Annotated in this window: 54 protein-coding genes and 1 tRNA gene (1 of these 55 only partly in view); 40 read left to right on the forward strand and 15 right to left on the reverse strand. The window is 68.7% G+C overall.

Translation table 11 applies throughout. The features are described from left to right. Positions 1-117 precede the first annotated feature (117 nt). Positions 118-1,341, reverse strand: coding sequence for a multidrug effflux MFS transporter (locus tag ABLI39_RS15610; RefSeq protein WP_349414377.1), 1,224 nt, complete (start codon positions 1,339-1,341; stop codon positions 118-120). Positions 1,342-1,480: 139 nt separating this feature from the next. Here ABLI39_RS15610 and ABLI39_RS15615 point away from each other — a divergent pair, with 139 nt between their 5' ends. From ABLI39_RS15615 to ABLI39_RS15640, 6 genes are all read left to right on the forward strand, one after another. Further along, entirely contained in the window at positions 1,481-2,377 is an 897-nt protein-coding gene (locus tag ABLI39_RS15615) for a phage holin family protein (RefSeq protein WP_349414378.1), read from the forward strand. A gap of 55 nt (positions 2,378-2,432) precedes the next feature. After that, positions 2,433-3,128 (forward strand): CDP-alcohol phosphatidyltransferase family protein, encoded by a 696-nt coding sequence (locus ABLI39_RS15620; RefSeq protein WP_349414379.1) that lies wholly within the window; start codon positions 2,433-2,435, stop codon positions 3,126-3,128. Next, positions 3,128-4,033 carry a DMT family transporter gene (locus ABLI39_RS15625; RefSeq protein WP_349414380.1) on the forward strand — a complete coding sequence of 302 codons (906 nt, stop codon included), beginning with the start codon at positions 3,128-3,130 and terminating at the stop codon, positions 4,031-4,033. The genes ABLI39_RS15620 and ABLI39_RS15625 overlap by 1 nt, the downstream gene beginning before the upstream one ends. 108 nt (positions 4,034-4,141) lie before the next feature. Continuing rightward, positions 4,142-5,332: a glycosyltransferase gene (locus tag ABLI39_RS15630; RefSeq protein ID WP_502935240.1), complete on the forward strand. Its 1,191-nt coding sequence runs from the start codon at positions 4,142-4,144 to the stop codon at positions 5,330-5,332. Between the two features lie 143 nt (positions 5,333-5,475). Beyond that, positions 5,476-5,549: transfer RNA gene (locus ABLI39_RS15635), tRNA-Ile, on the forward strand. Positions 5,550-5,759: 210 nt separating this feature from the next. Then, positions 5,760-6,950, forward strand: a complete 1,191-nt coding sequence (locus ABLI39_RS15640; RefSeq protein WP_349414382.1) for an acyl-CoA dehydrogenase family protein — start codon at positions 5,760-5,762, stop codon at positions 6,948-6,950. Between the two features lie 87 nt (positions 6,951-7,037). On the opposite strand, the gene ABLI39_RS15645 is transcribed toward ABLI39_RS15640, so the two are convergent. After that, positions 7,038-7,556, reverse strand: coding sequence for a M23 family metallopeptidase (locus ABLI39_RS15645; RefSeq protein ID WP_349414383.1), 519 nt, complete (start codon positions 7,554-7,556; stop codon positions 7,038-7,040). Positions 7,557-7,985: 429 nt separating this feature from the next. Between ABLI39_RS15645 and rpsB the strand changes: the two genes are divergently transcribed. From rpsB to ABLI39_RS15675, 6 genes are all read left to right on the forward strand, one after another. After that, positions 7,986-8,906 carry a 30S ribosomal protein S2 gene (gene rpsB / locus ABLI39_RS15650; RefSeq protein WP_349414384.1) on the forward strand — a complete coding sequence of 307 codons (921 nt, stop codon included), beginning with the start codon at positions 7,986-7,988 and terminating at the stop codon, positions 8,904-8,906. Between the two features lie 147 nt (positions 8,907-9,053). Beyond that, positions 9,054-9,890 carry a translation elongation factor Ts gene (gene tsf, locus ABLI39_RS15655; protein WP_349414385.1) on the forward strand — a complete coding sequence of 279 codons (837 nt, stop codon included), beginning with the start codon at positions 9,054-9,056 and terminating at the stop codon, positions 9,888-9,890. Between the two features lie 140 nt (positions 9,891-10,030). Beyond that, positions 10,031-10,768 carry a UMP kinase gene (gene pyrH, locus ABLI39_RS15660; RefSeq protein ID WP_349414386.1) on the forward strand — a complete coding sequence of 246 codons (738 nt, stop codon included), beginning with the start codon at positions 10,031-10,033 and terminating at the stop codon, positions 10,766-10,768. 75 nt (positions 10,769-10,843) lie between these two features. After that, positions 10,844-11,401 carry a ribosome recycling factor gene (gene frr / locus ABLI39_RS15665; protein ID WP_138769830.1) on the forward strand — a complete coding sequence of 186 codons (558 nt, stop codon included), beginning with the start codon at positions 10,844-10,846 and terminating at the stop codon, positions 11,399-11,401. Then, positions 11,401-12,321, forward strand: coding sequence for a phosphatidate cytidylyltransferase (locus tag ABLI39_RS15670; RefSeq protein WP_349414387.1), 921 nt, complete (start codon positions 11,401-11,403; stop codon positions 12,319-12,321). Before frr ends, ABLI39_RS15670 begins: the two co-directional genes overlap by 1 nt. A gap of 108 nt (positions 12,322-12,429) precedes the next feature. Further along, on the forward strand, positions 12,430-13,008 hold the full coding sequence (locus ABLI39_RS15675; RefSeq protein ID WP_349414388.1) for a DivIVA domain-containing protein: 579 nt from the start codon (positions 12,430-12,432) through the stop codon (positions 13,006-13,008). Positions 13,009-13,026: 18 nt separating this feature from the next. Here the strand turns inward: ABLI39_RS15675 and ABLI39_RS15680 are convergent, their stop codons facing one another. From ABLI39_RS15680 to ABLI39_RS15695, 4 genes are all read right to left on the reverse strand, one after another. Further along, positions 13,027-14,493: a sodium/solute symporter gene (locus tag ABLI39_RS15680; protein ID WP_349414389.1), complete on the reverse strand. Its 1,467-nt coding sequence runs from the start codon at positions 14,491-14,493 to the stop codon at positions 13,027-13,029. Positions 14,494-14,500: 7 nt separating this feature from the next. Beyond that, positions 14,501-14,905, reverse strand: coding sequence for a hypothetical protein (locus ABLI39_RS15685; RefSeq protein WP_349414390.1), 405 nt, complete (start codon positions 14,903-14,905; stop codon positions 14,501-14,503). Beyond that, on the reverse strand, positions 14,902-15,621 hold the full coding sequence (locus tag ABLI39_RS15690; RefSeq protein ID WP_349414391.1) for a LytR/AlgR family response regulator transcription factor: 720 nt from the start codon (positions 15,619-15,621) through the stop codon (positions 14,902-14,904). The genes ABLI39_RS15685 and ABLI39_RS15690 overlap by 4 nt, the downstream gene beginning before the upstream one ends. 77 nt (positions 15,622-15,698) lie before the next feature. Continuing rightward, positions 15,699-16,916, reverse strand: a complete 1,218-nt coding sequence (locus tag ABLI39_RS15695) for a sensor histidine kinase (protein WP_349414392.1) — start codon at positions 16,914-16,916, stop codon at positions 15,699-15,701. A 231-nt stretch (positions 16,917-17,147) separates the two neighbouring features. Between ABLI39_RS15695 and ABLI39_RS15700 the strand changes: the two genes are divergently transcribed. Together ABLI39_RS15700 and ABLI39_RS15705 are read left to right on the forward strand one after the other, a co-directional pair. Continuing rightward, a complete protein-coding gene (locus ABLI39_RS15700; protein ID WP_349414393.1) occupies positions 17,148-17,528 on the forward strand; it encodes a DUF485 domain-containing protein in 381 nt (126 codons plus the stop codon). Continuing rightward, entirely contained in the window at positions 17,525-19,141 is a 1,617-nt protein-coding gene (locus tag ABLI39_RS15705; protein WP_349414395.1) for a monocarboxylic acid transporter, read from the forward strand. Before ABLI39_RS15700 ends, ABLI39_RS15705 begins: the two co-directional genes overlap by 4 nt. Positions 19,142-19,250: 109 nt before the next feature. On the opposite strand, the gene ABLI39_RS15710 is transcribed toward ABLI39_RS15705, so the two are convergent. The 3 genes from ABLI39_RS15710 to ABLI39_RS15720 form a co-directional block, all read right to left on the reverse strand. After that, complete coding sequence (locus tag ABLI39_RS15710; protein WP_349414396.1) at positions 19,251-19,877, reverse strand: hypothetical protein; 627 nt, start codon at positions 19,875-19,877, stop codon at positions 19,251-19,253. Positions 19,878-19,896: 19 nt separating this feature from the next. Continuing rightward, entirely contained in the window at positions 19,897-20,313 is a 417-nt protein-coding gene (locus ABLI39_RS15715; RefSeq protein ID WP_349414397.1) for a DUF4383 domain-containing protein, read from the reverse strand. A 173-nt stretch (positions 20,314-20,486) separates the two neighbouring features. Continuing rightward, the gene (locus tag ABLI39_RS15720) at positions 20,487-20,960 is read right to left on the reverse strand and encodes an Lrp/AsnC family transcriptional regulator (RefSeq protein WP_349414398.1); all 474 of its coding nucleotides are present in this window, start codon (positions 20,958-20,960) and stop codon (positions 20,487-20,489) included. Positions 20,961-21,156: 196 nt separating this feature from the next. Between ABLI39_RS15720 and pdhA the strand changes: the two genes are divergently transcribed. From pdhA to ABLI39_RS15735, 3 genes are read left to right on the forward strand one after another with little or no spacing between them, the layout of a single operon-like run. Continuing rightward, the gene (pdhA, locus tag ABLI39_RS15725; protein ID WP_349414399.1) at positions 21,157-22,335 is read left to right on the forward strand and encodes a pyruvate dehydrogenase (acetyl-transferring) E1 component subunit alpha; all 1,179 of its coding nucleotides are present in this window, start codon (positions 21,157-21,159) and stop codon (positions 22,333-22,335) included. Further along, a complete protein-coding gene (locus ABLI39_RS15730; RefSeq protein ID WP_349414400.1) occupies positions 22,335-23,345 on the forward strand; it encodes an alpha-ketoacid dehydrogenase subunit beta in 1,011 nt (336 codons plus the stop codon). The genes pdhA and ABLI39_RS15730 overlap by 1 nt, the downstream gene beginning before the upstream one ends. After that, complete coding sequence (locus tag ABLI39_RS15735) at positions 23,342-24,742, forward strand: dihydrolipoamide acetyltransferase family protein (RefSeq protein WP_349414401.1); 1,401 nt, start codon at positions 23,342-23,344, stop codon at positions 24,740-24,742. The genes ABLI39_RS15730 and ABLI39_RS15735 overlap by 4 nt, the downstream gene beginning before the upstream one ends. Positions 24,743-24,904: 162 nt before the next feature. On the opposite strand, the gene ABLI39_RS15740 is transcribed toward ABLI39_RS15735, so the two are convergent. Then, a complete protein-coding gene (locus ABLI39_RS15740) occupies positions 24,905-25,531 on the reverse strand; it encodes an SACE_7040 family transcriptional regulator (protein WP_349414402.1) in 627 nt (208 codons plus the stop codon). 157 nt (positions 25,532-25,688) lie between these two features. On the opposite strand from ABLI39_RS15740, the gene ABLI39_RS15745 reads away from it, so the two are divergent. From ABLI39_RS15745 to ABLI39_RS15775, 7 genes are all read left to right on the forward strand, one after another. After that, positions 25,689-27,296 carry a carboxyl transferase domain-containing protein gene (locus tag ABLI39_RS15745; protein WP_349414403.1) on the forward strand — a complete coding sequence of 536 codons (1,608 nt, stop codon included), beginning with the start codon at positions 25,689-25,691 and terminating at the stop codon, positions 27,294-27,296. Positions 27,297-27,303: 7 nt separating this feature from the next. After that, positions 27,304-29,535 (forward strand): acetyl/propionyl/methylcrotonyl-CoA carboxylase subunit alpha, encoded by a 2,232-nt coding sequence (locus ABLI39_RS15750; protein ID WP_349414404.1) that lies wholly within the window; start codon positions 27,304-27,306, stop codon positions 29,533-29,535. Positions 29,536-29,602: 67 nt separating this feature from the next. Beyond that, entirely contained in the window at positions 29,603-30,766 is a 1,164-nt protein-coding gene (locus ABLI39_RS15755) for an acyl-CoA dehydrogenase family protein (protein WP_349414405.1), read from the forward strand. Between the two features lie 21 nt (positions 30,767-30,787). Beyond that, the gene (locus tag ABLI39_RS15760; protein ID WP_349414406.1) at positions 30,788-31,582 is read left to right on the forward strand and encodes a CoA transferase subunit A; all 795 of its coding nucleotides are present in this window, start codon (positions 30,788-30,790) and stop codon (positions 31,580-31,582) included. A 2-nt stretch (positions 31,583-31,584) separates the two neighbouring features. Next, on the forward strand, positions 31,585-32,346 hold the full coding sequence (locus ABLI39_RS15765; protein WP_349414407.1) for a CoA transferase subunit B: 762 nt from the start codon (positions 31,585-31,587) through the stop codon (positions 32,344-32,346). Further along, the gene (locus tag ABLI39_RS15770) at positions 32,343-32,894 is read left to right on the forward strand and encodes a MaoC family dehydratase (protein WP_349414409.1); all 552 of its coding nucleotides are present in this window, start codon (positions 32,343-32,345) and stop codon (positions 32,892-32,894) included. The genes ABLI39_RS15765 and ABLI39_RS15770 overlap by 4 nt, the downstream gene beginning before the upstream one ends. Continuing rightward, complete coding sequence (locus tag ABLI39_RS15775; RefSeq protein ID WP_349414410.1) at positions 32,891-33,724, forward strand: HpcH/HpaI aldolase/citrate lyase family protein; 834 nt, start codon at positions 32,891-32,893, stop codon at positions 33,722-33,724. The genes ABLI39_RS15770 and ABLI39_RS15775 overlap by 4 nt, the downstream gene beginning before the upstream one ends. A 764-nt stretch (positions 33,725-34,488) precedes the next feature. Here ABLI39_RS15775 and ABLI39_RS15780 read toward each other — a convergent pair. After that, complete coding sequence (locus tag ABLI39_RS15780) at positions 34,489-35,226, reverse strand: response regulator (RefSeq protein WP_349414411.1); 738 nt, start codon at positions 35,224-35,226, stop codon at positions 34,489-34,491. After that, positions 35,223-36,848 (reverse strand): ATP-binding protein, encoded by a 1,626-nt coding sequence (locus ABLI39_RS15785; RefSeq protein WP_349414413.1) that lies wholly within the window; start codon positions 36,846-36,848, stop codon positions 35,223-35,225. The genes ABLI39_RS15780 and ABLI39_RS15785 overlap by 4 nt, the downstream gene beginning before the upstream one ends. Positions 36,849-37,020: 172 nt before the next feature. Here ABLI39_RS15785 and ABLI39_RS15790 point away from each other — a divergent pair, with 172 nt between their 5' ends. From ABLI39_RS15790 to ABLI39_RS15845, 12 genes are all read left to right on the forward strand, one after another. Further along, a complete protein-coding gene (locus ABLI39_RS15790) occupies positions 37,021-38,043 on the forward strand; it encodes a Bug family tripartite tricarboxylate transporter substrate binding protein (RefSeq protein ID WP_349414415.1) in 1,023 nt (340 codons plus the stop codon). Between the two features lie 2 nt (positions 38,044-38,045). Then, positions 38,046-38,567 (forward strand): tripartite tricarboxylate transporter TctB family protein, encoded by a 522-nt coding sequence (locus tag ABLI39_RS15795; protein WP_349414417.1) that lies wholly within the window; start codon positions 38,046-38,048, stop codon positions 38,565-38,567. Continuing rightward, positions 38,560-40,092 carry a tripartite tricarboxylate transporter permease gene (locus ABLI39_RS15800; RefSeq protein WP_349414418.1) on the forward strand — a complete coding sequence of 511 codons (1,533 nt, stop codon included), beginning with the start codon at positions 38,560-38,562 and terminating at the stop codon, positions 40,090-40,092. Before ABLI39_RS15795 ends, ABLI39_RS15800 begins: the two co-directional genes overlap by 8 nt. Positions 40,093-40,209: 117 nt before the next feature. Beyond that, positions 40,210-41,394 carry a 1-deoxy-D-xylulose-5-phosphate reductoisomerase gene (gene dxr, locus ABLI39_RS15805; protein WP_349414420.1) on the forward strand — a complete coding sequence of 395 codons (1,185 nt, stop codon included), beginning with the start codon at positions 40,210-40,212 and terminating at the stop codon, positions 41,392-41,394. 39 nt (positions 41,395-41,433) lie between these two features. Beyond that, a complete protein-coding gene (locus tag ABLI39_RS15810) occupies positions 41,434-42,765 on the forward strand; it encodes a M50 family metallopeptidase (RefSeq protein WP_349414422.1) in 1,332 nt (443 codons plus the stop codon). A gap of 291 nt (positions 42,766-43,056) precedes the next feature. After that, on the forward strand, positions 43,057-43,785 hold the full coding sequence (locus tag ABLI39_RS15815) for a MarR family transcriptional regulator (protein ID WP_349414424.1): 729 nt from the start codon (positions 43,057-43,059) through the stop codon (positions 43,783-43,785). Beyond that, positions 43,782-44,303: a hypothetical protein gene (locus tag ABLI39_RS15820; protein WP_349414426.1), complete on the forward strand. Its 522-nt coding sequence runs from the start codon at positions 43,782-43,784 to the stop codon at positions 44,301-44,303. The genes ABLI39_RS15815 and ABLI39_RS15820 overlap by 4 nt, the downstream gene beginning before the upstream one ends. Positions 44,304-44,331: 28 nt before the next feature. Further along, a complete protein-coding gene (locus tag ABLI39_RS15825) occupies positions 44,332-44,625 on the forward strand; it encodes a YciI family protein (protein WP_349414427.1) in 294 nt (97 codons plus the stop codon). Positions 44,626-44,685: 60 nt separating this feature from the next. Next, positions 44,686-45,852 (forward strand): flavodoxin-dependent (E)-4-hydroxy-3-methylbut-2-enyl-diphosphate synthase, encoded by a 1,167-nt coding sequence (gene ispG, locus ABLI39_RS15830; RefSeq protein WP_138769799.1) that lies wholly within the window; start codon positions 44,686-44,688, stop codon positions 45,850-45,852. Beyond that, the gene (locus ABLI39_RS15835; RefSeq protein ID WP_349414449.1) at positions 45,815-46,708 is read left to right on the forward strand and encodes a GNAT family N-acetyltransferase; all 894 of its coding nucleotides are present in this window, start codon (positions 45,815-45,817) and stop codon (positions 46,706-46,708) included. Before ispG ends, ABLI39_RS15835 begins: the two co-directional genes overlap by 38 nt. Positions 46,709-47,086: 378 nt before the next feature. Then, positions 47,087-48,898, forward strand: coding sequence for a proline--tRNA ligase (locus tag ABLI39_RS15840; RefSeq protein ID WP_349414429.1), 1,812 nt, complete (start codon positions 47,087-47,089; stop codon positions 48,896-48,898). Positions 48,899-48,920: 22 nt separating this feature from the next. Next, positions 48,921-49,715, forward strand: a complete 795-nt coding sequence (locus ABLI39_RS15845) for a sulfite exporter TauE/SafE family protein (protein ID WP_349414431.1) — start codon at positions 48,921-48,923, stop codon at positions 49,713-49,715. Positions 49,716-49,780: 65 nt separating this feature from the next. On the opposite strand, the gene ABLI39_RS15850 is transcribed toward ABLI39_RS15845, so the two are convergent. From ABLI39_RS15850 to ABLI39_RS15860, 3 genes are all read right to left on the reverse strand, one after another. Continuing rightward, a complete protein-coding gene (locus tag ABLI39_RS15850) occupies positions 49,781-50,845 on the reverse strand; it encodes an aminoglycoside phosphotransferase family protein (RefSeq protein ID WP_349414432.1) in 1,065 nt (354 codons plus the stop codon). Positions 50,846-50,866: 21 nt separating this feature from the next. Continuing rightward, positions 50,867-51,598: a VIT1/CCC1 transporter family protein gene (locus tag ABLI39_RS15855; RefSeq protein ID WP_349414433.1), complete on the reverse strand. Its 732-nt coding sequence runs from the start codon at positions 51,596-51,598 to the stop codon at positions 50,867-50,869. A gap of 114 nt (positions 51,599-51,712) precedes the next feature. Continuing rightward, positions 51,713-52,822 carry a DUF4439 domain-containing protein gene (locus ABLI39_RS15860; protein WP_349414434.1) on the reverse strand — a complete coding sequence of 370 codons (1,110 nt, stop codon included), beginning with the start codon at positions 52,820-52,822 and terminating at the stop codon, positions 51,713-51,715. 114 nt (positions 52,823-52,936) lie between these two features. Here ABLI39_RS15860 and rimP point away from each other — a divergent pair, with 114 nt between their 5' ends. From rimP to infB, 4 genes are all read left to right on the forward strand, one after another. Then, positions 52,937-53,551 (forward strand): ribosome maturation factor RimP, encoded by a 615-nt coding sequence (gene rimP, locus ABLI39_RS15865; protein WP_349414435.1) that lies wholly within the window; start codon positions 52,937-52,939, stop codon positions 53,549-53,551. Beyond that, positions 53,551-54,531: a transcription termination factor NusA gene (gene nusA, locus ABLI39_RS15870; protein ID WP_146338005.1), complete on the forward strand. Its 981-nt coding sequence runs from the start codon at positions 53,551-53,553 to the stop codon at positions 54,529-54,531. The genes rimP and nusA overlap by 1 nt, the downstream gene beginning before the upstream one ends. 219 nt (positions 54,532-54,750) lie before the next feature. Then, positions 54,751-55,026, forward strand: coding sequence for a YlxR family protein (locus ABLI39_RS15875; RefSeq protein WP_349414436.1), 276 nt, complete (start codon positions 54,751-54,753; stop codon positions 55,024-55,026). 152 nt (positions 55,027-55,178) lie between these two features. After that, a protein-coding gene (gene infB, locus ABLI39_RS15880) for a translation initiation factor IF-2 (protein ID WP_349414437.1) crosses the window boundary here: on the forward strand, positions 55,179-56,469 show its 5' portion. 1,574 nt of this gene lie beyond the right edge of the window; 1,291 of the gene's 2,865 nt are visible here — the first part of the coding sequence; it begins with the start codon at positions 55,179-55,181; its stop codon lies beyond the right edge, outside the window.

Here is a 56,469-nt window from a genome sequence, read left to right on the forward strand (position 1 = left end):
AACTGAATTTCCCAGTCCAACTTTTGGGGACCAGTTCAGTGCCGGGGTTGGGCATGTCCGTCGGGGGGGCATGTCCAAGTCCCGCGCTCGCCGACGGGCATGTCCATCGCGGTGCTGCTAGTGGATGGACGGCACGGTCCGGGGCCGGACGATGAGCCACAGGGCCGCGGCGGCCAGCAGGATGCAGCCGGCCTGGACCGCGCCCATCGGCGTCGCGGAGCCGAGGCCCAGCCAACCGACGACTGGGGAGATGATGCCGGCCATCAGGAACGTTGCCGCGCCCAGCAGCGAGGCGGCGGTCCCGGCCTGCGCCCCGTGCTTGGCCAGGGCGAGCACCTGAACGCACGGGAAGGTGAACCCGGCACCCAGGATGTAGAACCAGAGCGGGACCATCACGCCCCACAGCCCGAAGCCCAGCTGGTCGAACGCCACGATCAGCAGGGCCATCAGGAACATCCACGCCGTCGAACAGGCGAGGATCCACTGCGGCGGGACGCGCTTGATGAGCCGCGAGCTGGTCTGTACGCCCGCCACGATGCCCAGCGAGTTGACGCCGAACAGCAGGCCGTACTGCTGCGGCGAGAATCCGTAGACGTCCTGGAACAGGAAGGGGGACGCCGAGAGGTAGGTGAACAGGCCGCCGAAGTTCATCCCGCCCAGCAGCAGCATGCCCACGAAGATCCGGTCGGCGAACAGGACGCCGTAGCGCTGGCGCGCCGTCAGCCCGGAGGTGCCGCGCAGCTCACGTGGCAGGGTCTCGCGCACCACGAACAGCGCGGCGATAATCACGCAGGTCCCGTAGCCGGCGAGGAAAAAGAAGATCCCCGGCCACGGCATCAGCAGCAGCAGCTGGGATCCGATCACCGGGGCCAGGATCGGGGCCAGGCCGTTGACGAGCGCCATCCGGGAGAACATCCGGACCATGGCGTAGCCGCTGAACAGGTCCCGCACCATCGCCATCGCCACCACGCCGCCGCCGGCCGCGCCGATGCCCATCAGCACCCGGAACAAGCCCAGCGTGGCGATGTCCGTGGACAGGGCGGCGCCCAGGGACGCCCCGATGTGCACGGCTGTGGCCAGGATCAGCGGAAGCCTCCGCCCGAACTTGTCACTCAGCGGCCCCACCACCAGCTGCCCCAGGGCGAAACCGACCGTCGTGCCGGTCAGCGTCAGCTGCACCGCGGCCTCGGTCACGCCCAGGCTCGCCTCCAGGGCCGGAAACGCCGGCAGGTAGAGGTCCACCGTGAACGGCCCAAGGGCCGTCAGGGCGCCCAGCATCAGGATGTAGAGGAGCTTGCGACGGCGGCTGAGGGAATCCCCGGGATTGCTGGGTATATGCACAGGAGCCAATCCTAGGCCCGCGCGGCCCGCCGCGCCGCCGTCCGTACCCTGAATGATAGTTTTGACACTTGGGGATGCGTGAGGCCGCGCAGGCCCGGCATCCAGCGCAATCGTAGATGGAACCAGTGAGGCGGCACAGATGAGCGGACGGCACACCGGCAGGACAAACGGGGGGCTGCGCCTTTCCGCGCTGCCCAAGACCCTGAAGCTGATCTTCAAGCTCGCACCCCGGCAGCTCAACGACGAAATTGCCTTCGCCAAGGTCGAACTCAAGCGCAAGGGCATCCAGCTCGGCGTCGCCGCCGCCTTCTTCGCCGTCGCCCTGGTCTTTGTCGCCTTCCTGGTCATCGGCCTCATCGTGGCCGCCATCATGGGCCTCGCCACCATCATGCCGGCCTGGCTCGCGGCCCTCTTGGTCTGCGCCGCCTTCCTGGTGATTGCCCTGATCGTGGGCCTGATCGGCTACGGCCGGTTCAAGAAGGCCATGCCGCTGATGCCGGAAGAAACGATCCGCGGCCTCAAGTACGATCTCGGCATCGCGAAGGAAGGCTCATCCTTCGACGCCGCCGTCCTGGATCCCAAGTCCCCGCAGGCCAAGGCTGCCAAGGCCGCCAAGGAAGAGGCCGCCGCCAAGGCCAAGGCGGAGAAGGAAGCGAAGAAGGCCGCAGAACAGCCCGACCTCGGACCCGCCCCGACCGAGGCCGATCTGCGCCGCCGCCTCGAGACGCGCCGCCGCCACCTCACCGGGGTCCGCGACGAACTCGGCGAGGAACTCGACGTCAAGACCCAGGCCCAGGCCCTGCTCGCCGCGACCGCGCACCGGCTGGAGGACGGCAAGGACCTGGTGGACGATCGGATTGCCGCCTTCCGCAGCCACGCCGACGCAACGGGCGCGCCAACGACGGAAGGCGGCTCCGGCACGCCCAGCGGCTCCGGTGCCGCCACCGAGCTTGGCAAGCGCTGGAAGCCGCTGGCCGCCCTGGCCGCGTCGACTGCCGCCCTCGTCTTCCTCCTCCGCCGGCTGCTCAAGGGCTAGGCAACACCCTGAACTCCGACGCTCACCCGCTGCCGGCCGTGGAAAGGGGGACCTGATGAAGTTCATCGGCGCCGGGGCACGCCCCGGGCAGCCCCAGATCCATCACGACGTCATCTTCACGGTCCCCAACCTGCTGACCGTGGTCCGATTCCTGGGTGTCCCGCTTTTTATCTGGCTGGTCCTGGCCAAGCAGGAATACGGCACCGCCGCGCTCGTGCTGGCCGTGATGGGCAGCACCGACTGGGTGGACGGCTACATCGCCCGCCGCTTCAACCAGATGTCCAACCTGGGCCGCATCATGGATCCCATCGCTGACCGGCTGTCCCTGATTGCGGTCGCGGTGACCCTCGTGATCGCCGGCGTCGTCGAATGGTGGTACCTGACCGCCCTGCTCGTCCCGGACCTGGTGCTGCTCTCCACCTCGCTGTTCTACTTCCGCAGCCACCCCGACCTGCCCGTCAGCCGGATCGGCAAGATCCGCACCGCACTGCTGCTGGTCGGCACGCCGCTGCTGGTGCTCTCCAAGCTGCCCATCGCGGGGACCGACGCCTACTTCGTGGCCGCCTGGATCTGCCTGGGACTGGGACTGGTGGGGCACTGGATCGCCGCCTACAACTACTTCTGGGCCATCATCCGCAAGGGCCGGGAGCGCAGGGCCGGCGTAAATGCCGCCGCCGGCACCACCGCCGCCGCGGCTCCCGCTGCGGAGCCCAGGACCCAAAACCCCGACGACGACGGCGGCCTCCGCTGATGGTCTGGTTCGCAGTTCTGCTGGCGGTGTCGGGCGCCTTCTTCCTGGCCTTCGGAGCCCAGCGGCAGGGGAGTGCGGTCAAGGCCGATACCGGCGGCCTGGCGCTCAGCACCCACGGCCTGCTCCGCCTGATCCGGAACCCCCGCTGGGTCCTGGGCCTGCTGCTGCTCGGCGTGGGGACGGCGATGAACGCCGTCGCCCTCGTCTCGGCGCCCCTCACCGTGGTGCAACCGATCGGCGCGATCGCCCTCGTCATCACCACCATCATCAATGCGAAGGACCAGGGGCTCAGCATGAACCGGGCCACCGTGGTGGCCATCAGCTCCTGTGTCACCGGCTCGGCCCTGTTCGTGATCCTCGCGGTGAATGTCACCCAGGAAAACCACCACGTCAGCGGCTCCGACGAACTGACGATCGTGCTGCTGCTGGCCCTGGCCGTGGGGCTCTTCGGCACCCTGGCGCTGCTGTTCAAGCACCGGATGAGCGCCTTCGTCTACATCCTGGGCGCCGGGGTCCTCTTTGGCTTCGTCGCGGTCCTGACCCGCATCATCGGCAAACACCTGCTCGATCCCAACGGGCTGTTCCTGCTCAATGTGCAGTGGTACACGCTGGTGGCGATGGCGGCCGCCGGCGGGCTGGGATCGTGGTTCGTGCAGAGTGCCTACTCCGGCGGCCCGCCCGACCTCGTGATCGCCGGACTGACCGTGATCGACCCGATTATCGGCATCGCCATCGGCATCGTGATCCTGGGCGAACTGCGGCCCGACGTCCACGCCGTGACGGCGATTGCCATGGGTGCGGCCGCATCCCTTGCTATCGTGGGAGTGATCGCCCTTTCCCGGCACCACCCCGAGGTCACCAAGCGCAAGAAGGACGCGCGCAAGGCCGCGGGACGGGTGTCCTAGGGCGGCGCCACAGACTTCAGGCGCAGGCCCGGCGCCTGCGCCCCGGCCAGCCGGCCACACCAGGACCCGCTGACCGCACCGTGACCACCAGGAGCTATCCCCGTGACCATGCCCGAGAACGACAAACCGCTCACCATCCTGATTGCCGCGGACACCTACCCGCCGGACGTCAACGGTGCGGCGCAGTTCGGCTACCGCCTGGCCAAGGGCATGACCGGCCGCGGCCACAACGTCCACGTCCTCGCCTGCCGGCCGGGCAAGGGCAAGAGCTTCAGCGAGTTCCGCGACGAGGCCACCGTGCACCGCCTGCGCTCACACTCGGTGCCGACCCACGAATATTTCCGGATCACGTTCCCGTGGGAGATCAAGAAGGAAATCGCCCTGCTGTTCGACCGGATCCAGCCCGACGTCGTGCACATCCAGAGCCACTACATGATCGGCGAACACGTCCTCTACGAGGCCGTCAAACGCGGCATCCGGATCGTCGCGACCAACCACTTCATGCCCGAGAACCTGAACCCGTTCCTCCCTTTCCCGCAGTGGTTCAAGGACATCGTGGGCCGCGTATCCTGGCGCGACATGGGCAAGGTCATGGGCCAGGCCGACGTCGTCACCACCCCGACGCCGCTCGCCGCCAAGGCCATGCACCAGCACGCCTTCCTGCGCAAGGTGCTGCCGCTCTCCAACGGCATCGACGCGGCCGCCTATGAACTGCAGCCCGGCGAGGAAGCGATGCAGCACACCAGCCCCACCGTGCTGTTCGTCGGCCGCCTCGCCGAGGAGAAGCACATCGACGTGCTCATCGACGCCGTGTCCAAGACGCCGGCCGGGCTGGACGTCCACCTGGAGATCGTCGGCGGCGGCGAGGTCCGGCCCGCCCTCGAGGCCCAGGTCGAACGCCTCGGCCTGCAGGGCCGGGTGAAATTCCTCGGCCTGGCCAGCGACGAGGAACTGCGCCGCGCCTACCTCAGCGCTGACCTGTTCTGCATGCCCGGCACCGCCGAACTGCAGTCGCTTGTGACCCTGGAAGCCATGTCCGCCTCCACCCCGGTGGTGCTCGCCGACGCCATGGCCCTGCCCCACCTGGTGCGCGACGGCGAGAACGGTTTCCTGTTCACCCCGAACGACAGCGACGACCTCGCCGCCAAGATCGAACGTGTGCTCTCGCTGCCCGCGGACGAGCGGGCCGCCATGGGCAAGGCAAGCCGCAACATGGTGGAAAGCCACAGCATCGAGCGCACCCTGCAGACCTTCGAGGACATCTACCGCGGCGCCAGCTACGACGACCTCGTCGTCTAGGCGCCTCACGGTGCTCGCTGCCGCCCGGGCGGCGCACCCGGCGCCGCGGGCGGCACTGCCGCCCAGGCGCCGGCGACTACTATTGCTAGAGTGTTTTTCCCCGGAACGATCCGGCCCGCAAGGGCCTGTCCGCCCGGACCCACGGGGCTATAGCTCAGCTGGTTAGAGCGCGGGACTCATAATCCTAAGGTCCTCGGTTCAAGTCCGAGTAGCCCTACACCGTTGCGGACATGTCCCGCACAGTCCATGGCTCAGGGGCCGCAGCAGGCGTTCACACGCCGGCTGCGGCCCCTTTTTGCTGAGCGCGGCGTGGCCTCCGTCACTTGCCAGCCGGCCGAAAGCTGCGGTATGTTACTCATGAGTAACATACCGGCGGCGCGCTGCCCGTGCCCTTTTGATCGCCGCTGATCACGAGTGAAGGAAAAACATGTCCAAAGCTGCAATCGACATCAACAACCTGCCCTACGCCGACGGCGACTTCTTCGCATTCGAGCAGCTGCTCAGCGGCAAGGAGCAGGACCGGCTGGCGGAGGTCCGCGAGTTCCTGGCCCGAGAGGTCAAGCCGATCGCCGTGGACTGCTGGAACCGCGCCGAGTTCCCAATGGAGCTCATTCCCAAGCTGGCGGAAATCGACCTCGTCAGCCCGGTCAAGCGCCAGGGCTACTCCAACCTCTTCGCCGGCATCCTGCACGCCGAAGCGACCCGGGCCGACACGTCGATTGCCACCTTCATGGGGGTGCACGACGGGCTCTTCACCGGCTCGATCGAGGCGCTCGCGTCGCAGGAGCAGCAGGAAGCATGGCTGCCGGACATCTACTCGCTGAAGAAGATCGGCGCCTTCGGCCTCACCGAACCCCTCGGCGGCTCCGACGTCGCCGGCGGCACCCGCACCACGGCCCGGCGCGAGGGCGACAACTGGATCCTGAACGGCGCCAAGCGCTGGATCGGCAACGCCACCTTCTCCGACTGGGTGGTCATCTACGCCCGCGACCTTGCCGACAACCAGGTCAAGGGCTTCCTCGTGGACACCAAGACCGAGGGCTACAGCGCCACCAAGATCGAGAACAAGATCTCGCTACGCACCGTGCAGAACGCCGACATCACCCTGGAAAACGTTGTGGTGCCGGACTTCTTCAAGCTGGCCAACGCCAACAGCTTCCGCGACACGAACAAGGTCCTGAAGGTCACCCGCCTGGCCGTCGCCTGGCAGGCAGTCGGCCAGCAGCTTGCCGCGTTCGACGTCGCCCGCCGCTACGCCGTCGAGCGCAGCCAGTTCGGCCGCCCGATCGCCTCCTTCCAGCTGGTCCAGCACCAGCTCGTCCAGATGCTCGGCAACGCCGTCAGCTCGATGGGCATGATGGTCCGCTTGTCCCAGCTCGAGGACGCCGGCGAGGCCAAGGACGAGCAGTCCGCCCTGGCCAAGGCCTTCACCACCGCACGGATGCGTGAAAGCGTCGCCATCGGCCGGAGCCTCCTGGGCGGCAACGGCATCGTCACGGACTACGAGATGGCGAAGGTCTTCTCCGACGCCGAGGCGATCTACTCCTACGAAGGCACCCACGAGATCAACACCCTCGTCACCGGCCGGGCCATCACCGGAATCTCGGCCATCGTCTAGGCGGCCACCGTCCAGGCAGGCACTGCCTGGACACAGGGCAGCCGGGCGGTCCACGCCGGCCGTTCCCCGCAGCACCCTCGCGGCCCTTCATCCGGAACCGCCCTGCCCCGCCCCGGGGCGCACGGGCGGAAGCAGGATGGAGGGCCGAAGGTCCATCACGAAGGCCAGCGGATTCAGGTACACCCCGCCGCGCCGGACACCCCAGTGGACGCAGGGGGTTGCGCCGCAGTGCCCGGGCAGCGAGCGGCCCAGCACGGACCCCGCGGCAACGGCGTCGCCGGGCCGAAGGGTGCTTTCCACCGGTTCGAAGCTGCTCCGCAGGCCGTTGCCGTGGTCGATGGTCACCACCGGGCGGTCCACCACTACGCCGACGAAGCTGACGCTGCCGGACGCCGGGGCGGTGACCGGGGCGCCGTCGTACGCCGCCCGAAGGTCCACCCCGCGGTGCCCGCTGAGCCAGGGCCGCTCCGGCGGGTCGAAGCCGCGCAGCACGGCCGGCCTGGGGGAGAGCGGCCAGCTCCAGCCGCCGGCCGGGGAAGCCGGCGGCGCAGCCTGAGCCGGGGCCAGCACAAGCAGCAGCGCTGCCGGGACGATGGAAACCCTCATGCCGCCAGCTTCGGCCGGCCTGCCGCGACGAGGAAGATCCCGGCAGGCCTATGTGGATTTCCGCCTGTAGTTCCATCCCCGGGATCACCCGGAAACCGTCCTGCCGGGCGGGTCCGCTGTAGTACACTTGGTGGAGCAGTTTGCTGTGCCCTCATGCCTAGTCCGCTTACGCGGACAGAAGCAGCACGTCTCATTCAGGAGTGCGGGAGCAGCGGCTGACTACGCGTATCCAGCCCTCCCTGTCCGAAGCCCGGCTTCCGGGTGCGGAGGACTGCGCCTCTTACGGTCCGGCCCCAGGGTCCGGATGAGGGGTGCGGTGGATGCCAGGAGCAACACCCGACCGGGTGGAGCTAAATAACCGTCAACTATTGGCAGGGTAAGAGAGCCCGTGGGCTCTCTCATGAATGACCTGCCGGAAGGAGCGTCGGCATGCCCGTCGTAACTATGCGCCAGCTGCTTGACAGCGGCGTCCACTTTGGACACCAGACCCGTCGTTGGAACCCGAAGATGAAGCGTTTCATCTTCACGGAGCGCAACGGCATCTACATCATTGACCTGCAGCAGTCGCTGTCCTACATCGACCGGGCCTACGAGTTCGTGAAGGCCACCGTTGCACACGGCGGCACCGTCCTCTTCGTCGGCACCAAGAAGCAGGCACAGGAAGCCATCGCCGAGCAGGCCACCCGCGTCGGCCAGCCCTACGTCAACCAGCGTTGGCTCGGCGGTATGCTGACCAACTTCCAGACGGTCTCCAAGCGCATCCAGCGCATGAAGGAACTCGAAGAGATCGACTTCGACGACGTCGCCGGTTCCGCTTACACCAAGAAGGAACTGCTGCTCCTTCGCCGCGAGCTGACCAAGCTGGAGACCAACCTCGGCGGTATCCGCAACCTGACCAAGGCGCCTTCGCTCCTCTGGGTTGTCGACACCAAGAAGGAACACCTCGCCGTTGACGAGGCCAAGAAGCTGAACATCCCGGTTGTTGCCATCCTGGACACCAACTGCGATCCGGACGAAGTCGACTTCCCGATCCCGGGCAACGACGACGCCATCCGCTCCGTCAACCTGCTGACCCGCGTTGTCGCCGACGCCGTTGCTGAGGGCCTGATCGCCCGCAACCAGCGCGCCACCGGGACCACGGAAGCTCCGGAAGAGCCGCTGGCCGAGTGGGAGCGCGAGCTCCTCGAAGGCAGCAAGGCCGAAGAGGCAGCCGCTCCGGCCGCCACTGAAGCTGCTCCGGAAGCCGCCGAGGCTCCCGCCGCCGAAGAGGATCCGGCCGCTGACGCTGCCGAGGCTGCTCCGGCCGCTGACGCTGCCGAGGCTGCTCCGGCCGCCGACGAAGCCAAGTAGTCAGACAAATAAATCTGGATCTCCCTGTGCGCCGCAGGCAGTTGGCGGCGGCGCACGGGGTACTGACAGGATGGCGGCCCACCCCCAGGGTGGGCGGCCGTCCTGTCAGTCCGTACACCACACAAATTTCTAGACAGAGGGGTTCACATGGCGAACTACACTGCCGCTGATATCAAGGCTCTGCGCGAGCGCACCGGCGCCGGCATGATGGATGTCAAGAAGGCTCTTGACGAAGCCAACGGTGACGCCGAGAAGGCCATCGAAATCATCCGCATCAAGGGCCTCAAGGGCGCTACCAAGCGCGAGGGCCGCTCCACCGCTGAAGGCCTGGTTGCTGCCAAGGTCGACGGCGGCGTCGGCGTGATGATCGAGGTCAACTGCGAGACCGACTTCGTCGCCAAGGCTGACAAGTTCATCCAGCTCGCCGACAAGGTGCTTGCCGTTGCTGTCGAGTCCGGCGCTGCCGACCTCGACACCCTGCTGGCCGCCGACGTCGACGGCAAGCCGCTGTCCGAGGTTGTCATCGAGGAAGGCGCAGTGCTGGGCGAGAAGGTTGTCGTCCGCCGCATTGCCCGCATCGAGGCCCCCACGGTCGACGCGTACCTGCACAAGACCTCCAAGGACCTCCCGGCCCAGGTCGGCGTGCTGTTCGCCGTCGACGGCGAAGGCGAAGCCGCCTCCACCGCCGCCCACGACGTCGCCGTGCACATCGCCGCGATGGCCCCGAACTACCTGACCCGCGAGGACGTCCCGTCCGAGCTGGTCGAGTCCGAGCGCCGCATCGCCGAGGAAACCGCCAAGGCCGAGGGCAAGCCCGAGGCAGCGATGACCAAGATTGTGGAAGGCCGCGTTACGGGCTTCTACAAGGGCGAGGTCCTCGTTGACCAGGCGTTCGCCAAGGATGCCAAGAAGTCCGTCGCGCAGGTCCTTGAAGAGGCCGGCGTCAAGGCAACTGCTTTCACGCGTTTCCGCGTCGGTTCCTAAGTAAGCTCCGCTGAAGGGGTGGTCACTGCGGTGGCCACCCCTTTTGCATGCACCCGCAAAACGCGGGCCACTCAGGCCGAATGCTGCCTTTGGTCCACGGCACGATACCCTTTTTCAGAGCTCACCAACGGGAAGGCACCATGGATACCGTCAACAATTCTGCCCAGCCAAAGAAGACCAGGCGCCGCGTACTCTTGAAGCTTTCCGGCGAGGTCTTCGGCGGCGGCAAACTGGGCGTTGACCCGGACACCGTCCGCGGGGTTGCCAAGCAGATCGCGGCCGCAGTTCCGGACGTCGAGGTCGCCATCGTCGTCGGCGGCGGGAACTTCTTCCGCGGCGCCGAACTGTCCCAGAGCGGCATGGACCGCTCCCGCGCGGACTACATGGGAATGCTCGGCACCGTCATGAACTGCCTCGCCCTCCAGGACTTCCTCGAGCAAGCCGGGGTGGAGACCCGCGTGCAGAGCGCCATCACCATGGGCCAGGTGGCCGAGGCGTACATCCCGCGCCGCGCCATCCGCCACATGGAAAAGGGCCGCGTCGTGATCTTCGGCGCCGGCGCCGGCCTGCCGTACTTCTCCACTGACACCGTTGCGGCGCAACGCGCCATGGAGGTCCACGCCGACGTCGTCCTGATGGCCAAGAGCGGGGTCGACGGCGTCTACACCGCCGACCCGAAGAAGGACCCCACCGCAGAGAAGCTGCACCGTCTTAGCTACGACGAGGCCCTGCGTCGCGACATCCGGGTCATGGACCAGACAGCGATGACGATGTGCAAGGACAACAACCTGACCATGGTGGTGTTCGGCATGGAGGGTGAAGGCAACGTCACCCGGGCCATCCGGGGCGAGGACCTGGGCACCGTCGTCACCCCCTAGCTGCGGCTAGGATGTTTTTTAGGACAGTTCAGCTCCCCGGGCACTGGGGCGCGCACTAATTTCTGAGGAGAGAACGTGATCGAAGAAACCTTGCTCGAAGCCGGGGACAAGATGGACAAGGCGGTTGAGGTAGCCAAGGAAGACTTCGCCTCGATCCGCACCGGCCGCGCCACGCCCGGCCTGTACAACAAAGTCCTGGTGGACTACTACGGCTCACCGACGCCGCTGCAGCAGCTGGCCTCGTTCGCCGTCCCGGACGCGCGCACCATCCTCATCACGCCGTTCGACAAGACCGCCCTGCGCGACATCGAACGTGCGCTGAGCGACTCCGAGGTCGGCGCCAACCCCTCCAACGACGGCAACGTCATCCGGATCACCATCCCGGAGCTGACCAAGGAGCGCCGCAAGGAGTACGTCAAGATCGTCAAGTCCAAGGGCGAGGACGCCAAGGTGTCCATCCGTAACATCCGCCGCAAGGCCAAGGAAACCCTGGACAAGCTGGTCAAGGACGGCGAAGCCGGCGAGGACGAAGGCACCCGCGGCGAGAAGGAACTCGACGCGCTGACCAAGGCCCACGTCGACGGCATCGACGAGCTGCTCAAGCGCAAGGAAGCCGAGCTGCTCGAGGTCTGATGGCGGATGAACAGCAGGCACCCGGACCGCGCGTCCGGGTGCGGGGGAGAGAGCGGAAGAACCCGACGCCAAAGGCCGGCAGGAACCTTCCTGCGGCGACGGTGGTCGGCCTTGGCATGCTCTTCGCCGTCCTCGGCGGTCTGCTGTTCCTGCCCCTGGCCTTTGTGCTGATCGTCACCACCTTCGCCATCTTTGGCGTCTGGGAGGTGTTCCGCGCGCTGGAAGCCTCCGGCACGCGCCTGCCGATCATCCCGGCCATGACGGGCACCGTGGCGATGCCGCTCGCCGCCTACTTCGGCGGTACCGAAAGCCTGCTCTTCGCGCTGCTGCTCAGCAGCGTCGCGGTGCTCCTGTGGCGCTCCCTGGAGGGGGCGGCCGGCTCCGCCCGCAGCATCTTCGCCGGCGTCTTCACTCTCGCCTGGGTGCCGTTCCTGATCAGCTTCGCCGTGCTGCCCCTGCACGCCACCGGCGGATCCGCTCCGATCGGGCCGTGGCCCGGCGGGGTGGTGCCGGTCGGGGCCTGGCAGATCGGAACCCTGCTGCTGCTGGTTGTCTCCAACGACACCTTCGGCTACCTCGTGGGCGCCTCGCTGGGCAAGCACCCGATGGCCCCGAAAATCAGTCCCAAAAAATCCTGGGAGGGCTTCGGCGGCTCGGTGGCCGGCGCCGTGCTGGTCGGTGTCCTGGCCAGCATTTTTGTCCTCGGCGAGCCGTGGTGGTTCGGCGCGGCGCTGGCGGTGGGCCTCGTCGGTGCGGCCACGGCCGGTGACCTGGCTGAATCCATGGTCAAGCGCGAACTCGGCATCAAGGACATGGGCAACAGCCTGCCCGGCCACGGGGGAGTGATGGACCGCCTGGACTCGATCGTGTTCGCCTCACCGGTGGCGTTTATGATCTTCTCCGCCGCCGCCGGCGGCTAGCAAGCGCCCACTCCCTTCCGGCGCCTAGAATGGTGCCGGTTGTACAGCAACCACACCCCGACGTCGGCGCAACCAGCGCCGAACGGCCTCGAAGGAAACATAGTTACAGTGGACATCAACCGGCAGATCCCTGCCTCCTTTGACCGCGTGCAGCGGAACCAGTACGGCTACAACGCCAAGCAGGTGGACCAGTTCCTGCAGCGCGCCCGGGTGTCGTTTGAAACACCCCACGCCGCGTCCCGGGCGGTCAAAAGCGCCGATGTCCGAGCGGTCTCCTTCGACCCGGTCAAGGGCGGCTACGCGGCCCCCGGCGTGGACGCGGCCCTGGACCGCCTTGAAGACGCCCTGGCCCGACGGGAACGCGACGAACTGATCAGTGAGCGCGGCGAGGACGCCTGGCTGCGCGACATCGGCCGGCTCGCCGGGCTGCTCCGCGGCCGCCTGCACCGGCCTGACGGCCAGCGCTTCCGGCGCCCCGCCAAGGGCAAGGTGCGCAGCTACAACACCACCGACGTCGACGACCTCTGCCACGAGCTGATCGGCTACCTCGAGGAGGACCAGCCGCTCAGCGTGGACAACGTCCGCCGCGCCACGTTCCGGCCCGCCGTCGGGCGCGAAGGCTACGAGGAAAGCCAGGTCGACGCCTTCCTGGACCGCGTCGTCGAACTCATGGCCGCCATCGACTAACGCTCAGCGGCCGCAGTCTTACCGTTCGGTCGCCAGCGGCCGTTCCGGGGTGTGCAGCCGGGTCATCAGCCGGGTGATGGTCCGCGGAACCCGGCCCCGGGTGGCCCGGGAGACCAGCACCATCACCGCGAAGGCGGCCGGGACCGTCCAGGCGGCCGGCTGCGCGAGCCACGGCGGCGTGCCGGCCGGTCCCAGCAGGGCGCCGGCCAGCATGGCGCCGCCGCATGACGCCGCCCCGGTCAGCATCCCGGCGATCGCGCCGGCGTCGGTCAGCCCCCGCCACCAGATGCCCAGCAGCAGCACCGGGCAGATGGTGGAGGCCGTGAACGCGAACACCAGGCCCACACTGCCGGCCAGCGCCGTGGAATCCGTCATCGCCGCTATTCCCAGCGGCACCACCGCGGCCAGTAGTGTGGCGAGCCGGAACCCGCGCACGCTCCCACCCAGGATGTCCTGGCTGATCACGCCCGCCAGCGACACCACCAGCCCCGAGGTGGTCGAGAGGAAGGCGGCGAACGCCCCGGCCACCACGAGCGCCGACAGCAGGTCCCCGGCCGGGCCGCCGACCAGCCGGCCGGGCAGCAGCAGCACCAGGGCATCCGCCTGCCCGCTCTGCGCCAGGCCCGGGGCGAACATCCGACCGATCAACCCGTACGTCGTCGGGAACAGGTAGAAGACCGAGAGCAGGCCCAGCACGATGAGGGTGGTCCGGCGGGCCGACTGGCCGTCCGGGTTGGTGTAGAACCGCACCAGCACGTGCGGCAGCCCCAGGGTCCCGAACAGCAGCGCCACCAGCAGCGAGATGTTCTGGTACGGACCCGCAGGGGCCAGCGCAGTCGGGTTCACGTTCGACTCGGCGACCGCGGGGGCGCCGGTTCCGGCGAGGACGAACAGGATATACAGCACGGGCACCGCCAGCGCGGTCAGTTTCAGCCAGTACTGGAAGGCCTGCACAAAGGTGATTGAGCGCATCCCGCCGGACACCACGGTCACGCAGACGACGGCGACCACGGCCACCTGCCCCACCCAGGCGGGCAGTCCGGTGGTGATCCGGATGGCCAGCGCGGCGCCGTGCAGCTGCGGGACGATGTAGAGCCAGCCGACGACCACCACCACCAGGCTCGTCACCCGGCGCACCGCCCGGGAGTCGAGCCGGGCCTCGGTGAAGTCGGGAATCGTGTAGGCGCCGGAGCGGCGCAGCGGCGCGGCGACGAATAGCAGGAGCATGAGGTAGCCGGCGGTGTAGCCCACCGGGAACCACAGCGCGTCGGTGCCGGAGAGGAGGATCAGCCCGGCGACGCCGAGGAAACTGGCCGCGGAAAGATACTCGCCGCCGATTGCCGAGGCGTTCCACCAGGGCCGAACCGTGCGGGAGGCGACGTAGAAGTCCCCGGTGGTGCGCGAGATCCGCAGGCCGTAGAAACCGATCACGGCGGTGGCCAGGGAGACGGCCACGAAGGCCGCGATGCCAACGACCGGGTTCACCCGTGCCTCACTTGTCCCCGGCGAGATCGCGGTAGCGGGACTCGTTCCGTGCCGCCGTGCGGACGTACAACCACGCGCTAAGCCCGATCACCGGGTAGATGCCGGCGCCCAGCAGAACCCAGTCAAAGGGCAGCCCGGCGATCCGCAGCTCCGCCAGGCCCGGCACCAGCCCGAGCAGCAGCGCGAACGCCAGCAGGATCAGCAGGAACCCCGCCGCCACCACAATGCCGAGCCGCAGCTGCGAGCGGATCAGTGAGCGGATGAACACCTGCCCGGCGTCGGACTCCTCGGCGGCCTCGCGCGTCTCGACGGCTGTGCGTCCGGCGGCCGCGCCGCCGGCGGTGATACTCCCCGCGGTGGCGGGGCCGCCTGGATGAAAACTGCGCGGCGCGGTGACGCGGACCCGGGTCATGCCTGCGGCCGGATCCGGGTCGCCTCGAGCTTCTCCCGGACGGACGGCAGGTGCCGGCGGCTGATCGGCAGTTCGGCCCCGGCCACGGTCACGCTGGGACGGGCAGCGGCGAGCTTCATGTGGCTGAGGTGGTTCAGGGCGATCAGGTAGGACCGGTGGATGCGCAGGAAGCCGGCGTCGGCCCACTGCTGTTCGAGGTCCGCCAGCGGCACCCGGATCAGGTAGCTGGCATCCGCGGTGTGCAGCCGGGCATAGTCGCCTTGGGCCTGGACGTAGGTGACGTCGTCGCGCCGGATCATCTTGGTGGTGCCGCCAAGATCCACGGTGATCATCTCCGGCGGCGGGGCGCCCTCGCGGATCAGCTCACTGATCCGGCCGATCGACCGGGCCAGCCGCTCGGCGCGGACCGGCTTGAGCAGGTAGTCCACCGCCGCGAGCTCGAAGGCCTCCAGCGCGCAGTCCTCGTCGGCGGTCACAAAGACGACGGCGGGCGGCCGGGCACTGCGGGAAATGACCCGGGCGATGTCCAGCCCGGAGAGGGCCGGCATGTGGATGTCCAGGAAGACGGCGTCGACATCCTCGGCCTCCAGGGCGCGCAGCGCTTCGGCGCCGGAGCAGGCTCGGTGGATGGTGCCGATCCGGTCATCCCGGCCCAGCAGGAAGGCCAGTTCCTCGACGGCGGGCAGCTCGTCATCGGCGACGAGGACGTTAATCATGGTCCTAGGGTACCGCCGCGGGGCATTTCACCAGCGCCGCCGCGGGGCCCGGCGCGGGGCCCGGCGCCGAGCCGGGCTCAGGCGTCGTGCCGCGGCTGGGACTTGGGCACCCGCATGGTGATCAGGGTCCCCTCGTCCGGGGCCGTCTCGATGATCAGGCCGTTGTCCTCGCCGTAGACCTGCCGCAGCCGGGCATCGACGTTCCGCAGCCCCACATGGTCGCCTTCGCCGTGCCCGGCCAGGACGGCCCGCAGTTTCTCCGGATCCATGCCGACGCCGTCGTCCTCGATGGTGACCTCGGCGAAGGCGCCCGAATCGTTGGCCGTGATGGTGATGTGGCCTGGGCCCTCCTTGGCCTCCAAGCCGTGCCGGACCGCGTTCTCCACCAGCGGCTGGAGGCTCAGGAACGGGATGACGGTGCTGAGCACCTCCGGCGCGATCCGCAGACTCACCTGGACCCGCTCGCCGAAGCGCGCCCGTTCCAGCAGCAGGTACCGGTCGATGCAGCGCAGTTCCTCGGCGAGGGTGGTGAAGTCGCCGTGCCGGCGGAAGGAATAGCGGGTGAAGTCGGCGAACTCCACCACCAGTTCGCGGGCGCGGACCGGGTCGGTGTTGATGAAGGAGGCGATCGCGTTGAGTGAGTTGTATATGAAGTGCGGGCTGATCTGTGCCCGGAGCGCCCGGACCTCGGCCTCCATCAGCAGGGTCCGGGAGGCATCCAGCTCGGCCAGCTCCACCTGCGTCGCCACCCAGTCGGCCACCTCGCTGGTGGCCCGGACCAGGCCCGACCCGGCCGCCGGGGCGAAGGCGGCCACCACCCCCACCACCCGGGTGCCGGCCTTGATCGGGGCGATCACGACGGCGCGCTCCACGCCTTCCGCCAGCGGCGCGGCGGCCCGGCCGGCGGCGAGCAGCTGCAGTTCGCCGGCCGGAATCACCGCGGTGTGGCCGCCCTCGAGCACCTTGGCGGCGAGCCCCATCAGGGCGGGCTTGAGCTCCTCGCCGGCACCGTCCCAGGCCAGCACGCCGGTGGTGTCGGTGATCGCCAGCGCGTCGCAGCCCAGCAGGCTGCGCAGCTGCCGGCTCGCCTTGGCGGCGCCCGCCGGGTTCAGGCCGGTGCGCAGGTACTGCCCCGCACGGGAGGCGGCGTGCAGGGTCTTGTACGTTGCGCGTTCCGCGTCGGTGCCCAGCTCGCGGAAGGAGCGCAGGACTTTAAGTCCAACGGCCACGACGACGGCGATCGCCAGCGCGATCACGGCGATCGCCGCCGCGGTGAAAAGGGGAGAGTCCGGCATGCTGCCAGCGTAGCGCGGCGTCCGGGCCGCCGGGCGCTATCGAACGCCGCCCGTCGCCGTCGAACGCCGTTGAGCGCAGCATCGCGACCGTTGAGCGACGGGAAACGCGGCGGTGCTGGAATGTAACGCGCATCACGATGCACAGTGATTGCAGTCACACAGCGCCGGAGGACTCTTTTCCGGAGCCCGGGGTACCCGGCGGTGGCTCGCCAGTCTCAATGAGGAGGAACGATGGGTCACGACGCCCAACACACGGACGCAGCGGCGTCCGTGGACTTCAAGGAAGTCCAGTCGACGGAGCGGTTCCAGGAACTGCGCAAACGTCACCGCAGCTTTGTCTTCCCGATGGCCATCGCATTCCTGCTGTGGTACTTCGCCTACGTCCTGCTGGCCGACTACGCGGTGGGCTTTATGTCCACCAAGGTCTGGGGCAACATCAACATCGGCCTGATCCTGGGCCTGCTGCAGTTCGTGTCCACGTTCGCCATCACCGGCTGGTACGTCAGCTACTCGAACCGGAAACTGGACCCGATCGCCTCCGAGATCCGCCATGAGATCGAAGGCCACGAGTTCGACAAGCACGGCAACCCAGTGAGCGGAACGGCAAAATGACACTAATGGTCCCCGCGGTCAACGTCGCCGCCCTCAAAGACACCACCCTGCTGAACATGGGCATCTTCGCCCTGTTCGTCGCGGTCACCATGGTGATCGTGTTCCGCGCCAGCCGCAACAACAAGACGGCCGCCGACTACTACGCCGCCGGCCGCTCGTTCACCGGCTCGCAGAACGGCACCGCGATCGCCGGCGATTACCTCTCCGCCGCATCCTTCCTCGGCATCACCGGAGCCATCGCCATCAACGGCTACGACGGCTTTATGTACTCCATCGGCTTCCTCGTCGCCTGGCTCGTCGCGCTGCTGCTGGTGGCAGAACTGCTGCGCAACACGGGCAAGTTCACCATGGCCGACGTACTCTCCTTCCGGCTCAAGCAGCGGCCGGTGCGCATTGCCGCCGCCATCTCCACCCTCGCGGTCTGCTTCTTCTACCTCCTGGCGCAGATGGCCGGCGCCGGCAGCCTGATCTCGCTGCTGCTGGGCATCAGCGACTGGGGCGGCCAGGCCCTGGTGATCATCGTCGTCGGCGCCCTGATGATCATGTACGTCCTGATCGGCGGCATGAAGGGCACCACCTGGGTGCAGATCATCAAGGCCATGCTGCTGATCGCGGGTGCGGCCGTGATGACCTTCTGGGTCCTCGCGATTTACGGCTTCAACCTCTCCGACCTGCTCGGCGGCGCGGCGGAAACGGCCAAGAACCCGGCCGTCCTCAACCCGGGCCTGCAGTACGGCAAGTCCGACACGACCAAGCTGGACTTTATGTCCCTGGGCCTGGCGCTGGTGCTCGGCACCGCCGCCCTGCCGCACGTGCTGATGCGCTTCTACACGGTTCCGACCGCCAAGGAAGCCCGCAAGTCCGTGGTGTGGTCCATCTGGCTGATCGGCCTGTTCTACCTGTTCACGCTGGTCCTGGGCTACGGCGCAGCGGCGCTGGTCGGTGCCGACACCATCAAGGGCGCCCCGGGCGGGGTCAACTCGGCAGCCCCGCTGCTGGCCTTCCACCTTGGCGGCCCGCTGCTGCTCGGCTTCATCTCGGCGGTGGCCTTCGCGACTATCCTCGCCGTGGTCGCCGGCCTCACCATCACGGCGGCGGCGTCCTTTGCGCACGACATCTACGCCAACGTCCTCGCCAAGGGCAAGGCGGACCCGGACACCGAGGTCAAGGTGGCCCGCCGCACCGTCGTCGTGATCGGCATCCTGGCCATCGTCGGCGGCATCTTCGCCAACGGCCAGAACGTCGCCTTCCTGGTGGCGCTGGCCTTCGCCGTGGCGGCATCGGCCAACCTGCCGACGATCATCTACTCGCTGTTCTGGCGGAAGTTCACCACCCAGGGCGCCATCTGGAGCATGTACGGCGGCCTCGGCTCCGCCATCCTCCTGATCGCGCTCTCCCCGGTGGTCTCCGGCGCCAAGACCTCGATGATCCAGGGGGCCAACTTCGCGGTCTTCCCGCTGAGCAACCCCGGCATCGTCTCCATCCCGCTCGCGTTCTTCCTGGGCTGGCTGGGCACGGTCCTGGATAAGAAGCTGGAGGACACCACGAAGCAGGCCGAGATGGAAGTCCGCTCCCTGACCGGGGTGGGCGCCGAGAAGGCCACGAACCACTAGCGCCCCCGCCGGTCCGGAGTCCCCCGGGGCTCCGGACGGCACCAAAAGAGGAAGCCCCCGTGCACAAGTGCACGGGGGCTTCCTCTTCGCGTTGTGGACACTGCCGTTGTCAGTGGCCGTGGTGGGACCCGACGCCGGGAAGCCCGTGTTCGCCATGCGGCACCGCGTACTGGCCGGCCGTCGATGCCGCCAGCCCGGGCGTCGCAATCCCGGCGACCAGCACCGCGGAGGCGAACGCGGCCAGGAGCAGCCGGCCTGCCCGGGGCTGCGCAACAACCCCGGTGCCGGCGGGATCCCCGCCGGACCGGCGCTTCAACCAGCCTGACGCGGCCACGATCATGAGGCTCAGCAGCAGCGCCGCGAGGTGGCTAAGCGCGAGCCCCGAGGGGCCTGCCGCCATGGCCGCCAGCGCGGACGCGGCGTGGACCAGGGACGCGACCAGCAGCAGCGCCGTGGCCGTCCGGGCCCGCAGCAGGCTGCCCCGCTGCAAGGACAGGACGGACCAGACCAGCAACGCCGTTCCCCAGAGGGCCGCCCCCACCCCGCCGGCCACGGCAAAGCCGCCGGCGGCGGGGGAGAGCAGCAGGCTGGAGGCGGTCGCGAGGTTGACCGAACCCGCGCCGAAGCCCGCGAAGCCCGCGAACAAGAGGGCGGCGGCCGCCGTCGTGCCCTGGCTGCGTCCGGTCATTCCGGCGGCCTCCGGCAGCGCCGTCATCCTGCTGGTGAACTGTTTCATGGCTGCTGTGCGCGGGCGCTTAGACGTGGGCGCGCTGGTGGGTACCGGCGGCGGACTTGTCCATCGACAGCCCGACGCCGAGCAGCAGTACCGCGCTGGCCAGGTGCAGAACGTTGTCCGGGCCGTTCAGGGCGATGATGTTCAGCGGCGAGCTGAGCAGGAACAGCCCCACGATGCCCACCAGCAGGTAGACGGCGCCGACCGTGGTGTTGACGCCCTTGGCGAGCTGGACGTTCTTCAGCCCCGCGTAGAGGAGGGCGGCGCCGATGGCGAGGTGGATCACGTTGTGCAGCGGGTTGACCTCGAAAATGATGAGGTCGACGCCTTCGGTGGCGAAGAAGCCTACCCCGGAGGTGACGGCAAAGCCCAGCAGGCCGACCAGCAGGTAGACGGCGCCAAAAACGGTGGCGATCAAGCGGTTCGGTGAGGTGCGCATGGTCCGGATCCTTATCTATCGGGCCGGCGGGTGGCCGGCCGGGTGCGGGTCCCGGTCGGGACTCTCTGCAGGACGATTCGGACCATGCGGTGTTTTGGATGGGTACGGCGGGAGCCGGCACGGGAACGTCTTCCCAGCTCAGGGTCGGCGTCTGAGGCCGGGGACCCTGTCAGTCAGGCCTCCGCCGGGCCGCGTTCGAGCAGCGGCTGGATCCGGAACGGAATCAGCTCGCTCATAGCCAGCGCGGTGTCGGTCCGGTCCACGCCGTCGCAGGAGAGGATCTTGCCATTGATCCGGAACAGGTCCTCGGCGTCGAGCGCCACCACCTTCAGCAGCAGGTCAGCGGAACCGGTGAGGCCGTAGCCCTCCAGGATCTCCGGAATGCCGGCCAGCTCAACGGCCAGCTGTCCGAGCTTCTGCTGCTGGACATGGACGGAGATGAACGCCATCAGCGGGTAGCCCAGCGACGCCGGGTTGATCCGCCGCTCGAAGGAGAGAAAGACGTGCTTTTTCTCCAGCTGGGCCATCCGGGCCTGCACCGTGTTCCGCGACAGGCCCAGCTTCTGCGCCAGGGCCACCACGGTCCGCCGGGGATCCCGGGCCATGGCCGAAAGCAGGCGGGTGTCGGTGCCATCCAAGGGTTGCATAATGCGCAAGATTAGCACGGTCCAAACATCGCGGGCAGGGCAGAATGCTCAATTTTTTCGGGGGTGGTTGTACCCAATGGAAGTTGTGAGTAGGGTCACAATTATCCGGGGCAACGGCGCCCGGGTGGCCGTCGCGCGCAGGGATCACGAGTCCCGCGGGCAGGGTCAGACGACGTCAGAAGGTTGCGGACAAACTGTGTTTACCGACGACGCGGGCAAGGGCGGCATTGCCGCCGGCGGCCCCGGGAACAGTGCAGAATCAAACAGGCGCACGGGCGGCGATCTCGTCCAGCTCATCACCCCGGGAGGTGAACGCGTCAGCAATCCGGAGTTCGACTCCTGGGTCCAGGACATAAGCGACGAACAACTCGCCTCGCTCTACGAGGACATGGTGGCGATCCGCCGCATCGACGCCGAGGCCACCGCCCTGCAGCGCCAGGGCGAACTCGCCCTCTGGCCTCCGCTGCTGGGCCAGGAAGCCTCCCAGATCGGCTCGGCCCGGGCACTCCGCGACGACGACTTCGTCTTCCCCAGCTACCGTGACAACGGCGTCGCCTACGTCCGCGGAGTGCAGCCGGCGGACATCGTCAAGGCCTGGCGCGGCAACGCCCTGGCCGGCTGGGATCCCTACACCGTGAACGTGGCAACGCAGCAGATCATCATCGGCGCCCAGTCGCTGCACGCCACCGGATACGCCATGGGCATCCAGAACGACGGCGCCGACTCCGTGGCCGTGGCCTACTTTGGCGACGGCGCCACCAGCGAAGGCGACGTCAACGAGGCCATGGTCTTCGCGGCAAGCTTCCAGGCCCCCGTGGTCTTCATCTGCCAGAACAACCACTGGGCCATCTCCGAGCCGGTGATGCTGCAGTCCCACATCCAGATCGCGGACCGGGCCTCCGGCTTCGGCATCCCGAGCATGCGCGTGGACGGCAACGACGTGCTGGCCGTGATGGCCGCCACCCGGATCGCCGTCGACCGCGCCCGCCGCGGCGGCGGGCCCACCTTCATCGAGGCCGTCACCTACCGGATGGGCCCGCACACGACGGCGGACGACCCCACCCGTTACCGGGACGCCAACGAGCTTGAGGACTGGGCCGCGAAGGACCCGATCGAACGGCTCAAGACGCTGCTCGAGCGCAAGGGGCTGCTCACCGAGGAGCTCGAGGCCGCCGTCGCCGCCAAGGCGGACGCCGTGGCCAAGGAACTGCGCGCCGGCACCATCAACATGGCCGAGCCGCAGCCGCTGGATATCTTCAAGCACGTCTACAGCACGCCCAACTCCACGCTGGACCGCCAGCAGGACCACTACACCCGTTACCTGGCTTCCTTCGGCGATCCCGCAGAAGCCGCTTCCGAAGAAGGTGCACGCTGATGACGCAGATGACCTTTGCCCGAGCCATTAATTCGGGCCTGCGCAAGTCCCTCGAAAACGATCCCAAGGTGATCCTCATGGGCGAGGACATCGGCACCCTCGGCGGCGTTTTCCGCGTCACCGACGGCCTGCAAAAGGATTTCGGCAAGCACCGCGTGGTGGACACCCCGCTGGCCGAATCCGGCATCCTCGGCACCGCCGTCGGCCTCGCCTACCGCGGCTACCGGCCGGTCGTGGAGATCCAGTTCGACGGGTTCATCTACCCGGCGTTCGACCAGATCGTCAGCCAGGTCGCCAAGATGCACTACCGCACCCAGGGCGCCGTGAAGATGCCCATCACCATCCGCGTCCCGTTCGGCGGCGGCATCGGCTCACCCGAACACCACTCCGAATCGCCCGAGGCCTATTTCACCCACACCTCCGGCCTGCGCGTGATCAGCGTGTCCAACCCGCAGGACGCCCACACCATGATCCAGCAGGCCATCGCCTCCGACGACCCGGTGCTCTACTTCGAACCCAAGCGCCGCTACCACGACAAGGGCGAGGTGGATGAGACGCTCGACCTCTCCGCCGCCCTGTCCATGGAGAAGGCCCGTGTTGTCACCGAGGGCACCGACGTCACGCTCGTCGCCTACGGCCCGCTCGTCAAGACCGCCCGCGACGCCGCCCTGGCCGCGGCCGACGAGGGCGTCTCGATCGAGGTGATCGACTTGCGCTCGCTCGCTCCGCTCGACTTCGCGACGCTGGAGGCCTCGGTCCGGAAGACCGGACGCCTCGTCATTACGCACGAGGCCAGCCAGACCGGCGGCCTCGGCGCGGAAGTGGCCGCCAGCATCACCGAACGCTGCTTCTACCACCTCGAGGCCGCCCCCGTCCGGGTGACCGGCTTCGATGTGCCGTACCCCTACTCAAAGCTTGAATTGCACCACCTGCCGGGCCTGGACAGGATCCTCGACGGCGTCGACCGGGCCCTGGGCCGCCCCAACTCCCTTAGCGGGCTGGAAGGATGACCGCCACCATGATCAAGGAATTCCGGCTCCCGGACCTCGGCGAAGGCCTGACGGAATCAGAAATCGTCGCGTGGAAGGTCGGGGTGGGGGACACCGTCACGCTTAACCAGATCATCGCCGAGGTGGAAACGGCCAAGGCCGTCGTCGAACTGCCCTCGCCGTTCGCCGGCGTCGTGACGGCGCTGCATGAACAGCCCGGCACCGTGGTGGAGGTCGGCAAGCCGATCGTCTCGTTCGAGGTGGAAGGCGACGACGGCGGTTCCGGCGCCGCGGATGCCCCCGCCAAGCGGGAGCCGAACCTGGTGGGCTACGGCGCCGTGCTGGAAGGCTCCGGCCGGCCGGCCCGCCGCGCCCGCAGCTTCGCCTCCGCGGCTCCGGCCGTCACGGCTGCCCCCGTGGCCGCCCAGGTCGCGGAGCCTGCGCCGGTGGTTGAACCGGCTCACGTGGTTGAACCGTCTCCCGTGGCCGTCGAGGCTTCTGCGGCGCCCGCCGCTGCCGGCAGTGCCGAGCGTCCGCGCTCCACGCCGCCGGTGCGCAAGCTCGCCAAGGACCTCGGCGTCGACCTCGCTGCCGTCACCGGCACGGGGGAGCACGGGCTCATCACCCGCGACGACGTGCGGAACTTCGTCGGCGGCGGAGACCTGCCGGTTGCACCCCAGGAACTGGCCGGCCAGGCAGCCGCCCCGGCCCAGGGCGAGCGGGAAACCCGGACCCCGATCAAGGGCGTGCGGAAGTTCACCGCTGCGGCCATGGTGTCCAGCGCCTTCACCGCCCCGCATGTCACGGAGTTCCTGACCCTGGACGTCACGCCCACCATGGAACTGCTGGGCCGGCTCAAGGCCAGCCGGGCCTTCGCGGGTTACAAGCTGACACCGCTGACCCTGGTGTCCAAGGCCGTGCTGATCGCGCTGCGCAACCACCCGACGCTCAACGCCCGGTGGGACGAAGCCAACCAGGAGATCGTCCAGTTCAACTACGTCAACCTCGGCATCGCGGCCGCAACACCGCGGGGGCTGACCGTGCCGAACATCAAGGACGCGGACCGGATGTCGCTGCTGGAGCTTTCCACGGCCCTGACCGAGCTCACCGACACCGCCCGGGCGGGCAAGACTGCCCCGGCGGACCTCTCCGGCGGGACGATCTCCATCACGAACATCGGCGTCTTTGGCATCGACGCCGGCACGCCCATCCTCAACCCGGGCGAGGCCGCCATCCTCGCCCTCGGTGCGGTGCGAAAGATGCCGTGGGAGTACCAGGATGAGGTGGCACTGCGCCAGGTCATGACGCTGAGCCTGTCCTTCGACCACCGGCTGGTCGACGGGGAACAGGGCTCCCGGTTCCTGCAGGACCTGGGCAGCATCCTCGCCGACCCCGGCATGGCGTTGGCGATGGTCTAGGTTCCCTAAGCCGACAGGCCGGGCATCCACCTCGTGGGTGCCCGGCCTTCTGCCGTCCGGGGCACTTTGCGGGCAACTTTCGACAGCCGGGTGCCGGTTGTCGGCGTGTCCGCGCCAATGTGCCCCCGGAGCGCGGCCGGTCTGAGCGACGGCGCGCGGGACCTAGGCGACGGTGTGCGGGGTTGCCGGCGCCATCAGGGCGGCAAGCGCCATGCTTTCCAGCAGCGGCCGGGCACGCTTGAGCGCCATCCGGCGGCCGTGGTTCCGCACCGAGTGCGGCGTGGAGTTGATCAGGCCGAAGGTGGCGTGAGCCCGCATCCGCAGCTCGGCCGGATCGGTGTCAGGATGCAGGCTGGCCAGGACGTCCACCCAGAGTTCAACGTAGTTGCGCTGCAGGGTGCGGACCTCGGCCTCGTCGTCGTCGTCGAGGTTGCTGAAGTCCTGGTCCTGGACCCGGATGACGTCCGGGTTGCTGAGGGCGAAGTCGACGTGGAACTCGACCAGGCCGGCGAGGGCCGCGGCGGCCCCGGCGGAGCCCTCCACCACGCTCCGGCCGCCGTCGAGCAGGTCCTGGCTGACGCTGAGCAGCAGCGCGCCGAGGACGGCCTGCTTGCCGGCGAAGTGGCGGTAGACGGCCGGGCCGCTGACTCCCGCCGCGGCGCCGAGGTCCTCCAGCGATACCCGGTTAAAACCGTCGGCAGCGAAGAGGGCGGCGGCAGCCGTGAGCAGCGCCTTGCGGCGGTTCTCCTTGGCCTGGCTTCGCTGGGTGGTCTGGCTTGACTCGGTCACCGGCGCGTCCCTCTTCTCGAATGTCCTGATCTAACTGTGCTGTGTTGGACATCACAGTTAATAGAGACTAACCTAAATCTCAGTTATGCGTTACTAACCGAAATGGCCGGTGCGCCCCGCGGGGCGAACGCCGCACGGCCGAGGACGGAAGCAGTCAATGGAGACAATCGCCAGCCAGGTGGACGCCGGCAGCACCGGCTATGCCGCGAACCGCGAGGCGCAGCTTGGCCTGGCCCGGGAGCTGAAGGACCGCCTGGCCACTGCCGCGCTGGGCGGGCCGGAAAAGTCCCGGGAACGGCACGTGTCCCGCGGCAAACTCCTGCCGCGCGAACGGATCGACCGGCTGCTCGACGACGGCAGCCCCTTCCTGGAGATCGCCCCGCTGGCCGCCGACGGTATGTACGACGGCGACTCACCCGGGGCGGGCGTGATTGCCGGGATCGGCCTGGTCCACGGCCGCCAGGTCCTGGTCATCTCCAACGACGCCACGGTCAAGGGCGGCACCTATTACCCGATGACGGTCAAGAAGCACCTCCGCGCGCAGGAAATCGCGCTGGAGAACCGGCTGCCCTGCATCTACCTCGTGGACTCCGGTGGCGCCTTCCTGCCCAAGCAGGACGAGGTCTTCCCGGACAAGGAGCACTTCGGCCGGATCTTCTTCAACCAGGCCCGGATGTCCGCGGCCAAGATCCCGCAGATCGCCTCGGTGATGGGGTCCTGCACCGCCGGAGGCGCCTACGTGCCCGCGATGAGCGACGAGACCGTGATCGTCCGCAACCAGGGCACCATCTTCCTCGGCGGCCCGCCACTGGTGAAGGCCGCCATCGGCGAGATCGTCACGGCCGAGGAGCTCGGCGGCGGCGACGTGCACTCGAAGATCTCCGGCGTCACCGACCACCTGGCCGAAAACGACGAGCATGCCCTGCAGATTGTCCGCGACATCGTCTCCACCCTGCCGAAGCCGGCCGCCCCCGCGTGGGAGATCGACACCGCCGTCGAACCCCTCGCCGATCCGGACGAGCTCTACGGCGCCGTCCCCACGGACGTCAACGCCCAGTACGACGTCCGCGAAGTCATCGCCCGGCTGGTGGACGGCAGCCGCTTCCACGAGTTCAAGAGGAACTACGGCACCACGCTGGTCACCGGCTTCGCCAAGCTGCACGGCCACCCGGTGGGCATTGTGGCGAACAACGGCGTGCTGTTCAGCGAATCCTCGCTCAAGGGCGCGCACTTCATCGAACTCTGCGACCAGCGCGGCATCCCGCTGATCTTCCTGCAGAACCTCTCCGGCTTTATGGTCGGCAAAGACTACGAGCAGGGCGGCATCGCCAAAAACGGCGCCAAGATGGTCACCGCCGTCGCGACCGCACGGGTCCCCAAGCTGACGGTGGTGATCGGCGGGTCCTTCGGCGCCGGCAACTATTCGATGTGCGGCCGGGCGTACTCGCCGCGCTTCCTCTGGATGTGGCCGGCGTCCCGGATCTCGGTTATGGGTGGCAACCAGGCCTCCAGCGTGCTCGCCACCGTCAAGCGGGACCAGTATGAGGCCCGCGGCGAGGAATGGTCCGCCGCGGACGAGGAGGCTTTCAAGGCCCCGATCAAGGCCCAGTACGAGGACCAGGGCAGCCCCTACTACTCGACGGCCCGGCTGTGGGACGACGGCATCATCGACCCCGCGGACACCCGCACCGTCCTGGGACTGGCGCTCGACGTCGTCTCCCGCACCCCGCTGCCGGAGACCTCCTTCGGCCTTTTCCGGATGTGAGCCACCTGTGACTGCTATTTCCACACCCGCTGCCTCCACCCCCGCGACGCCGCTGTTCGGCACCGTCCTGGTCGCCAACCGCGGCGAGATCGCCTGCCGTGTGATCCGCACCCTGCGCGCCCTGGGCATCCGCTCCGTGGCCGTGTATTCCGACGCCGACGCCGGCGCCCGCCACGTGCGGGAGGCCGACGTTGCCGTCCGGATCGGCCCGGCGGCAGCCAGCGAGAGCTACCTCAAGATCGAGGCCATCATCCAGGCCTGCCGCGACACCGGCGCCGAAGCGGTGCACCCGGGCTACGGGTTCCTCAGCGAGAACGTGGACTTCGCCCGTGCCCTGGAAAAGGCCGGGATCACGTTCATCGGCCCCGGCGTCGAATCCCTCAACGTTATGGGCGACAAGATCCGCTCCAAGAACCACGTCACCGGCTACGGAGTCCCCGTGGTCCCCGGCATCGCCGAACCGGGGATGACGGACGCGCAGCTGATGGACGCCGCGGCCGGCGTCGGCTTCCCGCTGCTGATCAAGCCCTCCGCCGGCGGCGGCGGCAAGGGCATGCACGTCGTGGAACGCGCCGAGGACCTGGAGGCAACCCTCGCCACCGCCCGCCGGGTCGCCGCCAGCGCCTTCGGCGACGACACCTTGTTCCTGGAACGGCTCGTCACCACCCCGCGGCACATCGAAGTCCAGGTCCTCGCGGACAATCACGGCAACGTCATCCATCTGGGGGAGCGCGAGTGCTCGCTGCAGCGCCGCCACCAGAAGGTGATCGAGGAAGCACCGTCCCCGCTGCTGGAATCCCTGCCCGACGGGGCGGACATCCGGGCCCGGCTCGGCGAGGCCGCCTGCAACGCCGCGCGCAGCGTCAACTACTCCGGCGCGGGCACCGTGGAGTTCCTGGTCTCCGACAACGCCCCGGACGAATTCTTCTTTATGGAGATGAACACCCGGCTGCAGGTCGAGCACCCGGTCACCGAAATGGTCACCGGCGTCGACCTGGTCGAATGGCAGGTCCGCATCGCCGCGGGCGAGGAACTCACCGTGGCCCAGGACGACGTCGTGCTGACCGGCCACTCCGTGGAGGCCCGCGTGTACGCCGAGGTGCCGGAGAAGAACTTCCTGCCCTCCACGGGGACGGTGCTGCTGCTGGACGAGATCCCCGGCCCGGCGCAGCGGCCCGGCGCCGCAGCCCGCAACGAAGTCGAAACAGCCACCGGCCGCGTCCGGGTGGACTCGGCGCTGGTCCAGGGCCTGGAGATCTCCTCCAGCTACGACCCGATGATCTCCAAGGTGATCGCCTGGGGCCAGGACCGCACCGCGGCCTTGGACACCCTGGACAGGGCGCTCGCCGAGTATACCGCGCTGGGCATCGACACCAACGTCGAATACCTGCGTCTGCTGATCAACGACGCCGACGTCCGCGCCGGGCGGCTCGATACCGGGCTGATCGAGCGCAAGATGCCGGACTTCAGCTTCCGCCGCGTCGGCGAGGCCGAACTCGTGGCCGCCGCCCTGTTCGCGCTCGCGCAGACGGAGCAGCAGGGCCAGTCCGGCCCCGCAGCCGCACCCTGGCAGCGCCGGGACGGCTGGCGGCTCGGTGTCCGGGTGCCGCAGCGGATCAGCCTGGGCACGCCGGACGGCGGCGTCGCGACGGTGGCCGTTGCCGACGATCCGGCGGCAGGCCTCCTCCGGGTGTCCGTCGACGGCCGTCCGCAGCGGACGGCGCTCTGGAGGCCCACCAGCCGCATCGAGGGGGAACTAGACCTCGACGGCGAGACCACGGCGTACACGTTCGCGCCGGTGAACACCGGACCGGTCATTCCGAGCTGGGACAACCCGGCACCCGGCGCGCCGACGGAACTCTTCTTGGGCAACAAGGGCTGGTCCTGCCGGCTCGAGGTGCTCACCCGCGAAGCCCGGCTCGCCCGGGTGCTGGCCGCCGTCGAACGCGAGGAAGGCGCCGCGGACCCGGCGGTGCGCTCGCCGATGCCGGGCACCGTGGTGTCCGTCTCGGTCAGCAACGGCGACGCCGTCGCAGCCGGCCAGGCCCTGCTCGCCGTGGAGGCGATGAAGATGGAGCACCAGCTGGTGGCGCCCCTCGACGGGACCGTGCACATCAGTGTCAGCTCCGGCGACCTCGTCAAGGCGGACCAGGTCCTCGCCACGATCCACCCGCACGAACCCTCGAAAGCGGAGGACACCGTCGAAGAATCCGTCATCGCCATGGGCGCCGCGGACTAGCACCCCACACGTTCAGCACCACAGCCTTAGCCACAGCTTCAGACATACAGACCAAGGAGTCACCCCCATGCCAGATTTTGAACTCAGCGAGGACTACCAGGACCTCAGCGACACCGTCCGCGAATTCGCCGACCAGGTGGTGGCCCCGGTCTCCGCCAAGCACGATGAGGAGCACAGCTTCCCCTACGAGGTCGTCTCCCAGATGGCGGACATGGGCCTGTTCGGCCTGCCGTTCCCGGAGCAGTTCGGCGGCATGGGCGGGGACTACTTCGCCCTGGCCCTGGCTCTCGAGCAGCTCGGCCGGGTGGACCAGTCCGTCGCCATCACCCTCGAGGCCGGCGTCTCCCTCGGCGCCATGCCGATCCACCGCTTCGGCAACGACGCCCAAAAGCAGGAATGGCTGCCGCTGCTGGCCTCCGGCAAGGCGCTCGCCGGCTTCGGCCTGACCGAGCCCGAGGCCGGCTCCGACGCCGGTGGCACCAAGACCACCGCGCGCCTAGAGGGCGGGGAATGGGTCATCAACGGGAACAAGGAGTTCATCACCAACTCCGGTACGGACATCACCCGGCTCGTGACCGTCACCGCGGTCACCGGCCAGGAGGAACGCGCGGATGGCAGCATCAAAAAGGAAATCTCCACCATCCTGGTGCCCGCCGGCACCCCCGGCTTCACCGCGGAAAAGGCCTACAATAAGGTCGGCTGGAACGCCTCCGACACCCACCCGCTGACCCTGGACAACGTCCGCGTCCCCGAGGCAAACCTGCTCGGCACCCGGGGCCGCGGCTACGCCAACTTCCTCTCCATCCTCGACGAGGGCCGCATCGCGATCGCCGCCCTCGCCGTCGGCGCCGCCCAGGGCTGTGTGGACCAGGCCGTGAAATACGCCAAGGAACGCAGCGCCTTCGGCCAGAACATCGGCAAGTACCAGGCCATCGCGTTCAAGATCGCCCGGATGGAAGCACGCGCCCACACGGCCCGACTGGCCTACTACGATGCGGCCGCCCGGATGCTCGCCGGCGAGCCGTTCAAGACGCAGGCCGCCATCGCTAAGATGGTCGCAGGCGAGGCAGCCATGGACAACGCGCGGGACGCCACCCAGGTGTTCGGCGGCTATGGCTTCATCAATGAATTCACCGTGGCGCGCCACTACCGCGACTCCAAGATCCTTGAAGTCGGCGAGGGCACCACGGAGGTCCAGCTGATGCTGATCGCCCGCGAACTGGGACTGTAGCCGGCCGGAAGGATCCTTTCGATGATCAACAAAGTTGTTGCCAGCGCCGCCGAGGCCGTCGCGGACATCCGCGACGGCGCCTCGCTCGCCGTCGGCGGTTTCGGGCTGTGCGGCATTCCCGTGGCCCTGATAGAGGCGCTGCACGAGAGCGGCGCGACGGATCTGGAAACCGTGAGCAACAACTGCGGCGTGGACGACTGGGGGCTCGGGGTCCTGCTCAAGGACGGCCGGATCCGCCGCACGATCAGCTCCTACGTGGGGGAGAACAAGGAATTCGCGCGGCAATACCTCGCCGGCGAACTCGAAGTCGTCCTCACCCCGCAGGGCACGCTGGCCGAGAAGCTGCGGGCCGGCGGGGCCGGGATCCCGGCCTTCTACACCCCGGCCGGCGTGGGAACCCAGGTGTCCGACGGCGGCCTGCCGCAGAAGTACGACGCCGACGGGAACGTCGCGATTGCCTCCGCGGCCAAGGAAGTCCGCAGCTTCCAGGGCGCCGACTTTGTCCTGGAGGAATCGCTGACCCCCGACTTCGGCCTGGTGCACGCCTGGAAGGGCGACCGCCACGGCAACCTGGTGTTCCATGCCACTGCAATGAACTTCAACCCGCTCTGCGCCATGGCCGGGAAGATCACCATCGCCGAGGTCGAGGAACTCGTGGAGCCCGGCGGACTGGACCCGGAGCACGTCCACGTCCCCGGGATCTTCGTCCAGCGTGTGGTCCTCGCGCCGCACGCCGAGAAGCGCATCGAAAAACGCACCACCTCCAGCACTACCTCCGGCACTACCTCCGGCACTACAGAACAGTCAGGAGCCTGACCGTGGAGACCAACAATGCCCAGGGCGCGCCGCCGCGGCCGGAAGCGGTCCGCCACGAATACCGGCGCTCCGCCGTCGAACACACCGGCGGGGTGCAAGGCAAGGGCTGGACCCGCAACGAACTGGCCGCCCGGGGGGCCCAGGAGCTGCACAACGGCCAGTACGTCAACCTCGGCATCGGCATGCCGACGCTGATCCCCAACTACATTCCGGCCGGGGTCGAGGTGGTGCTGCACTCGGAGAACGGCATCCTGGGCGTCGGACCGTACCCGGGGGAGGACCAGGTGGATCCCGACCTGATCAACGCCGGCAAGGAGACCGTCACCGTCAACAAGGGCGCCGCGTTCTTCGACTCCGCCGCCTCCTTCGGCATGATCCGCGGCGGCCACGTCGACGTCGCGGTCCTCGGCGCCATGGAAGTCGCGCAGAACGGGGACCTCGCCAACTGGATGATCCCCGGCAAGATGGTCAAGGGCATGGGCGGAGCGATGGACCTGGTCTTCGGCGCCAAGAAGGTCATCGTGATGATGGACCACGTGGACCGCAACGGCAACCCGAAAATCGTGGAGCGCTGCAGCCTGCCCCTGACCGGCAAGGGCTGCGTCGACCGGATCATCACCGACCTCGCCGTGATCGACGTCGTGACCGAAGGCGGAAAATCCCGGCTGGTGCTGCGGGAACTGGCTCCCGACGTCACGGCCGAGGACGTGGCAGCGGCCACCGGTGCCGAACTTTTCGAGGAAGACCAGGAACTCACCGTATGACAACGAATACAACGCCCGGGTCCGGAAGCGGCCGCCGGGTGATCGAACAGCGCGGCCTGTACTTCGACGAACTCGAAGAAGGTGTCCTCTACGCGCACCGGCCCGGCCGGACCGTGACCGAGACCGACAACGTGCTGTTCACCACCATGACCATGAACACCCAGGCGCTGCACCTGGACGCCGCCTGGAGCGCCGGGCAGCCGTTCGGCCAGCGGCTGATGAACTCGATGTTCACTCTCGCGACCGTGGTGGGCCAGTCCGTCCCGCAGCTGACCCAGGGGACCATCATCGCCCAGCTCGGCCTGACCGATGTGTCCTTCCCGCACCCGCTGTACCACGGGGACACGCTCTACACGGAGACCGAGGTGACCGGCAAGCGCTTGTCCTCCTCCCGGCCCGGCCAGGGGATCGTGACCATGCAGCACACCGGCCGTAACCAGGACGGCACCGTGGTGGCCCTGGCCACCCGCAGCTGCCTGATGTGGACGCGGGAGGCGCACGCCGCGGCCGCGCCGGAAACGGCGCAAAAGGGGACAATAGGGTCATGAGTTTCCTGATGGGCCCCGCCCTGCTGTTCTGCCCCGCCGACCGCCCCGAGCGCTACCAGAAGGCGGCCGAGCGCTCCGACGCGGTGATCGTTGACCTGGAGGACGCCGTCGCGCCGGCGGACAAGCAGCGTGCCCGCGGCGCCATCCTCGCCCAGCTCGGTTCCGCGGGGGACGTCCCCGAGCTGGACCCCAGCCGCACGATTATCCGGATCAACCCGGCGGGGACCGAGGAGTTCGAGAAGGATCTGCACTGCCTCAAGCACACCCCTTACCGGCACGTGATGCTGGCCAAGGCCGAGAGCGCCGCCCAGCTCAAGGAGCTCGAGGGTTACAGCGTCATCGCCTTGTGCGAGACCGCCGCCGGAATCGTCAATGCCGCCGCGATCGCCGCGGAACCCAACGTTGTGGGCCTGATGTGGGGCGCCGAGGACCTGCTTGCCTCGCTCGGCGGCACTTCCAGCCGGGACGACGACGGCACCTACCGGGCCGTGGCCCTGCACGCCCGCTCCACGGTGCTGCTGGCCGCCCGGGCCTTCGGCAAGGACGCTGTCGACTCGGTCTACGTCAACATCCCGGACCTTGACGGCCTCGCCGCCGAATCCCGGGACGCCGTCGCCTCCGGGTTCGGCTCCAAGGCGTGCATCCACCCGAACCAGGTGGCCGTGGTCCGCGCCGCCTACGCCCCGTCCGAGTCCGACGTCGCCGCGGCCACGGAACTGCTCGACGCCGCGGCTGCCGCGGGCACCGGCGTGTTCCAATACCAGGGCAAGATGATCGACGGGCCCATCCTCAAGCACGCCGAGTCCACGCTCCGCCGCGCCGGACGGTAGCTTTCAGGCGCCGGCCAGGCGATCGAATTCCCGTCGATTGGCCACAGATGGCCGGAATGGCAGCGTCCTTAGCGGCCAACTCCGTCAAATGGATGCCGACGAGTGTCACCGGCGTGGCTGCTGGCATGGCCCGGCCCGACCGCACACCTGGACCCTCTGGAGCCACGCCGGCAGGGAGACCGAATTCCCGTCCATTCGCCACAGATGGCCGGGTCTCGACCTGAATTCCCACCGATTTGTCACAGATGGCCGGAATGGGAGCGTCCGCAGCGGCCAACTACGTCAAATAGGCGACGTCGGATGCCACCTGCGTGGCTGCTGGCGTGGCCTGGCCCGGCCGCACCCCTGCCCCCACTGGAGCCACGCCGGCCGGGTGATCGAATTCCCATCGGTTCGCCACAGATGGCCGGAATGGCAGCGTCCTTAGCGGCCAACTCCGTCAAATGGGCGCAGGTTGCAGCCGAGACCTCCGCGGATCCACTCCGAAGAATGGACATGCTCATCGTGGCAGGCCCGACCCCGGAGAGAACCGTTGGCAGCTCCTGGTCTCGACCTGAATTCGCACCGATTCGCCACAGATGGCCGGAATGGCAGGGTCGATAGCGGCCAACTGTGTCAAATGGGCGTCGGTCGCAGCCGAGACCTGCCCGTATCCACTCCGAAGAATGGGCATGCTCGTCGCTACTGGTGGGGGATGGGCATGCTCGTCGTGGCTGGCGCGAAGGATGGGCATGCTCATCGCAGCTGATGGGGCCCGGACGTGCTCAACGCTTCCAGAGGTACCTGTTCTCCGGTCGTCCGGCCGCACCGTAGCGCGGGGTCAGCCGGGCGAAGCCGTTGACCACGAGGTACTCCAGGTAACGCCGGGCGCTGACCCTGGACAGGCCCAGCTGCAGGGCCAAGCCGGCCGCGGAAACGTCCCCGGGGCTCGCCTGCAGCGCGTCGATCACAGCGTCCAGGGTGGGCCGGGCGAGTCCCTTGGGCAGCCGCGCGGCCGGACCTCCCGCCGTCGCCTCCGCCGGATCGGCCGCGGCGTCCGGCGCGGCAGCCCGGCGCGAGGGGGCCACCAGCCGGTCGATCCGCTCCTGGTCCAGCGGGCCGGCCGAGGACCCGGCCGCCAGTTCGTCGCGCAGCTCGACGTACTCGTCCAGGCGCTCGTTCAGGGCCTGCGAGGTGAAGGGCTTGACCAGGTAATGCAGGACACCGCCTGCCATCGCCGAACGAACTGTCTCAAGCTCCCGCGAGGCGGTGATGACCAGCACGTCCACGGGCTGCCGCGGCCGGTTGCGGAGCCCCTGCAGTACGTCCAGGCCCGACATATCCGGCAGGTGGATGTCCAGCAGGACCAGCTCCGGCAGCAGCTCCGCCGCGAGGTCCAGGCCCTGCTGCCCGGTGTGGGCCGTGCCGACGACGTCGAAGCCGCCGCGGGCAAGTAGGAACCCGTGGTGGATCCCCGCCACCGCCACGTCATCGTCAATGATGAGGGTGCGTATGCCGCTCATAGTCGTTCCAGTACCGCCTCTTTAGTTATGGGCACGGCTGTCCCCGGTCCGGGGACGCCGGGCCCCGCCGTCGTAAAACTTACGGTAAAGCAGGCGCCGCCCAGCTCCGAACGGGACACCGCGGCCGCGCCTTCGCGGCGCCGCGCCACGCGCTGGACCAGGGCCAGGCCGAAGCCGCGGGTGTTGATCCCGTCCGGCTCCTTGCTCGTTACGCCCGCCTCGAACACCGCCTCCCGGTCGGACTCCGGAACGCCCGGGCCGTCGTCGTCCACGGTCAGGGTCCGGTGCCCCGCGGGCGTCTCGGCCAGGACGACGGCGATCGTGCTGTCGTAACCGGCGGCATCCACGGCGTTGTCGATCAGGTTGCCGAGGACTGTAATGACATCATCGGTGCCGTCGGGGGAGCAGACGGAGTCCGGATCCACCACAATGTCGATGCCGCGCTCCGCGCAGACGGTGGATTTGGCGATCAGCAGGGCGCGGACGCCGTCGTCGGTGATGCCCGGGGCGAGCGGCCGGTTCACGAAGGCTGCGTCGCTGTGGCTGCGGCCCAGGTACTCCACCGCCTTGGACTGCTCGCCCAGTTCCAGCAGGCCCGAGATGACATGGAGCTTGTTGGCGAACTCGTGCGCCTGGGCCCGGAGCGCCTGGGTCACGTCCAGGGCGCCGTCGCGGTCCCGCAGCATGGTGTGCAGTTCGGTCCGGTCGCGCAGGATCAGGACCTTGCCCACCTCGCGGCCGTCGACGGTAGCCGCATTGACCTTGCCCAGCAGGATCCGCTCACCCGAGAGAACCAGTTCCTCAGTGCTGGAGCCGGCCGCGAGCAGGCGGTGGATCCCGGGCTCCAGCGACGCAGTCGCCGGCGAACCGATAATCTCCTCGCCGACGCCGAGCAGCCGGCGGGCCTCGTCGTTCACCAGCACCACCCTGCCCTCGGCGTCGACGGCCACCAGGCCCTCGCCCAGGCCGTGCAGCATGGCGTCGCGGGTCTCCAGCAGGGCCGCAATATCCTCGGGCTCGAGTTTGTAGATCCGGCGCCACACCAGCTTCGAGACGTACATGGCTCCGAGGGAACTGAGCAGCGCGGCGCCGAGCAGCCAGCCGAACAACTGGGGGAGGTCCTCGTAAAGGTCCGCGGCCAGGGTGCTCTCCAGCACGCCCACCGAGGCGGTACCGATCACCGTGCCGGCGCGGTCAAAGATGGGGACCTTGACCCGCCAGGACTCGCCCAGGGTCCCGGTCTGGGTGCCCACATAGATGTCCCCGGACAGCGGCACCGACGGGTCCGTGGAGACGGGCTTGCCGATCTCCTCCGGGTTGGGGTGGGACTGGCGCACCCCGTTGCGGTCCGTCACCACCACATAGGTCACGTGCGAGGCCTGGCGGATCACCTCGGCGATCGGCGCAATGGTCTGCGCGGGGGAGCTGGTGCCGAAGGCGTCGACCACGGAGGGCAGCCTGGCCACACTTTCGGCGACGCCGATCAGCCGGCCCTTGTAGGCGTCGCGCAGCTGCGCCTCCTGCATCCGGATCGTCACGGCGCCGACGGCGGTGAGCACGACCAGGACGATTCCGAGCTGGAGGGCGACCAGCTGGAAGCGCAGCGGAATCCTGTGAACCATGTCACAAGTCTCCCATCCGGTGGGGCGGGCCCCGGACGGATGACGCCGTTCCGCCGTGACCAATATGACCACTACTACCTCTACGTCCGAATACTGTTCCCGGCCCGGGCCCGCCCCTACGGTCGGGGAAGTGATTCCAATGATGTGCATCACATTCGTACAAGGAGAGATAATGACGTCCCACCTCAACTTCACCCGCCGGGCCGCGCTGACGGCCGGGGCAGCCGGCCTCGTGCTCGCCATGTCCGCCTGCGCCGGAGGCGGCACCGGCACCGGCGCAGCAGCCGGGGCAACTGCCAGCGCAGAGCCGATCAAGAAGCTCAGCATCATCGTCCCCGCGAACCCGGGCGGAGGCTGGGACCAGACCGGCCGTGCCATCCAGGCGGACCTGCAGTCCAACAAGCTCGTGTCCTCGGCCCAGGTCACCAACATCGGCGGCGGCGGCGGAACCAACGGCCTGGCCAAGCTCGCCACCGAAAAGGACGTCAACACCCTGATGGTGATGGGCTACGTGATGGTCGGCGCCGTGGAGACCAACGGCGCGAAGACGCGCCTCGAGGACACCACTCCGATCGCGCGGCTGACTGAGGAGCCGCTGGTGCTGGTGGTGCCGGCGTCGTCGAAGTACCAGTCCGTCAAGGACCTCGTGGACGACATCAAGGCCAACGGCAAGGGCGTCGCCATCACCGGCGGCTCCGCCGGCGGCGCGGACCACATCCTGGCCGGGCAGATCCTGAAGTCCCAGGGCGTCGAGTCGGACAAGCTGAACTACATCGGCTACTCCGGCGGCGGCGAATCCCTCGCGGCGCTGCTCGGCAACAAGGTCCAGGCCGGCATCTCCGGCGTCGGCGAGTACGCCGAACAGGTCAAGGCCGGCAAGGTCCGGGCGCTCGCCGTCTCCGGCAAGGCTGAGGTTCCCGTCCTGCCCGGCATCAAGCCGCTCAAGGACCAGGGCATCGACGTTGTGCTGACCAACTGGCGCGGCGTAGTGGCGCCGGGCTCGATCGACGACGCCCAGCGCTCCAAGCTGACCGAGCTTGTCACCAAGCTGCACGAGTCCGAGGCCTGGAAGTCCACCCTGAAGAAGAACAACTGGGACGACGCGTTCCTCGCCGGCGATGGCTTCAAGACCTTCCTCACCGAGGACATCACCAAGGTCAAGACCACCCTGACGCAGATCGGCCTGGTCAAGTAACAATGTCTTCGCACGCTCTTACGCCCACCAGGCGGCCGACGGGGGAGATCCTTTTCGCCCTGTTGTTCGTCAGCGTGGGCGCGGCGGGGCTCCTGACGGCGGGATCCATCCCGATCCCGCCGTCAGAGACCGGCATCGGACCGCGGGCCTTCCCCTACATCGTCTGCGGCATCCTGGTGCTCGTCGGCACCGGCATCGTCGTCCAGGTCCTCCGGGGCAAGGTCGGCCAGGCCGAGGAAGGCGAGGATCTGGACGTCACCGCCAAGACGGACTGGATCGCCCTGGCCAAGCTCGTCGGCTTCGTCATCCTGCACATCTTCCTGATCGAACCGGCAGGCTGGCCCGTGGCGGCGGCCGTGCTGTTCAGCGGGGCCGCCTGGACCCTGGAGGCCAAACCGCTCTGGAAGGCCGTCCTCGTCTCCGTGGCCATGGCCCTGGTGCTGCAGTACGTCTTCGGCGGCCTGCTGGGCGTCTCGCTCCCGCCGGGCCCGCTGCTTGAGGGGGTGCCGTTCCTCCATGGATAACTTCATGCTCCTGCTCGAAGGCTTCACCACCGCCCTCCAGCCGGTCTACCTGCTCTACGCCCTGGGCGGCGTCTTCGTCGGCACCGCCGTCGGCGTACTGCCGGGCATCGGCCCCGCCATGACGGTGGCCCTGCTGATGCCGATCACCTACGCCCTGGACCCGGCGGCGGCCCTGATCGTCTTCGCCGGCATCTATTACGGCGGCATGTACGGTGGCTCCACCACCTCCATCCTGCTCAACACCCCGGGGGAATCCTCCTCGATCGTCACCGCGCTCGAGGGCAACAAGATGGCGAAGGCCGGCAGGGGAGCGGCGGCGCTCGCGACGGCGGCGATCGGCTCGTTCATCGCCGGCACCATCGCCACGGTGCTGCTGTCCTTCCTCGCCCCGGTGGTGGCGGACCTCGCCGTCGGTCTCGGACCAGTGGACTATGTGGCCCTGATGGTGGTGGCCTTCCTGACCGTCGGCGCGCTGCTGGGGGCCTCGGTGCTACGCGGGCTGGCGTCGCTGGCGCTGGGGCTGTTCATCGGCCTGATCGGCATCGACGACAGTACGGCGCAGCAGCGCTTCACCTTCGACAACCCCAACCTGGTGGACGGCATCGACATGGTGCTGGTGGCGGTGGGCCTCTTCGCCCTCGGCGAGGCGCTGTACGTCGCCTCCAAGCTGCGGCACGGGCCGGTGGAGGTCATCCCGGTCAGCAAGGGCAAGAACGCCTGGCTCTCCAAGGAGGACTGGAAGCGGTCCTGGAAGCCGTGGCTACGCGGGACCTTCATCGGATTCCCGATCGGCACGGTGCCCGCCGGCGGCGCGGACGTCTCCACGTTCCTCTCCTACGCCGCCGAGCGGAAGCTGGCGAAGGGCGCCCACAAGGCCCAGTTCGGCGAGGGCGCGATCGAGGGCGTCGCCGGTCCGGAGGCGGCCAACAACGCCGCCGCCGCCGGTGTTCTGGTGCCGCTGCTAACCCTCGGCATCCCGACGACGGCCACCGCCGCCATGATGCTCACCGCCTTCCAGCGCTACCAGATCCAGGCCGGCCCGCTCCTGTTCGAAAACCAGAGCGCCCTCGTCTGGACCCTGATCGCCTCGCTGTACGTGGGCAACCTGATGCTGCTGGTGCTCAACCTGCCCCTCGTGGGCCTCTGGGTGAAGATCCTGCAGATCCCGCGGCCCTACCTGTACGCCGGCATCCTGGTCTTCGCGGCGCTCGGTGCCTTCTCGGTGAACTTCTCGCCGAGCGACGTCGGAGTGCTGCTGGTGGTTGGCATCCTGGGCTACTTCATGCGGCGCTACGGCTACCCGGTGGCGCCCATGGTGGTGGCGATGATCCTCGGGCCGATGTTCGAGGTGCAGCTGCGGCGCTCGCTGCAGCTCTCCCAGAACGACCCCGTGGCCCTGGTCTCCACCCCGTTCGCCGTGGTGGTGTACGTGACCATGGGCCTGATCTTCCTTGGCTCCTGGTGGCTGCGCCGCCGCCAGGCCGCCCTGGAAGCGGTGACGGAGAAAGAGTCCGTGTCCGTCTGACCCACCGGAACGGCAGGTCACGGCAGTGTTTTTGGGGGAAACACTGCCGCGATCTGCCATTTCGTGGTTAAGACCCCGGGTGGAACCGGTGCCACCGCGGTGCGGGATACTGGAACCATGCAGCCGCGCACAATCGTCCTCCTCGGATCCACCGGTTCCATCGGCACCCAGGCCATCGACGTCGTCGACGGCGCCCCGCACCTTTTCGAGATCGTTGCCCTTAGCGCCGGCGGCGGCAACCTCGAACTCCTGGCCCGGCAGGCCGTGCACACCCGGGCCCGCGCCGTCGGCGTCGCCAGCGGGGACGCCGCGGTCCTCCGGGAGCTGATCGACGACGCCGCCCGTGCGGCCGGTTTGTCCGGCTACCGGCCGGAGATCATCGCCGGCCCGGACGCCTCCACCCGGATCGCCGAAGTTCCGGCCGACGTTGTGCTCAACGGGATCACCGGCTCGATCGGCCTCGCCCCAACCCTGGCCGCGCTGAAGTCCGGCGCCACGTTGGCGCTGGCGAACAAGGAGTCCCTGATCGTGGGCGGTGCCCTGGTCAAGGCCGCGGCCCGCGAGGGCCAGATCGTCCCGGTCGATTCCGAGCACTCCGCGATCGCCCAGTGCCTGCGCTCCGGTACCGCCGCGGAGGTGGACCGGCTCGTGCTGACCGCCTCCGGCGGGCCTTTCCGCGGCAGGACGCGGGAGCAGCTGCACAACGTCACACCCCGGGAGGCCCTGGCGCACCCCACCTGGGACATGGGCCTGATGGTCACCACCAACTCCGCAAGCCTGGTCAACAAGGGCCTGGAAGTCATCGAAGCCCACCTGCTCTTCGACATCCCGCTGGAACGGATCGACGTTGTGGTCCATCCGCAGTCGGTGGTGCACTCCATGGTCCAGTTCGTGGACGGCTCCACCATCGCGCAGGCCTCCCCGCCGGACATGCGCCTGCCGATCGCCCTCGGCCTGGGCTGGCCGGACCGGGTGGCCGGGGCCGCGCAGCCCTGCGACTGGACCAAGGCGACCAGCTGGACCTTCGAGCCGCTGGACACCGAGGCGTTCCCCGCCGTCGGCCTGGCCAAAGAGGCCGCCCGGCAGGGCAGCACCTTCCCGGCGGTCTTCAACGCCGCGAACGAGGAAGCGGTGATGGCCTTCCACGCCGGCCGGATCCGCTTCACCGAGATTGTCGATACGATCGAAGCCGTCCTCAGCGGCCACTCAGGATCCTCCGGGCTGACGGTCGAATCCGTGCTGGATGCTGAACAATGGGCACGGGCGCGGACCCTCGAACGTTTGGCCGTTGGAAGTGCCTAATAAGTAGCCCCCAGTGCCCAGGAAGAAGCAAAGCCCAGCATGAGCCCCGTTGTCCTCTTTATCCTCGGTGTCGTCTTCGTGGCGATCGGCATCGCCGTGTCCATCGCCCTGCACGAGGTCGGCCACCTGGTCCCGGCCAAGCTCTTCAAGGTGCGTGTGACGAAGTACATGATCGGCTTCGGACCCACGGTCTGGTCCCGGCGCCGGGGCGAAACCGAATACGGCCTGAAGGCGATCCCGCTGGGCGGCTTTGTCTCCATGATCGGCATGTACCCTCCGAACAAGACCGACGGCAGTGTCCGGCCCTCCAGCACCGGCATGTTCCAGTCCCTCGCCGCCGACGCCCGCTCCTTGGCGCATGAGGAAGTCGGACCCGACGACGCGAACCGGGTCTTCTACCGGCTGCCGGTCTGGAAAAAGATCATCATCATGCTGGGCGGGCCTGCGATGAACCTGCTGATCGGTGTGGTGCTGACCGCCGTGCTGCTGATGGGCTTCGGTGTGGCGGCGTCCACCACCACCGTCGCCGACGTCTCCAAATGCCAGGTCAAGGCCGGCGAAACCGTGGATCCCAGCTCCGCCGACTGCAAGCTCACCCCCGCGGCCGCCGCCGGCCTCAAACCGGGCGACCGGATCACCTCCTTCGACGGCAAGGCCGTCACCAGCTGGGAGGAACTCACCGGCTGGATCCGGGCCTCCGCGGGCAAGCAGGTCAGCCTCACCGTGGAGCGCGACGGCGGCCCGGTCAGCACCACGGTCACGCCGGTCCTCTCCGCCCGCCCGGTGGTGGGTGAGGACGGCCGGCAGGCCAAGGACGCCGCCGGCAAGCCCCGCTACCAGGACGTGGGATTCCTGGGGATCGGCGCCCAGACCGCGCTTGTGCCGCAGCCGGCCACGGCCGTGCTGCCGCTGGCAGGCGAGAACATCAAGCAGATCGCCGGCGTTGTGCTCAACCTCCCGGCCCGGGTGGCCGGCGTGGCTCAGGCTGCCTTCAGCGAGGAGCCCCGCGACCCCAACGGACCCATCAGCGTCGTCGGTGTGGGCCGTGTGGCCGGGGAGGTCGCCGCCATGGAGCAGGTGCCGCTGCAGAGCCGACTGGCCGCCCTGGTGGGGCTGCTGGCCGGGCTGAACTTCGCGCTGGCCGTGTTCAACCTTGTCCCTCTGCTGCCGCTCGACGGCGGCCACGTTGCCGGGGCACTGTACGAGGGCGCCCGCCGCCGGATCGCCAAGCTGCTTGGCCGGCCGGACCCCGGCGCGTTCGACATCGCCAAGCTGCTCCCGGTCACCTATGTTGTGGCTGTGCTGCTGATGGGCATGTCCGCGCTGCTGATCTATGCGGATATCGTCAAGCCGGTCAACCTCTTCGGCTGACGCGGCGGCGTGCCAAGTGCCGGGTGCGCCCGGCTTAGCCAACGTTCCCGCCCGGTTACCAGCGGCCGCACCCGCCGCCCGCTGCCGGAGCCCGCGTAATTCCGCGGGCGCCGGGTCCGCGGGGCGGAGTAACTGGGCGGGAGCGCCGGAGCGCCCCGGACGTCATCCGCCGACTCCCAGGGCCGGCAACCCCAACGGGGTGATTCTGAATTATCAGCCATATTAGGTTTATTTTAGATAATCAGTTGAAAGCGATTGATTATAAGGAATCAGCCCCCTAGGCTGGGGGCTATGTACGTGATGACCATCGACCAGCGCGGCAGCAGCGCCGACATTGACCGCGTTCCCGGCCTGCTCGCCGAGTTGCAGGAACTCTCGACGGCGGCGCGCTTCGAGCGCTCGGTGGGCGATGAGGTCCAGGGCGTCGTGGAGCGGCCGGACGAAGTCGTCGGTATTGCCCTGCACGCCCTGCGGAGCGGCCGCTGGTACGTGGGCATAGGGGTGGGCGCCGTGGACCTGCCGCTGCCGTCCAGTCCCAGGGAAGGCTCCGGCCCGGCCTTCGTGGCGGCCCGGGCGGCCGTGGAGAATGCCAAGTCCGGGTCCGCGCACGTGCCGGTCGCCGTCGTCTCCGGCGGGCTGCGCAGGGGGGAGGCTGCGCCCTCGCCCGCAGGATCCGCCGGCGCGCGCGCCTGCGCCAACGCCGAGGCAGTGCTGCGCCTGATCGGACGGCTCGTGCAGGACCGGACGGCCGCGCAGTGGAAGGTGGTTGATGCGCTGCGCTCGGTGCAGCACGGCCACGCCGGCACGCACGGTACACAGAAAATCGCCGCCCAAAAACTCGGAATCACCGAACAATCGGTGAGCCGTGCGCTGCTGCGCTCCGGCTGGCAGGAAGAATGGGCCGCGAGGCCGGCGGCGGAAATGCTGCTGTCCTTCGCCCACGGACTCATCGCCGGGGCCCCGGACGCCGGCGAACAGCCGGATTCCCGCCCCCGGGACAGTACAGAAGGAGACCGGTGAACGCCCTCTGGATCACCCTGGCCCTGCTCACCGCCGGGTTCGCCGGCTGGCCCGTGACCGCGCTCGTCTTCCGGCTGGCCCGGACCATCGACGACCGGGCCGACGCCGCCGGAGCCGTCAGCGCCGCGGATGTCACCGGCTCTGCCGATGACCCCTCGGCTGATGCCACCGTAGACTCCGCCGCGCCCGCAGACCCCGCCGCGCATGCCGAATCCACCATGGTTACCGCCGGCCCTTCAGCCGGGGCAGCCGGCTCCGAGGCCGCCACGGTCAGCAGCGCCAGGATTCTTCGCGGCGGCGCGATCATCGGCGTCCTGGAGCGCCTGGCGGTCTGCCTGGCCATCCTCACCGGCCAGCCGGTCGCGATCGCCTACGTCGTCGCAATCAAGGGCCTGGGGCGCTTCGCGGAGCTCAAGGAAACGCCGGTGGCCGCCGAACGGTTCATCATCGGCACCCTTACCTCGCTGCTCTGGGCGGCCGGGGTCGCGGCACTGGTCAAGGTGCTGCTCCTCGGCTGACGCCCCGGACAGGCGATAGGGTATCCGTATGACTGTTTTTGCTGTTGAGTACGTTTACGACGCCGAATCCGCCGAAACCCGCGACGCCACCCGCCCCGCCCACCGCGAATGGACCGCCGGCCTGGCCCAGGAGGGCACGATCCTGGCGAGCGGCCCGTACGGGGACGGCGCCGGCGCGCTGCTGATCTTCAAGGCGGCCGACGAACAAGCCCTCAACGAAATCCTCAAGCAGGACCCTTTTGCCGGTGCAGGCGCCATCTCCGGCACCCGCACGATGGTGTGGGCCCCGCTGACCGGCCTGCTGGCCGAGCACGCGGCCTAACCCGCCCCGCCCACCCGCCATCGATCTTCGACCTAGAATTCGATCCACAGAGGAGTCCACGTGACCTCGGTCAGCCTGGGAATGCCGTCGGCACCGCCCCCCGTTCTTGCCCCGCGCCGTAAAACCCGCCAGATCAAGGTGGGTTCGGTCGGCGTCGGCTCCGACTCACCGATCAGTGTGCAGTCGATGACTACGACTCCCACCACGGACATCAACGCCACCCTGCAGCAGATCGCCGAACTGACTGCGTCCGGCTGCGACATCGTCCGGGTGGCCTGCCCGTCCGCGGACGACGCCGAGGCGCTGCCGATCATCGCCCGGAAGTCGCAGATCCCGGTGATCGCGGACATCCACTTCCAGCCGAAGTATGTCTTCGCCGCCATCGAGGCCGGCTGCGCGGCCGTCCGCGTGAACCCGGGGAACATCCGCAAGTTCGATGACCAGGTCAAGGAAATTGCCCGCGCGGCCAAGGACCACGGCACCTCGATCCGGATCGGCGTGAACGCCGGTTCGCTCGAGCCGGGCATCCTGAAGAAGTACGGCAAAGCCACCCCGGAAGCCCTTGTGGAATCCGCCGTCTGGGAGGCGTCGCTGTTCGAAGAGCACGGCTTCCACGACTTCAAGATCTCGGTCAAGCACAACGACCCCGTCATTATGGTCGCCGCCTACGAGATGCTCGCGGAAAAGGGCGACTGGCCCCTGCACCTCGGCGTGACTGAGGCGGGCCCGGCATTCCAGGGAACCATCAAGTCCGCCACCGCCTTCGGCGCGCTGCTCTCGCGCGGCATCGGCGACACCATCCGGGTTTCCCTCTCCGCCCCGCCGGTGGAGGAAATCAAGGTGGGCAACCAGATCCTGCAGTCGCTGAACCTGCGCCCGCGCAAGCTCGAAATCGTCTCCTGCCCGTCCTGCGGCCGCGCCCAGGTGGACGTCTACACGCTCGCCGAACAGGTCACAGCGGGTCTGGAGGGCATGGAGGTCCCGCTGCGCGTGGCCGTCATGGGCTGTGTGGTCAACGGACCCGGCGAGGCCCGGGAAGCTGACCTCGGTGTGGCGTCCGGCAACGGCAAGGGCCAGATCTTCGTCAAGGGCGAGGTCATCAAAACTGTCCCCGAGGACCAGATCGTTGAGACACTGATCGAAGAGGCCATGCGTCTCGCTGAAGAGATGGGGGAGTCTGATGGCGAAGATGCTGTCCAGGGTAGCCCCGTGGTTAGCGTCTCGTAGGGACGGTGCCGGTGCGGCCGCCGGCCTCACCCTTCGGATCCTGACGGGCGCGGACACCGGTGCACTGCTGGAACTCGCCCGGCAGGACGCCGTCGCCAACGTCTTTATCCTCTCGCATCTCGAGACCGCCGGCACGGCGTCTCCCACCGCCGGCGGCGCCAGCATTTTCGGCGTGTTCGACGGCGGGACACTGCTCGGGGCCTGCTGGGCCGGCGCCAACCTGGTGCCGGTGCAGCTCGACCCGGAACTCGCCGGCCTCGTCGCGGCCGCCGCCCACCGCTCCGGCCGCCGCTACGCCTCGATCTTCGGCCCGGTAGAGACAGTCCGGGCACTCCACGCGGCCCTGGAGCAGCTGGGCCACGATGCCCAGGAAATCCGCGGGAACCAGCCGCTGCTGACCATCACCGGGCCGCCGCTGCTGGAGCCCAACCCCGCCCTTGGCTTCGGCCACCTCGCGGACTTCGACAGGATCCTGCCGGCCTGCGCGGCCATGTTCGAGGAGGAAGTGGGATATTCGCCCTACCTCGGCGGCCGCGAGTACTACAGCCGCCGGGTCAAGGGCCTGATCCGTGCCGGCCACTCGCTGGTGCACCTTGGCCCCAACCGCGAAGTGGTGTTCAAAGCCGAACTCGGTGCGGTCACTCCCGAGGTGACGCAGGTGCAGGGCGTCTGGATGGACCCGGCGTTCCGCGGGCTGGGCCTGAGCGCCGGCTACATGGCCGCCGTCGTGGTCCTGGCCCAGACGCTGGCGCCGGTCACCAGCCTGTACGTCAACGACTTTAATACCCGTGCCCGGGCCAGCTACGAGCGGGTTGGCTTCCGCCAGGTGGGAACGTTCGCGACCGTTCTTTTTTAGACACCTTCTTGACACACAATGTTGACAGAAATCTGGTTGCAAACTCTTGTTTTGACCGCCCGGATCGCATAGGTTCTAGCTAGCCGCGCCGAGCAGGCGCGTGCGGTCTCAGGGAGGATCGAACCATTGGCTGCAGGTACCACCCGGAAGGGCAGGATCAGCTAGACCGGCAGCCTTGGACTTAGCGGCACTGGGGACGCAGGGGCCACGCCATCACGGGATGACCAGCCGGAAACGGCCAGGGGCTTCCGCGTCATGGCGTGGCTCTTCCATTTCCGCCGGGAATCCGGTGCGCGGCTAGACGGTAGATTAGTAGCTGGACAATTTTCGTAAACACCCAGATCGCCCCGCACTTCCTCAGAAACGGATACCCCTCCAGTGGTCCTTCGACTCTCCAAGCTGTTCCTGCGCACCCTGCGTGAAGACCCCGCCGACGCCGAGGTGGCAAGCCACCGGTTGCTGGTCCGGGCCGGCTACATCCGCCGCGCGGCCCCGGGCATCTACACCTGGCTGCCGCTGGGACTGAGCGTCCTGCGCCGCGTGGAGCAGATCATCCGCGAGGAAATGACCGCCATCGGCGCCCAGGAAGTCCACTTCCCGGCGCTGCTGCCCAAGGAGCCCTACGAGGCGACCAACCGCTGGACCGAATACGGCGAAGGCATCTTCCGGCTCCAGGACCGCAAGGGCAACGACTACCTGCTGGCCCCCACCCATGAGGAAATGTTCACCCTGCTGGTCAAGGACCTGTACTCCTCGTACAAGGACCTGCCGCTGAGCATCTACCAGATCCAGAACAAGTACCGCGACGAGGCCCGCCCCCGGGCCGGGCTGCTGCGCGGCCGCGAATTCATCATGAAGGACTCCTACTCCTTCGACGTCGACGACGCCGGCCTGGACGCCAGCTACGCCGCCCACCGCGGCGCGTACCTGAAGATTTTCGAGCGCCTCGGCCTTGAGGTCGTCCCGGTCACGGCCACGGCCGGCGCCATGGGCGGGTCCAAAAGCGAGGAATTCCTGCACCCCACCGAGATCGGCGAGGACACCTTCGTGCGTTCCGCCGGAGGCTACGCGGCCAACGTCGAAGCCGTCACCACCGTGGTTCCCGCAGACATCGATTTCTCCAACGCCCCCGCCGCGGAAGTCCGTGACACCCCGGACACCCCGACCATCGACACCCTCGTCGACGCCGCCAACGCGCTGGTGCCCCGCAGCGGGGCCGACGGCGGCGCCTGGACCGCCGCGGACACCCTCAAGAACGTGGTCCTGGCCGTGACCCTGCCGACCGGCGAACGCCAGCTAGTTGTCATCGGCGTGCCGGGAGACCGCGGCGTGGACCTCAAGCGCGTCGAAGCGAACATCGGCTCCTTCCTGCCCATCGCCGGCGAAATCACGCTCGAGGCCGCTAACGAGGAAGACCTCAAGAAGCAGCCCCTCATCGTCAAGGGCTACCTCGGCCCCGGCCTGTCCCTGGACGCGCCCCTGCTGGGTACCGAGGGGGCCGCGAAACTGCTCTACCTCGTGGACCCCCGGGTCGTCAGCGGATCCGCCTGGGTCACCGGCGCCAACGAGGCCGGCAAGCACGTCTTCGGCCTGGTGGCAGGCCGCGACTTCGGCTGGGACGGCGTCATCGAGGCCACCGAGGTGCGCGCCGGCGACGAGGCCCCGGACGGCTCGGGCCCGCTGGAAACCGCCCGCGGCATCGAGATGGGCCACATCTTCCAGCTCGGCCGTAAATACGCCGAGGCCCTGGATCTCAAGGTCCTGGACCAGAACGGCAAGCAGGTGGTCGTCACCATGGGCTCCTACGGCGTCGGCGTCACCCGCGCGGTGGCGGCCCTGGCCGAGTCCAACCACGACGACAAGGGCCTTATCTGGCCGCGCGCCGTCGCGCCCGCCGACGTCCACGTCGTCGCCGTGGGCCGCGGTGAGGAAATCTTCGCCGCCGCGGAGAAGCTGTCCCTGGAACTGGAGGCCGCCGGCCTCGAGGTCATCTACGACGACCGCCCCAAGGTGTCTCCGGGCGTCAAGTTCGGCGACGCCGAGCTCGTCGGTGTGCCGACCATCCTCGCCGTCGGGCGCGGACTGGTGGACGGCGTGGTGGAGATCAAGGACCGCCGCAGCGGCGAAGCCGAGAACGTCGCCGTGGACAAGGCGGTGGCCCACGTGGTCAACGCCGTCCGCAACAACTGACCCGCCGCCGGCGATACCGAGGATGGTCTCAGGTCTCGAATCGATCCAGCTCGCCACGCTGATCCTGGTGGTGGTGGCCGGTTTCGCCGCCGGCTGGGTGGACGCCGTCGTGGGCGGCGGGGGACTGATCCAGCTGCCGGTGATGCTGCTGGTCCCCGGGATCAGCCCGGTGCAGGCGCTGGCGACGAACAAGATGGGTTCCATCTTCGGCACCACCACCAGCACCGTCACCTACTACCGGCGGGTCCGGCCGGACCTGCGCACCGCGGTGCCGATGGCGGTGGTCGCACTGGCCGGCAGCTTCGGCGGCGCGGTGCTTGCGGCAACCCTGCCGGCGAGCGTCTTCAAGCCGATCATCGTCGCGGCGCTGGTCGCCGTCGCACTGTTCACCGCATTCCGGCCGAACGTGGGCGAGTTGACCAAACTGCGGCATGACGGGCACCGGCACTATGTTGTGGCCTGCCTGATCGGGGCGGTGATCGGCTTCTACGACGGCATGATCGGCCCCGGCACCGGTTCCTTCTTGATCATCGCCCTCGTCTCCGCCATGGGTTACGCGTTCCTGGAGGCCAGCGCCAAGGCCAAGATCGTCAACATGGCCACCAATGCCGGCGCCCTGATGTTCTTCCTGCCCCACGGCTCGCTGCTCTGGGGCCTGGGCCTGGTCCTGGGCGCCGCGAACATGGCCGGCGGCTACCTCGGTGCCCGCACCGCCGTGAGCCGGGGCAGCAAGTTCATCCGGATCGTGTTCCTTGTGGTGGTGGGCGTCCTGATCATCAAACTTGGCTCCGACGTCTGGCAGGACGTCTTCGGGTAGTCCTGCCCCAACCGGGCCCGCGGGCTGCAGGCCGCTTTGGCGGCCGTGCGCGGACACCGCGCCGGTTAGCCCGGCGGGGTGGCGGAGGCTCCGGGCGCGGGCAGCTCATGCGCGGCGGGCAGGCCGTCGAGGGTGTTGCCGGCAAGGGTACTGGCCACCCATAGCGAGCGGGCCAGGTCGCCGCCGTGACACGGCTTGGCTGCGTACCACGGGGCGTTGTCCACCTCCCGGGCCACGGCCCACTGCCGGGCGGCCTCGCCGTCAAGCCCCGCGGCCGCGCTGAAGTCGATGCAACGCTCCAGCAGGGCTTCGCCGGGGCCGGAGCGGGGCAGTTCGGCCAGCCGGTTCCAGAGCAGCGGGGCCACCGCGAACTCTGCTTCGCCGACCATCGGCTGCGGGTCGATCGCTTTGAAGTCCGCGGTCGTAAAGCCGCCAGGTCCCGGCTGAGCCGCAGTGCCGGGCACAGCGAGGATGTTCAGGAAGTGTAGGTCGGTGTGGACCAGCACGTCCGTGCCGGACCGCCGGCCGACGGCGCCGCGGGTCTGGCAGACCTCCAGCGCCGCCTCCAGCAGCCAGCGCGGGAAGGGCCGGCCGAGCCGTTCCCAGCTCTCCGGCAGCTCATCGCTCCACTGTTCGGCGCGGGCGGCGATCATGCTGAACTCCCGCCACTGGGGCCGGCCGTCCGGCAGCAGGCTCAACTTGCGGACCAGGCCGCCCCAGACCGGAACTGCCACGTCCATCGGCTCGTCGTGAAGCGACCGTCCGGCATCGAGCCTCTCCAGCAGGAGCGCACCGGCACCGGCGTCGCTGGCCAGCAGCCGTACGGCGCCGTTGCCCTGCCACAGGGCGAGGGCGTGGGGTTCCACAAGTGCTTCGTCATGCGGGTAGGCGATCTTGAGGACGGCAGTGCCGGTGGCTTCCCCGTCGGTGAGCCGGCGGACCGGGACCACAACGGCGCCGTGGCCGTGCCACGGCAGGGCACCGGGAGCGAGGTCGGGGACCAGCTCCCACTGCGCCAGGCAGCCGGAGATGAGCTGGGGGAGTGAGGCCAGCCAGGCCCGGCCCTCGGCGCTGCGGCTGTAGCGGCGGCCGAGTCCGGGCGGGAGCGGAACAGGTGCTGGCGTGGTCATCGGCTCCAGCGTAGTTGCCGCTTAGGCGACCACGCCGCTGGCACCCAGCCAGCTGCCGATCAGGAATGTCGCCACCAGCGCGGCGGCGCCGCCGATGACCACCCGGACGGCCGCCTTCATCTTTGAGCCGCCGCCGATCCAGGCGCCGATGGCCCCGGTCGCCGCGAGGGCCACCAGCACGGCCACGAAGGTCAGCGGGACGCGGATGTTCTCCGGCGGGAGCAGGATGGCCAGCATGGGCAGGATGGCGCCGACCAAAAAGGCCATGGCGGAGGCGAAGGCCGCATGCCAGGGGCTGACGATGTCCGTCTCGTCGATGTGCAGTTCGGCCGACAAATGCGCGCCGAGGGCATCGTGCGCGGTCAGCTCGGTGGCCACCCGGTGGGCGGTTTCCTGGCTGAGTCCCTTGCCCTGGTAGATGGCGGCGAGTTCGGCGAGTTCCTCCTCGGGCTGCTCGGCCAGTTCCCGCCGCTCCTTCTCGATCAGCGCCTGCTGGCTGTCCTTCTGGCTGCTCACGGAGACGTATTCGCCCAGCGCCATCGAGATGGCGCCACCCACGACGCCGGCAGCACCGGCGATCAGGATGGGGCCCGAATCCGTGGTGACACCGGCGACGCCGACCACGATCGCGGCGACCGACACAATGCCGTCGTTGGCACCCAGGACGCCGGCGCGGAGCCAGTTCAGCCGGTGCGCGATGTCGTTGCGGTGGGGTTCGTTGTCATGAAGCGCTGCTGCGTCGCTGGTTTCCATAGGTACAGCAAATCATTGGCGGCCGCGGCTGACCAGTATTGGAAGGCTAAGCACAATAAGCCGGACCTTGCCCTGAGGCTGCGGTCAGGGAAGCTGCCGTCGGTGCAGGTGCGCTCAGCCGGCGGGCAGGGTGGGGAACGACGCCGGATCGGCGGCCAGTCCCGGAACCGCGTCCGTGGTGGCGCCCCAGAACGCGGCCCGTCGTGCGGCAGCCACGAGCCCGGTGATGGCCCACCGCCGGGTGTCACCCTCGCTGAAGGCCACCAGATCGCCGTAGGCCGGCAGCGCGGCGGTCTCCAGCGCAGCCAGCCCGGGTCCGGGGGAGGCCAGGAACGCGGGGTCCAAGGCGTAGCCGGCTTCCCGTGGCGGGATCGGGGCGCAGTGCGCGCGGCTGAACGATTCCGCGCCGGCGACAAGTGCCTCGTGGCGTGCGAGGTCCTCGGCGGCCGTCTTCGCCGCTGCGCCGTCCAGCCGGGTCAGCGCCACCTGGTAGTCGTAGACCGTCTCCAGCTCGGTGCGGATGAGGGCCGCGAGGGCGCCGGCCAGGCCGGTGTTCCCGTCCGTGCCGGTGCCGGCCCCGCTGCCGCCGGCCGCGGCCGACGCCGTCGCTGCCGGGCAGGACGGTACGGCAGTGGCCGCGGCGGATGGGCCAAGGTCCGGCAGTCCGGCCGCCGGGTCAGGGATGCCGGCCGCGGCGGCAAGGGAGGAGGACTGCAGCAACTGCCCGGTCCCGACTGCGGCCAGCAGCCTGGCCATACCGCCGTCGGCCGTGGCCGCATCGGTGAGCCGCTGCCGTCCGCTCCGTGCGAGGTCCGCAACCAGGCTGTCGACGGTGGCGGGTGCCGAAGTGGCCGGCGCGGAAGGAGTCCGCGCCGGTTCGGCTGCCTTCGCCCGGCCGGGCAGCAGGGCCCGGGCCTGCGTTGTCAGCAAACTCACAGTGCGCGTGACGGCGGGCAGCGCCGCGGCCGCCGCGGTGGGAACGGCCGGGTTGGATGGGGCGGCACCGAGCTGTTCGCCGGCGGCCCTCAGCTGCAGGGCGTCGGCCAGGGCGGCGGCACGCGCGCGCTCGGAGGGCGCCGGTTCCTGCGGTTCCTGCGGTTTTCCGGGCTGCAACACCATGCCCAGGCTGATCACCACGAGGGCGAGGCAGGCAAGGAGGGCCAGGCGGGGGAGGTGCCGGGGCAGCCGGGCCCGCCGTCGTTTTTCCCTGCTGTCGTCTTTCACAACAGACCATGTTGTCATGGTTGGCAGCTCGGCCGGGAACTCCATGCACCACGGCGCCGGGAATATCGCTAGGCTAGTAGACACAACATCATCTAGCGGGAGGCGGGCGGCATCATGACCAACGCAGAAGCCACGACTTCAACAGACCGGACCGGGACGGGGAAGGCTGAAGCCGCCCCCGCTCACAATCTGGAGGCCGAGCGCCTGTACGCGCTCCTCGAGCCTGCGGTCCTGGCCAACCGGCTCTACCTGGAAGACGTTTCCATCCACGTTGCCGGGGCCAACCGCGTGGTCCACGTGGTGGTGGACCTGCCGCAGGAGGAAACCGGCGGCGTCAGCCTCGACGTTATCGCCGAGATCTCCAAGACCCTCTCGGACATCCTGGACAACGACCCGAGCACCGACTCGCGGCCCTACGATCTTGAGGTGTCCTCGCCCGGCGTCGGCCGCCCGCTCACCGAGGAGCGGCACTGGCACCGGGCCCGCGGACGCCTCGTCACGGTCAACGTGATCCAGGGCGACAACGTCACCGGCCGCATCCAGTCCGTGGACGACGGCGGCGTGACCCTGGTCCCGGAACTGACCGTCAAAAAGGGGATGAAGCCCAAGCAGGGCGACCCCGTCAAGCTTCCTTTCGACAGGATCCGCAGTGGAAAAGTCGAGATAGAGTTCAGCCACCTCGAAGAGGCCTCGCTGGAGAACGACAATGGACCTTCCGAGGAGGCCTAATGGATATTGACATGAGCGCACTGAGGCTCCTGGAGCGTGAGCGCGAAATCCCGCTGGATCTCCTGATTCCGACCATCGAGCAGGCCCTCCTGGTGGCCTACCACAAGACGCCGGGCGCCTTCGAGAAGGCCCGGGCGGAGCTGGACCGCAAGAGCGGCCACGTGACCATCTGGGCCACCGAGATCGACGACGACGGCGCCCCCATCGGCGAATTCGAGGACACCCCGGCAGGGTTTGGACGGATCGCGGCGAGCACCGCGCGGCAGATCATCCTGCAGCGCCTGCGCGACGCCGAGGACGACAACGTGCTGGGCCAGTTCAAGGGCCGCGAGGGCGAACTAGTGGCCGGCACCATCCAGCAGGGCAACAACCCGCACATGATCCAGGTGAACCTCGGAACCGTGGAGGCGCTGCTGCCCCCGCCCGAGCAGGTTCCCGGCGAGAAGTACACCCACGGCAACCGGCTCCGTGCGTTCGTGATCGACGTGCACCGCGGCACCAAGGGCCCCTCCATCACCCTCTCCCGGTCCCACCCCGGCCTCGTGCGGAAGCTCTTCGAACTGGAGGTGCCGGAGATCGCGGACCGGTCGGTCGAGATTGTGGCCCTGGCCCGCGAAGCCGGCCACCGCACCAAGATCGCGGTCAAGGCGAACACCCCCGGCATCAACGCCAAGGGCGCCTGCATCGGCGAAATGGGCTCCCGGGTCCGGGCCGTGATGACCGAGCTGAACGATGAAAAGATCGACATCGTGGACTACAGCGACGACCCGGCGACGTTCATCGCCAGTGCGCTCTCGCCGTCGCGCGTGAATTCGGTCACCATCACGGACGAGGCCGCCCGGTCCGCCCGCGTGGTCGTCCCGGACTACCAGCTCTCCCTCGCCATCGGCAAGGAAGGCCAGAACGCCCGCCTGGCCGCCAAGCTCACCGGCTGGCGGATCGACATCGTCTCCGACGCCGCGGAGAACCGCGACAAATAAGTCACACCGTGGGCCCCGTCCGCCGGCCCCGGAATCCGCGCCAGTTCGGGGTCCGGGCGCCGGAGGGGCTAGAATAGACATGACCGCGCCCAAGGGCCGGTGTCCGCGTGCCCTCGGGCAGGCAGTCAGGTACAGGCAGGAAGATACTCGGACGTGGCAGAAGTGCAACACCTCGAGAATCAGCCGCAACGCACTTGCATCGGATGCCGGCAGAAGGGTTTGCGGTCGGAGCTTCTCCGGCTCGTCGCCGGCGCCAGCGGTTCATCCGCTGTCGTGGTGGATGAACGACGCCGGATGGCTGGCAGGGGAGCATGGCTGCACCCCAGCGAAAAGTGCCTGGCACTGGCGGTCAAACGTCGAGCGTTCGGACGCGCCCTCAACGGGGCCTCCGGCACCGCCGACGTCGAACGCCGGATCCTGGCAGGCACGCAAGCAGTGGGCACCCCGGTGGCCGCAGCAACAACCGTCCAACCTGAAAGCGGGTCAGAAAACTGATGGAAACCCGATGAGTTCCCAGCGATGAGTGCGCAACGATGACAACTTTGTTGCGCTCTGCAATGGGCCTTTCAGCTGCACTCGCGGCGGAGGCCCGCAGTAAGAAGTAGACGGTTCGTGCCTGGCTCGGTGCGGACCGAGACAGGAGAAATGTGGCCAAGGTCCGCGTACATGAGCTTGCTAAAGAGCTCGGTATTACTTCCAAAGATGCAGTAACCAAACTGCAGGAACTGGGCGAATTCGTTCGCTCCGCCTCTTCCACCATTGAGGCCCCGGTTGTGCGGAAACTCCGCAACGCCTACCCCGACGCGCCCGCCGCTCCGAAGGCCGAAGCGCCCGCGTCCGCCCCCAAGGCCAGCCCCGCAGCTTCAGCGCCGGCGCCCGCGCCGGCCCCGGCTGCGCCGAAGGCTGCCGAATCCAAGACCGAAGCTCCGGCGCCCGCGCCGGCCGCCCCGGCGCCGGCAGCAGCACCTGCTGCCGCACCGGCTGGCGAGGCACCGGCGGCTCCGTCCGCCGGCGCAAAGCCCGGCGCACGTCCGGCCCCGAAGGCTGAGACCCCTGCTGCTCCGGCACGCCAGGGTGGTTCGGCGCCGCGTCCGGGCGGCCCCCGCCCCGGCAACAACCCGTTCGCCACGTCCCAGGGCATGCCCCGCGGCCGCGGCGGCGACAACGAACGCACCTCGCGTCCGGGCAACAACCCGTTTGCACCTTCGCAGGGCATGCCGCGTCCGGGCGGAAGCCGCACCGAGGGCGAACGCCCCGGCGGCCCGCGTCCTGCAGCAGGCCCCGGCGGTCCCCGTCCGGGCGCTCCCCGTCCGGCCGGCGCTGCCGGCGCACGTCCGGGCGCACCGCGTCCGGCTGGCGCACCCGGCGCCCGTCCCGGCGCCGGCGGAAACCGTCCGACCCCCGGCATGATGCCCAACCGCACCGAACGTCCCGCACCCGCCGGTGCAGGCCGTCCCGGCGGCGGCGGGCGTGGCCCGGGCCGTCCGGGTGGCGCTCCAGGTACCGGTGCTCCCGGTGCCGGTGGCGGCGCTACGGCCGGTGGTGGCTTCGGCAAGGGTGGCCGCGGTCGCGGCGGCACCCAGGGTGCCTTCGGTAAGGGCGGCGCAGGCCGTGGCAAGCAGCGCAAGTCGAAGCGTGCCAAGCGTCAGGAACTCGAGCAGATGAGTGCTCCGTCGCTGGGTGGCGTGAGCGTACCCCGCGGCGACGGCAACACCGTAGTCCGGCTCCGTCGCGGCTCGTCCATCACGGACTTTGCCGACAAGATCGAGGCAAACCCCGCAGCACTGGTGACGGTCCTCTTCCACCTCGGCGAAATGGCCACGGCCACCCAGTCGCTGGATGAAGAGACCTTCGCGCTGCTCGGCGAGGAGCTTGGCTACAAGCTCCAGGTCGTCTCCCCGGAAGACGAGGAGCGCGAGCTGCTCTCCGGTTTCGACA

Source organism: Pseudarthrobacter sp. B907, from assembly GCF_040137805.1.
Lineage (GTDB): Bacteria > Actinomycetota > Actinomycetes > Actinomycetales > Micrococcaceae > Arthrobacter.

Bases quoted from the DNA above. Each gene is read 5' to 3' on its own strand.
- ABLI39_RS15615 (WP_349414378.1), top strand. From the start codon at position 1,481: ATGAGCGGACGGCACACCGGCAGGACAAACGGGGGGCTGCGCCTTTCC.
- ABLI39_RS15620 (WP_349414379.1), top strand. From the start codon at position 2,433: ATGAAGTTCATCGGCGCCGGGGCACGCCCCGGGCAGCCCCAGATCCAT.
- ABLI39_RS15625 (WP_349414380.1), top strand. From the start codon at position 3,128: ATGGTCTGGTTCGCAGTTCTGCTGGCGGTGTCGGGCGCCTTCTTCCTG.
- ABLI39_RS15630 (WP_502935240.1), top strand. From the start codon at position 4,142: ATGCCCGAGAACGACAAACCGCTCACCATCCTGATTGCCGCGGACACC.
- ABLI39_RS15640 (WP_349414382.1), top strand. From the start codon at position 5,760: ATGTCCAAAGCTGCAATCGACATCAACAACCTGCCCTACGCCGACGGC.
- ABLI39_RS15645 (WP_349414383.1), bottom strand. From the start codon at position 7,556: ATGAGGGTTTCCATCGTCCCGGCAGCGCTGCTGCTTGTGCTGGCCCCG.
- rpsB (WP_349414384.1), top strand. From the start codon at position 7,986: ATGCCCGTCGTAACTATGCGCCAGCTGCTTGACAGCGGCGTCCACTTT.
- tsf (WP_349414385.1), top strand. From the start codon at position 9,054: ATGGCGAACTACACTGCCGCTGATATCAAGGCTCTGCGCGAGCGCACC.
- pyrH (WP_349414386.1), top strand. From the start codon at position 10,031: ATGGATACCGTCAACAATTCTGCCCAGCCAAAGAAGACCAGGCGCCGC.
- ABLI39_RS15670 (WP_349414387.1), top strand. From the start codon at position 11,401: ATGGCGGATGAACAGCAGGCACCCGGACCGCGCGTCCGGGTGCGGGGG.
- ABLI39_RS15685 (WP_349414390.1), bottom strand. From the start codon at position 14,905: ATGACCCGGGTCCGCGTCACCGCGCCGCGCAGTTTTCATCCAGGCGGC.
- ABLI39_RS15690 (WP_349414391.1), bottom strand. From the start codon at position 15,621: ATGATTAACGTCCTCGTCGCCGATGACGAGCTGCCCGCCGTCGAGGAA.
- ABLI39_RS15695 (WP_349414392.1), bottom strand. From the start codon at position 16,916: ATGCCGGACTCTCCCCTTTTCACCGCGGCGGCGATCGCCGTGATCGCG.
- ABLI39_RS15700 (WP_349414393.1), top strand. From the start codon at position 17,148: ATGGGTCACGACGCCCAACACACGGACGCAGCGGCGTCCGTGGACTTC.
- ABLI39_RS15705 (WP_349414395.1), top strand. From the start codon at position 17,525: ATGACACTAATGGTCCCCGCGGTCAACGTCGCCGCCCTCAAAGACACC.
- ABLI39_RS15710 (WP_349414396.1), bottom strand. From the start codon at position 19,877: ATGAAACAGTTCACCAGCAGGATGACGGCGCTGCCGGAGGCCGCCGGA.
- ABLI39_RS15715 (WP_349414397.1), bottom strand. From the start codon at position 20,313: ATGCGCACCTCACCGAACCGCTTGATCGCCACCGTTTTTGGCGCCGTC.
- ABLI39_RS15720 (WP_349414398.1), bottom strand. From the start codon at position 20,960: ATGCAACCCTTGGATGGCACCGACACCCGCCTGCTTTCGGCCATGGCC.
- ABLI39_RS15730 (WP_349414400.1), top strand. From the start codon at position 22,335: ATGACGCAGATGACCTTTGCCCGAGCCATTAATTCGGGCCTGCGCAAG.
- ABLI39_RS15735 (WP_349414401.1), top strand. From the start codon at position 23,342: ATGACCGCCACCATGATCAAGGAATTCCGGCTCCCGGACCTCGGCGAA.
- ABLI39_RS15745 (WP_349414403.1), top strand. From the start codon at position 25,689: ATGGAGACAATCGCCAGCCAGGTGGACGCCGGCAGCACCGGCTATGCC.
- ABLI39_RS15755 (WP_349414405.1), top strand. From the start codon at position 29,603: ATGCCAGATTTTGAACTCAGCGAGGACTACCAGGACCTCAGCGACACC.
- ABLI39_RS15760 (WP_349414406.1), top strand. From the start codon at position 30,788: ATGATCAACAAAGTTGTTGCCAGCGCCGCCGAGGCCGTCGCGGACATC.
- ABLI39_RS15770 (WP_349414409.1), top strand. From the start codon at position 32,343: ATGACAACGAATACAACGCCCGGGTCCGGAAGCGGCCGCCGGGTGATC.
- ABLI39_RS15775 (WP_349414410.1), top strand. From the start codon at position 32,891: ATGAGTTTCCTGATGGGCCCCGCCCTGCTGTTCTGCCCCGCCGACCGC.
- ABLI39_RS15780 (WP_349414411.1), bottom strand. From the start codon at position 35,226: ATGAGCGGCATACGCACCCTCATCATTGACGATGACGTGGCGGTGGCG.
- ABLI39_RS15785 (WP_349414413.1), bottom strand. From the start codon at position 36,848: ATGGTTCACAGGATTCCGCTGCGCTTCCAGCTGGTCGCCCTCCAGCTC.
- ABLI39_RS15790 (WP_349414415.1), top strand. From the start codon at position 37,021: ATGACGTCCCACCTCAACTTCACCCGCCGGGCCGCGCTGACGGCCGGG.
- ABLI39_RS15795 (WP_349414417.1), top strand. From the start codon at position 38,046: ATGTCTTCGCACGCTCTTACGCCCACCAGGCGGCCGACGGGGGAGATC.
- ABLI39_RS15800 (WP_349414418.1), top strand. From the start codon at position 38,560: ATGGATAACTTCATGCTCCTGCTCGAAGGCTTCACCACCGCCCTCCAG.
- dxr (WP_349414420.1), top strand. From the start codon at position 40,210: ATGCAGCCGCGCACAATCGTCCTCCTCGGATCCACCGGTTCCATCGGC.
- ABLI39_RS15810 (WP_349414422.1), top strand. From the start codon at position 41,434: ATGAGCCCCGTTGTCCTCTTTATCCTCGGTGTCGTCTTCGTGGCGATC.
- ABLI39_RS15815 (WP_349414424.1), top strand. From the start codon at position 43,057: ATGTACGTGATGACCATCGACCAGCGCGGCAGCAGCGCCGACATTGAC.
- ABLI39_RS15825 (WP_349414427.1), top strand. From the start codon at position 44,332: ATGACTGTTTTTGCTGTTGAGTACGTTTACGACGCCGAATCCGCCGAA.
- ABLI39_RS15835 (WP_349414449.1), top strand. From the start codon at position 45,815: ATGCTGTCCAGGGTAGCCCCGTGGTTAGCGTCTCGTAGGGACGGTGCC.
- ABLI39_RS15845 (WP_349414431.1), top strand. From the start codon at position 48,921: ATGGTCTCAGGTCTCGAATCGATCCAGCTCGCCACGCTGATCCTGGTG.
- ABLI39_RS15850 (WP_349414432.1), bottom strand. From the start codon at position 50,845: ATGACCACGCCAGCACCTGTTCCGCTCCCGCCCGGACTCGGCCGCCGC.
- ABLI39_RS15855 (WP_349414433.1), bottom strand. From the start codon at position 51,598: ATGGAAACCAGCGACGCAGCAGCGCTTCATGACAACGAACCCCACCGC.
- rimP (WP_349414435.1), top strand. From the start codon at position 52,937: ATGACCAACGCAGAAGCCACGACTTCAACAGACCGGACCGGGACGGGG.
- nusA (WP_146338005.1), top strand. From the start codon at position 53,551: ATGGATATTGACATGAGCGCACTGAGGCTCCTGGAGCGTGAGCGCGAA.